Source organism: Sphingopyxis sp. LK2115 (genome assembly GCF_014595975.1).
GTDB lineage: Bacteria > Pseudomonadota > Alphaproteobacteria > Sphingomonadales > Sphingomonadaceae > Sphingopyxis.
On the sequence record NZ_JABWGQ010000060.1, the window covers coordinates 227,509 to 284,771 of the forward strand.

Annotated in this window: 53 protein-coding genes (2 of these 53 only partly in view); 24 read left to right on the forward strand and 29 right to left on the reverse strand. The window is 66.6% G+C overall.

All coding sequences use genetic code 11. The annotated features are described in order from the left end of the window. The 7 genes from HUW43_RS15225 to HUW43_RS15255 all read right to left on the reverse strand — a co-directional run. Positions 1–109 carry the 5' portion of a hypothetical protein gene (locus tag HUW43_RS15225; RefSeq protein ID WP_223181573.1) on the reverse strand. It extends 206 nt beyond the left edge of the window, so the window shows 109 of its 315 coding nt (coding positions 1–109); its start codon is at positions 107–109; its stop codon lies beyond the left edge, outside the window. Next, positions 106–705: a Holliday junction branch migration protein RuvA gene (gene ruvA, locus HUW43_RS15230; RefSeq protein ID WP_188238190.1), complete on the reverse strand. Its 600-nt coding sequence runs from the start codon at positions 703–705 to the stop codon at positions 106–108. The genes HUW43_RS15225 and ruvA overlap by 4 nt, the downstream gene beginning before the upstream one ends. Positions 706–810: 105 nt before the next feature. Then, on the reverse strand, positions 811–1,305 hold the full coding sequence (gene ruvC / locus HUW43_RS15235) for a crossover junction endodeoxyribonuclease RuvC (protein ID WP_188238191.1): 495 nt from the start codon (positions 1,303–1,305) through the stop codon (positions 811–813). Between the two features lie 144 nt (positions 1,306–1,449). Next, a complete protein-coding gene (locus tag HUW43_RS15240) occupies positions 1,450–2,196 on the reverse strand; it encodes a YebC/PmpR family DNA-binding transcriptional regulator (protein ID WP_188238192.1) in 747 nt (248 codons plus the stop codon). A gap of 69 nt (positions 2,197–2,265) precedes the next feature. Further along, on the reverse strand, positions 2,266–2,583 hold the full coding sequence (locus tag HUW43_RS15245) for a YbjQ family protein (protein ID WP_188238193.1): 318 nt from the start codon (positions 2,581–2,583) through the stop codon (positions 2,266–2,268). A 33-nt stretch (positions 2,584–2,616) separates the two neighbouring features. Beyond that, on the reverse strand, positions 2,617–2,859 hold the full coding sequence (locus HUW43_RS15250; protein WP_120218681.1) for a DUF2312 domain-containing protein: 243 nt from the start codon (positions 2,857–2,859) through the stop codon (positions 2,617–2,619). Between the two features lie 55 nt (positions 2,860–2,914). Further along, positions 2,915–3,244, reverse strand: a complete 330-nt coding sequence (locus HUW43_RS15255) for a DUF1244 domain-containing protein (protein ID WP_188238194.1) — start codon at positions 3,242–3,244, stop codon at positions 2,915–2,917. Between the two features lie 99 nt (positions 3,245–3,343). Between HUW43_RS15255 and pyk the strand changes: the two genes are divergently transcribed. From pyk to HUW43_RS15290, 7 genes are all read left to right on the forward strand, one after another. Next, a complete protein-coding gene (pyk, locus tag HUW43_RS15260) occupies positions 3,344–4,798 on the forward strand; it encodes a pyruvate kinase (protein WP_188238195.1) in 1,455 nt (484 codons plus the stop codon). Further along, on the forward strand, positions 4,795–5,013 hold the full coding sequence (locus HUW43_RS15265) for a hypothetical protein (RefSeq protein ID WP_188238196.1): 219 nt from the start codon (positions 4,795–4,797) through the stop codon (positions 5,011–5,013). Before pyk ends, HUW43_RS15265 begins: the two co-directional genes overlap by 4 nt. An 83-nt stretch (positions 5,014–5,096) precedes the next feature. Continuing rightward, positions 5,097–5,870 (forward strand): arginyltransferase, encoded by a 774-nt coding sequence (locus HUW43_RS15270; protein ID WP_188238197.1) that lies wholly within the window; start codon positions 5,097–5,099, stop codon positions 5,868–5,870. Between the two features lie 432 nt (positions 5,871–6,302). Then, a complete protein-coding gene (locus tag HUW43_RS15275; RefSeq protein WP_188238198.1) occupies positions 6,303–8,753 on the forward strand; it encodes a cyclic nucleotide-binding domain-containing protein in 2,451 nt (816 codons plus the stop codon). Continuing rightward, on the forward strand, positions 8,753–9,634 hold the full coding sequence (locus HUW43_RS15280) for a hypothetical protein (RefSeq protein ID WP_223181574.1): 882 nt from the start codon (positions 8,753–8,755) through the stop codon (positions 9,632–9,634). The genes HUW43_RS15275 and HUW43_RS15280 overlap by 1 nt, the downstream gene beginning before the upstream one ends. 10 nt (positions 9,635–9,644) lie before the next feature. Continuing rightward, positions 9,645–11,579 carry a cytochrome c3 family protein gene (locus tag HUW43_RS15285; protein WP_188238199.1) on the forward strand — a complete coding sequence of 645 codons (1,935 nt, stop codon included), beginning with the start codon at positions 9,645–9,647 and terminating at the stop codon, positions 11,577–11,579. A 41-nt stretch (positions 11,580–11,620) separates the two neighbouring features. Beyond that, positions 11,621–12,469, forward strand: a complete 849-nt coding sequence (locus tag HUW43_RS15290) for a metallophosphoesterase (RefSeq protein ID WP_188238200.1) — start codon at positions 11,621–11,623, stop codon at positions 12,467–12,469. 58 nt (positions 12,470–12,527) lie between these two features. Here HUW43_RS15290 and HUW43_RS15295 read toward each other — a convergent pair whose 3' ends face one another. From HUW43_RS15295 to HUW43_RS15325, 7 genes are all read right to left on the reverse strand, one after another. Continuing rightward, positions 12,528–13,472: a D-2-hydroxyacid dehydrogenase gene (locus tag HUW43_RS15295; RefSeq protein ID WP_188238201.1), complete on the reverse strand. Its 945-nt coding sequence runs from the start codon at positions 13,470–13,472 to the stop codon at positions 12,528–12,530. Between the two features lie 48 nt (positions 13,473–13,520). Beyond that, on the reverse strand, positions 13,521–15,008 hold the full coding sequence (cysS, locus tag HUW43_RS15300) for a cysteine--tRNA ligase (protein WP_188238202.1): 1,488 nt from the start codon (positions 15,006–15,008) through the stop codon (positions 13,521–13,523). A gap of 50 nt (positions 15,009–15,058) precedes the next feature. Beyond that, on the reverse strand, positions 15,059–21,304 hold the full coding sequence (locus HUW43_RS15900) for a beta strand repeat-containing protein (protein WP_188238203.1): 6,246 nt from the start codon (positions 21,302–21,304) through the stop codon (positions 15,059–15,061). 30 nt (positions 21,305–21,334) lie between these two features. Further along, positions 21,335–23,158 (reverse strand): ShlB/FhaC/HecB family hemolysin secretion/activation protein, encoded by a 1,824-nt coding sequence (locus HUW43_RS15310; protein WP_188238204.1) that lies wholly within the window; start codon positions 23,156–23,158, stop codon positions 21,335–21,337. Between the two features lie 184 nt (positions 23,159–23,342). Further along, complete coding sequence (locus tag HUW43_RS15315; protein ID WP_223181575.1) at positions 23,343–24,083, reverse strand: hypothetical protein; 741 nt, start codon at positions 24,081–24,083, stop codon at positions 23,343–23,345. 7 nt (positions 24,084–24,090) lie between these two features. Further along, positions 24,091–26,193, reverse strand: a complete 2,103-nt coding sequence (locus HUW43_RS15320) for an adenylate/guanylate cyclase domain-containing protein (RefSeq protein WP_188238206.1) — start codon at positions 26,191–26,193, stop codon at positions 24,091–24,093. 4 nt (positions 26,194–26,197) lie between these two features. Beyond that, a complete protein-coding gene (locus tag HUW43_RS15325; protein WP_223181576.1) occupies positions 26,198–29,254 on the reverse strand; it encodes a CHAT domain-containing protein in 3,057 nt (1,018 codons plus the stop codon). 246 nt (positions 29,255–29,500) lie between these two features. Here HUW43_RS15325 and HUW43_RS15330 point away from each other — a divergent pair, with 246 nt between their 5' ends. From HUW43_RS15330 to grxD, 3 genes are read left to right on the forward strand one after another with little or no spacing between them, the layout of a single operon-like run. Beyond that, entirely contained in the window at positions 29,501–29,827 is a 327-nt protein-coding gene (locus HUW43_RS15330) for a DUF1476 domain-containing protein (RefSeq protein ID WP_188238208.1), read from the forward strand. 10 nt (positions 29,828–29,837) lie between these two features. Then, positions 29,838–30,071, forward strand: coding sequence for a BolA/IbaG family iron-sulfur metabolism protein (locus HUW43_RS15335; protein ID WP_188238209.1), 234 nt, complete (start codon positions 29,838–29,840; stop codon positions 30,069–30,071). Between the two features lie 49 nt (positions 30,072–30,120). Further along, the gene (gene grxD, locus HUW43_RS15340) at positions 30,121–30,453 is read left to right on the forward strand and encodes a Grx4 family monothiol glutaredoxin (protein ID WP_188238210.1); all 333 of its coding nucleotides are present in this window, start codon (positions 30,121–30,123) and stop codon (positions 30,451–30,453) included. A 31-nt stretch (positions 30,454–30,484) separates the two neighbouring features. Here grxD and HUW43_RS15345 read toward each other — a convergent pair whose 3' ends face one another. After that, on the reverse strand, positions 30,485–31,084 hold the full coding sequence (locus HUW43_RS15345; protein WP_188238211.1) for a TetR/AcrR family transcriptional regulator: 600 nt from the start codon (positions 31,082–31,084) through the stop codon (positions 30,485–30,487). 84 nt (positions 31,085–31,168) lie between these two features. On the opposite strand from HUW43_RS15345, the gene HUW43_RS15350 reads away from it, so the two are divergent. After that, positions 31,169–32,170, forward strand: coding sequence for a saccharopine dehydrogenase NADP-binding domain-containing protein (locus tag HUW43_RS15350; RefSeq protein ID WP_188238212.1), 1,002 nt, complete (start codon positions 31,169–31,171; stop codon positions 32,168–32,170). 21 nt (positions 32,171–32,191) lie between these two features. Here HUW43_RS15350 and HUW43_RS15355 read toward each other — a convergent pair whose 3' ends face one another. Next, the gene (locus tag HUW43_RS15355) at positions 32,192–32,566 is read right to left on the reverse strand and encodes a glycine zipper 2TM domain-containing protein (protein ID WP_120218694.1); all 375 of its coding nucleotides are present in this window, start codon (positions 32,564–32,566) and stop codon (positions 32,192–32,194) included. Between the two features lie 456 nt (positions 32,567–33,022). Between HUW43_RS15355 and HUW43_RS15360 the strand changes: the two genes are divergently transcribed. The 4 genes from HUW43_RS15360 (at position 33,023) to HUW43_RS15375 (ending at position 36,861) form a co-directional block, all read left to right on the forward strand. Next, a complete protein-coding gene (locus HUW43_RS15360; protein WP_188238213.1) occupies positions 33,023–33,391 on the forward strand; it encodes a BlaI/MecI/CopY family transcriptional regulator in 369 nt (122 codons plus the stop codon). After that, complete coding sequence (locus HUW43_RS15365) at positions 33,388–35,070, forward strand: M56 family metallopeptidase (protein ID WP_188238214.1); 1,683 nt, start codon at positions 33,388–33,390, stop codon at positions 35,068–35,070. Before HUW43_RS15360 ends, HUW43_RS15365 begins: the two co-directional genes overlap by 4 nt. A gap of 274 nt (positions 35,071–35,344) precedes the next feature. Continuing rightward, the gene (locus HUW43_RS15370; RefSeq protein ID WP_188238215.1) at positions 35,345–36,265 is read left to right on the forward strand and encodes an MBL fold metallo-hydrolase; all 921 of its coding nucleotides are present in this window, start codon (positions 35,345–35,347) and stop codon (positions 36,263–36,265) included. Continuing rightward, positions 36,262–36,861, forward strand: coding sequence for a DUF4230 domain-containing protein (locus HUW43_RS15375; RefSeq protein WP_188238216.1), 600 nt, complete (start codon positions 36,262–36,264; stop codon positions 36,859–36,861). The genes HUW43_RS15370 and HUW43_RS15375 overlap by 4 nt, the downstream gene beginning before the upstream one ends. Before the next feature lie 19 nt (positions 36,862–36,880). On the opposite strand, the gene HUW43_RS15380 is transcribed toward HUW43_RS15375, so the two are convergent. Further along, on the reverse strand, positions 36,881–37,078 hold the full coding sequence (locus HUW43_RS15380; protein WP_188238217.1) for a DUF1192 domain-containing protein: 198 nt from the start codon (positions 37,076–37,078) through the stop codon (positions 36,881–36,883). A 101-nt stretch (positions 37,079–37,179) separates the two neighbouring features. Between HUW43_RS15380 and HUW43_RS15385 the strand changes: the two genes are divergently transcribed. The 3 genes from HUW43_RS15385 to HUW43_RS15395 all read left to right on the forward strand — a co-directional run bounded on the left by HUW43_RS15385 (position 37,180) and on the right by HUW43_RS15395 (position 40,186). Further along, positions 37,180–38,178, forward strand: a complete 999-nt coding sequence (locus tag HUW43_RS15385) for an NAD(P)H-quinone oxidoreductase (protein ID WP_317450879.1) — start codon at positions 37,180–37,182, stop codon at positions 38,176–38,178. 211 nt (positions 38,179–38,389) lie between these two features. Beyond that, positions 38,390–39,058, forward strand: a complete 669-nt coding sequence (locus HUW43_RS15390) for a DUF1013 domain-containing protein (protein ID WP_223181577.1) — start codon at positions 38,390–38,392, stop codon at positions 39,056–39,058. A 3-nt stretch (positions 39,059–39,061) separates the two neighbouring features. Further along, complete coding sequence (locus HUW43_RS15395) at positions 39,062–40,186, forward strand: MBL fold metallo-hydrolase (RefSeq protein WP_188238219.1); 1,125 nt, start codon at positions 39,062–39,064, stop codon at positions 40,184–40,186. 6 nt (positions 40,187–40,192) lie between these two features. On the opposite strand, the gene HUW43_RS15400 is transcribed toward HUW43_RS15395, so the two are convergent. Next, positions 40,193–40,918: a 2OG-Fe(II) oxygenase gene (locus HUW43_RS15400; protein WP_188238220.1), complete on the reverse strand. Its 726-nt coding sequence runs from the start codon at positions 40,916–40,918 to the stop codon at positions 40,193–40,195. Positions 40,919–40,984: 66 nt separating this feature from the next. Next, positions 40,985–41,260: a hypothetical protein gene (locus HUW43_RS15405; protein WP_188238221.1), complete on the reverse strand. Its 276-nt coding sequence runs from the start codon at positions 41,258–41,260 to the stop codon at positions 40,985–40,987. A 128-nt stretch (positions 41,261–41,388) separates the two neighbouring features. Here HUW43_RS15405 and HUW43_RS15410 point away from each other — a divergent pair, with 128 nt between their 5' ends. After that, positions 41,389–42,558, forward strand: a complete 1,170-nt coding sequence (locus tag HUW43_RS15410; protein WP_223181578.1) for a DUF481 domain-containing protein — start codon at positions 41,389–41,391, stop codon at positions 42,556–42,558. Positions 42,559–42,708: 150 nt separating this feature from the next. Here the strand turns inward: HUW43_RS15410 and HUW43_RS15415 are convergent, their stop codons facing one another. The 3 genes from HUW43_RS15415 to HUW43_RS15425 all read right to left on the reverse strand — a co-directional run bounded on the left by HUW43_RS15415 (position 42,709) and on the right by HUW43_RS15425 (position 46,482). Then, entirely contained in the window at positions 42,709–43,164 is a 456-nt protein-coding gene (locus tag HUW43_RS15415; protein WP_188238222.1) for a VOC family protein, read from the reverse strand. Next, entirely contained in the window at positions 43,161–44,699 is a 1,539-nt protein-coding gene (locus HUW43_RS15420; protein WP_411157952.1) for a M20/M25/M40 family metallo-hydrolase, read from the reverse strand. Before HUW43_RS15420 ends, HUW43_RS15415 begins: the two co-directional genes overlap by 4 nt. Positions 44,700–44,958: 259 nt before the next feature. Beyond that, positions 44,959–46,482, reverse strand: a complete 1,524-nt coding sequence (locus HUW43_RS15425) for a fumarate hydratase (protein ID WP_188238223.1) — start codon at positions 46,480–46,482, stop codon at positions 44,959–44,961. Between the two features lie 171 nt (positions 46,483–46,653). Between HUW43_RS15425 and HUW43_RS15430 the strand changes: the two genes are divergently transcribed. The 5 genes from HUW43_RS15430 (at position 46,654) to HUW43_RS15450 (ending at position 51,813) form a co-directional block, all read left to right on the forward strand. Further along, positions 46,654–47,088: a MerC domain-containing protein gene (locus HUW43_RS15430; protein WP_188238224.1), complete on the forward strand. Its 435-nt coding sequence runs from the start codon at positions 46,654–46,656 to the stop codon at positions 47,086–47,088. A gap of 99 nt (positions 47,089–47,187) precedes the next feature. Then, positions 47,188–47,652, forward strand: coding sequence for a Fur family transcriptional regulator (locus HUW43_RS15435; RefSeq protein WP_188238225.1), 465 nt, complete (start codon positions 47,188–47,190; stop codon positions 47,650–47,652). 31 nt (positions 47,653–47,683) lie between these two features. Continuing rightward, the gene (locus HUW43_RS15440; protein ID WP_188238226.1) at positions 47,684–48,445 is read left to right on the forward strand and encodes a hypothetical protein; all 762 of its coding nucleotides are present in this window, start codon (positions 47,684–47,686) and stop codon (positions 48,443–48,445) included. A gap of 59 nt (positions 48,446–48,504) precedes the next feature. Then, positions 48,505–49,344: a type I methionyl aminopeptidase gene (map, locus tag HUW43_RS15445; RefSeq protein ID WP_188238227.1), complete on the forward strand. Its 840-nt coding sequence runs from the start codon at positions 48,505–48,507 to the stop codon at positions 49,342–49,344. A 285-nt stretch (positions 49,345–49,629) separates the two neighbouring features. After that, positions 49,630–51,813 carry a PQQ-dependent dehydrogenase, methanol/ethanol family gene (locus tag HUW43_RS15450; protein ID WP_188238228.1) on the forward strand — a complete coding sequence of 728 codons (2,184 nt, stop codon included), beginning with the start codon at positions 49,630–49,632 and terminating at the stop codon, positions 51,811–51,813. Positions 51,814–52,088: 275 nt separating this feature from the next. Here HUW43_RS15450 and HUW43_RS15455 read toward each other — a convergent pair whose 3' ends face one another. The 7 genes from HUW43_RS15455 to trbJ all read right to left on the reverse strand — a co-directional run. After that, on the reverse strand, positions 52,089–52,322 hold the full coding sequence (locus tag HUW43_RS15455) for a helix-turn-helix domain-containing protein (protein ID WP_051035681.1): 234 nt from the start codon (positions 52,320–52,322) through the stop codon (positions 52,089–52,091). A gap of 4 nt (positions 52,323–52,326) precedes the next feature. Beyond that, on the reverse strand, positions 52,327–52,539 hold the full coding sequence (locus HUW43_RS15460) for a DUF2274 domain-containing protein (RefSeq protein WP_017499928.1): 213 nt from the start codon (positions 52,537–52,539) through the stop codon (positions 52,327–52,329). Further along, the gene (locus HUW43_RS15465; RefSeq protein ID WP_017499929.1) at positions 52,532–53,770 is read right to left on the reverse strand and encodes a TrbI/VirB10 family protein; all 1,239 of its coding nucleotides are present in this window, start codon (positions 53,768–53,770) and stop codon (positions 52,532–52,534) included. The genes HUW43_RS15460 and HUW43_RS15465 overlap by 8 nt, the downstream gene beginning before the upstream one ends. After that, positions 53,767–54,573, reverse strand: coding sequence for a P-type conjugative transfer protein TrbG (gene trbG, locus HUW43_RS15470; protein ID WP_411157953.1), 807 nt, complete (start codon positions 54,571–54,573; stop codon positions 53,767–53,769). The genes HUW43_RS15465 and trbG overlap by 4 nt, the downstream gene beginning before the upstream one ends. Positions 54,574–54,614: 41 nt before the next feature. Beyond that, positions 54,615–55,457: a conjugal transfer protein TrbF gene (trbF, locus tag HUW43_RS15475; protein WP_188238229.1), complete on the reverse strand. Its 843-nt coding sequence runs from the start codon at positions 55,455–55,457 to the stop codon at positions 54,615–54,617. A gap of 3 nt (positions 55,458–55,460) precedes the next feature. Further along, complete coding sequence (trbL, locus tag HUW43_RS15480; RefSeq protein WP_188238230.1) at positions 55,461–56,768, reverse strand: P-type conjugative transfer protein TrbL; 1,308 nt, start codon at positions 56,766–56,768, stop codon at positions 55,461–55,463. A 136-nt stretch (positions 56,769–56,904) separates the two neighbouring features. After that, positions 56,905–57,263 carry the 3' portion of a P-type conjugative transfer protein TrbJ gene (trbJ, locus tag HUW43_RS15485; protein WP_017499932.1) on the reverse strand. It continues 394 nt past the right edge of the window, so the window shows 359 of its 753 coding nt (coding positions 395–753); its start codon lies off the right edge, out of view — the gene reads right to left on this strand; it ends in the stop codon at positions 56,905–56,907.

The window sequence follows — 57,263 nt, forward strand, 5'->3', positions numbered from 1 at the left end:
GCGCCGTCCATTCGCGGCAGTGGCACACCGACACGCGGATGGGCTCGCCAATGCAGGCGATGCGGATCGGGCCGCAGCGGCGGGAGGCGTGGCGGGTGCGGTCGATCACTTTGCCGCTTTCTTGAGCGCCGCGCGCACCAGCGTATCCAAGCTCGCCCCGGCGCCCAGTTCCTCGCTTGCCGCCGCGACCGCGGCGCTCGCTTCGCCGGGCTTGAAGCCGAGGCCGGTGAGCGCGGCCACGGCGTCGCCGAGCGGACCGGGGGCGGCGGACAGGGCGGGGCCGCTGCCCGCGACGCCGCCGAGCGCGCCCGCCTTGTCCTTCAGTTCATGCGCGATCCGCTGCGCCAGTTTCGGGCCGACTCCATTGGCGCGCGCGATCATCGCGCTGTCGCCGCTGGCCAGCGCGCGTTGCAAGTCGCCGACTTCCAGCGCCGACAGGATGGCGAGCGCCACCTTCGCGCCGACGCCCTGCACGCTGGTAAGCTGACGGAACCAGTCGCGTTCCTCGGCCCTGGCAAAGCCCAGGAGGCGCAGGAAATCCTCGCCGACGAGCATTTCGGTGTGGATGGTGACGTCGCCGCCGACCGGACCCAGGGCGTCGAGCGTGCGCGCCGACGCCTCGACCAGATAACCGACGCCGCCGACGTCGATCACCGCATGGCCTGCGCCGCTGCTGTCGAGCCGTCCGGTGAGTTTCGCGATCATCCTGCCTGCCTAGCGTGGGGGGAATGAAAAGGGAACAGTTTCCCTGCTTCGTCACGTCGGACGTGATCCGCGGCCCACCGGATCGGCACGCGAATGGATTCCGGGTCAAGTCCGGAATGACGATGGTGAGAGGCGTGGGCGATGGTTTGCGTGGCAGATCGCCACCGCCAGCGCGTCCGCGGCATCCGGCCCGGCGATCTTCGCCCCCGGCAACAGCACGCGCAGCATCGCCTGCACCTGTTCCTTCGCGGCGCCGCCGGTGCCGACGATCGCTTTCTTGACGAGGCGCGGGGCATATTCGGTGACGGGCAGTCCGCCACGCGCGCAGGCGAGCAGCGCGACGCCGCGCGCGTGCGCCAGCTTCAAGGTCGACTGCGGATTGTCGTTGACGAACACGTCCTCGACCGCGGCGCAGCTGGGCGCATGATCGGCGATCACCGCCGCGAGCATCGTGTCGAGGTGCGCGAGCCGGTCGGGAAGGGGCGCTTTGGCGTCGGTCTTGAGCTGGCCGTTGGCGATATGGCCGATCCGGCTGCCCTCGACGCGGATGACGCCCCAGCCGGTGCAGCTCAAAGAGGGGTCAAGGCCGAGGATGATCATGCTGGTCCGTTCGTGCCGAGCGAGGTCGAGCCACCCCGAAGGCGTGCACGACCGATGGGCATCGCGACGTTCGCCTCAGGTGGACGTTCATACCGAGCGCCTGCCAGGACGGTCGGGGGGCTCGATGCGAACGGATTTTGCTGTTTAGCCAAGCTTTTCCATCACCGCGTCGGGGATTTCGTAATTGCCCCAGACGGTCTGGACGTCGTCGTCGTCGTCGAGCGTGTCGATCAGCTTGAACAGCGTCTGGGCGACGGCTTCGTCGGTAATTTCGCTCTTCAGCGTCGGACGCCAGGCGAGCTTGACGCCTTCGGCCTCGCCCAGCTTGGCTTCAAGCGCCTTCGCGACTTCGTGCAGGCTGTCGACGCTGGTCCAGATGTCGTGGCCGTCGTCGGATGATTCGACATCGTCGGCGCCGGCGTCGAGCGCCGCCTCGAACACCGTGTCGGCGTCGCCCGCGCCCGGCGGATAGCTGATGAGGCCAAGCCGGTCGAAGCCGTGGCTGACGCTGCCCGAAGTGCCGAGGTTGCCGCCATTTTTGCTGAACGCGGTGCGCACGTTGGTCGCGGTGCGGTTGCGATTGTCGGTCAGCGCCTCGACGATCAGCGAGACGCCGCCGGGGCCATAGCCTTCGTAACGGATTTCCTCGTAATTTTCGCCTTCGCCGCCACTCGCCTTGTCGATAGCGCGCTGGATATTATCCTTGGGCATCGACTGCGCCTTCGCCGCGTTGACCGCCGCCCGCAGGCGGGCATTGGCGTCGGGGTCGGGCAGGCCCATCTTGGCCGCGACGGTGATTTCGCGGCTGAGCTTGGAAAACAGGGCGCTGCGCTTTTTGTCCTGCGCGCCCTTGCGGTGCATGATGTTCTTGAACTTGCTATGGCCGGCCACGGCCTACCTCCATTGGAACGCGAAAATCTGGCGCCGCCCTAGCGCGGGCGGCCGCGCGACACAACGGCGTCAGATGACGACCGCGGTTCCCGACGCGCTGACCATCAGCATCGAGCCGTTCTGGCCGAGCACTTCATAGTCGATGTCCACGCCGACGACGGCATTGCCGCCGAGTTTCGCCGCCTCGGCCTCCATCTCGCCCAGCGCTTCCTTGCGCGCGCGGGCGAGCACATCTTCATATTTGCCCGATCGGCCGCCGACGATGTCGGTGATCGACGCGAAGAGGTCGCGGAACAGATTGGCGCCGACGATCACCTCGCCGGTGACGATGCCCAGATATTCGCGGACCGGATGGCCTTCGATCATATTGGTCGTGGTGCTGAACATCGTCGCTCTCCTGATTGTGGTCGGGTGGAAACGTCAGTCGATGCCGAGCGCCGATTTATAGACGTCGAGGATCGCTTCCATTTCCTTGCGGTCGTGAACCGGCATTTTGCGCAGGCGCACGATCTGGCGCATGATCTTGGGATCGTAGCCCTGCGATTTGGCTTCGTTATAGGTGTCGCGGATGTCGTCGGCGATGCCCTTTTTTTCTTCTTCCAGACGTTCGACGCGCTCGATGAAAAGACGCAGCTGTTCGTCGGACACGGTGGCTTCGCTCATTTTATACTCCGCTGGAATGAAAGATGACGGGGCAAGAATCGCCCTCGGCGCGTCCCTAGCGGGCCTGCGGATTCTTCGCCATGCTTTCTTCCATCCGGGCGAGCTGTTCAGGGGTGGCGGGGGTGTGGAAGCGGGCTTTCCACTCTGCCGTCGGCATGCCGTGAACGATTGTGCGGCCTGCCTCCCGGTCCATATCGCCTGCCTCGGCGATCCAGTCGCCAAGGCAGTTGCGGCAGAAGCCCGCGAGCCCCATCAGGTCGATGTTCGCCGCGTCGCTTCGATGCTGGAGCAGGCGGACGAGGCGGCGGAAGGCGACTGCCGCGACGGCATCATCGAGCGAGTCGAGAGCGTCGCCGGGGGCGGATGTTTCGTCGCTGCAGGACATGGTTCGGGCCTTCTTGAATAGCTATACGGTGGTTGCGCTGGCGCGCGCGACGCGCCATGCCCTGCACACCGTAACGGCAAACAGGCAAGCGGAGCAATCGTGGTCCAGAGTTTTACCCCCCGCCAGCGCAAGGTGCGTATCCTGGCGACGCTTGGTCCCGCGAGCGCCAATGCCGAGATGATCGCCGCGCTGCACCGCGCGGGCGCCGATGCCTTTCGCGTCAATATGAGCCACGGCGACCATGCCGGCCATGCGCAGGTGATCGCCGCGATCCGCTCGCTCGAAAAAGAAACCGGGCGGCCGACGACGATCCTCGTCGACCTGCAGGGACCAAAGCTGCGCGTCGGGACGTTCAGAGACGGCCCGGCCGAGCTGGTGAAGGGCGCGGCGTTCGTGCTCGACACTGACAAGGCGCCCGGTGATGCCAGTCGCGTTCATCTGCCGCACCCCGAACTGTTCGCGGCGCTCGAACCCGATACGCGGCTGCTCATCGACGACGGCAAGCTGGTGCTCCGCGTGAAGAGCGTATCGGCCGAGCGGATCGAAACGCTGGTCGAAGTCGGCGGCAAGATTTCGGATCGCAAGGGCGTCAACGTCCCCGACGTCGTGGTGCCGCTTGCTGCGCTTACCGAAAAGGACCGCAAGGACCTGGCCTTCGCACTGGAACAGCATGTCGACTGGATCGCGCTGTCGTTCGTCCAGCGGCCCGAGGACGTTGCCGAAGCGCGGCGGCTGATCGGCGGCAAGGCGGCGCTGCTCGTCAAGTTCGAAAAGCCGTCGGCGGTGCAGCGGATCGAGGAGATATTGGAGCTTGCCGACGCGGCAATGGTCGCGCGCGGCGATCTGGGGGTTGAACTGCCGCCCGAAGCCGTGCCGCCGCTCCAGAAGCGCATCGTCGCGACCGCGCGGCGGATGGGCAAGCCGGTGGTTGTCGCGACGCAGATGCTCGAATCGATGATCGTCTCGCCCTCGCCGACGCGCGCGGAAGTCAGCGACGTCGCCACGGCGGTGTACGATGGCGCGGACGCGATCATGCTGTCGGCGGAGACCGCGGCGGGTGCGTGGCCGGTGGAAGCGGTCGCGATGATGGATATGATCGCGCGCTCGGTCGAAAGCGACCCCGATTATTTCCGCCGCCTCCATTTCACGGAAACTCAGCCCGATGCGACGACCGCCGACGCGCTGGCCGAGGCGGCGGGCAGCATCATCACGACGATCGCCGCCGACGCGATCATCTGTTTCACCGCATCGGGTTCGACCGCGCGCCGCGTCGCGCGCGAGCGTCCGGGCGCGCCCTTGCTTGTGCTGACACCCAGGAAAGAGGCGGCGCGGCGCATGGGGTTGCTGTGGGGCGCCCACGCGGTGCCGACCAAGGATATCGGCAGCTTCGAGGAGATGATCGCCAAGGGCAAGCGCATGGCGCTGCGCCACGGGATCGGCAAGGCGGGATCAAAGCTGGTGATGATGGCGGGCGTGCCGTTCGGCACGCCAGGGTCGACCAATGTGCTGCACGTCGCGACGCTGACCGGCGACGAATTGCGCGGATATAGTTGAATCGTCGCTCGCACCTTATCCGTCATCCCGGCGAATGCCGGAATCTTCGCCTGTCGGTTTCCCGCACGGGCGAGATCGCTGCCTTCGCCGGGATGCAGAAACCCATCGGCATTTCTGATTCACTCCGGCACAATCCTTACCGCGCGATTCACAAAAAAATGGAGCTGATTCAGATCGGCACGACTAAAAATGGTAAATGGTCTTTGCACCATTGACGCCGCGCGGCATAGTTGGTGCAAACAGCGCGCCGGGCCCGCGTCGGGGGGCGCCGCATCGCCATTTCGGAGGTCTAGTCCGCGTGTCCGCACCGTTCCGTTTTCCGCGCTTTTTCGTCACCAGCCCGGCGCCCTGCCCCTATCTGGCGGGCAAGACCGAGCGCAAGGTGTTCACCGAGCTTAGCGGAAACAATGCGGCGGAACTCAACGACGCGCTGGGCCGTATCGGGTTCCGGCGCAGCCAGTCGGTCGCCTATCGCCCGAGCTGCGCCGATTGTTCGGCGTGCGTGTCGGTGCGCGTGTGCGCCCGCGAATTTACTCCCAGCAATTCGCAAAAACGCAATCTGCGCCGCAACGGCGATCTGGTCGTCACGGCGTGCAAGCCATGGGCGACCGAGGAGCAATATGCCTTGCTGCGCGCCTATCTCGCGTCGCGCCATCCCGATGGCGGCATGGCCGACATGGATGAGCAGGATTTCGCCGACATGGTCGAGCAGACCCCGGTCGACAGCTATATGGTCGAATATCGCGAACCCGTCGCGGGCGGCGGCAAGGGACGCCTTGTCGGCTGCTGCCTGACCGACCGGCAGAGCGACGGCCTGTCGATGATCTACAGCTTCTTCGACGCGCATCATCCGCTGCGCGAGGGGCTGGGCACCTATATCATCGCCGACCATGTGCAGCGCGCGGCGAAGGCGGGGCTGCCCTACGTCTACCTTGGTTACTGGATCGAGGGGTCGGCGCGCATGGCCTATAAGGCGCGCTTCCGCCCGCTCGAGAAGCTCGGCCCCGATGGCTGGTCGCGCTTTGAACCGACGCCGTCGGAACGGATCGCGGCGATGTTCGAATTGGCTTGATCGGCGGCGGCCTTGGAGCGGGAAGCGGCCGTCAAGCGCTCTCGCCTTCAGGGGAGCGGGTTGGGCGCGCAACCTTGCCCCCGCTCAACGGCGGCTAGCAGGACAAGCCGGCAAGCCCCCGCATCTCTCCCCTGATGGGAGAGAGCGATTCTTCCAACCACCGCATCCCGTCATCAGCGGCCTTCAGATGGCCGATCCGCCTCCTCTGACCGCAAAACGGTTGCCAAGGGTTCGCAGCACGGTTTCTCGCCGCTTGCGGTTGACCTTTTCCCGCTTTCAAGGGCATAGCTTGCCGTCAGGACATAAGTCCGGGTCGCATCCAGTGTTGGTGATCGCTCAGGGGTGGGCGATTGGGGGAAATGGGATGCCCGAACATGCGTTCGCCGATGGCTTGTTCGCGGATGCTCGCTCCGCCCGCGAAGGCGCGCGCGCATGAGCGAGGCGGCCCCTCTTGAACGCGTAAAGGTCGCGATCATCGGGTCGGGGCCGGCGGGTCTGAGCGCCGCGGCACGCGCAGCGCAGCTGGGGATGAGCCACATTCTGCTGGAAAAGACCGACCATCTTTCCGACACGATCTTCAAATATCAAAAGGGCAAGCGCGTGCTCGCAACGCCCGAACGCCTTGATCTCCGCTCCGACTGCCGCTTTGCGGAAGGCGCGCGCGAACATATCCTCGCCAATTGGGACGAGGATGCAGCGAACAACGGGGTCAATGTGGTCTATCGCGCCGACGTCGCCGAGGTAACGGGCGAGAAGGGCGCGTTCGCAATCAAGACCGCGCAGGGGGATGTCTTTCACGCGGAAAACATCGTGCTGGCGATCGGCACACAGGGCAATCCGAACCGCCTGCGCTGCGAAGGCTACGACCTGCCGCACATCATCTATCAGGTCGACGATCCCGAGGATTTCAAGGACAAGCATATCACCGTCGTCGGATCGGGTGACGCGGGGATCGAAAATGCACTGGGGGTGGCCGAGGAAGCGCTGGAAAACACGGTCACCATCCTCAACCGATCCAGGGATTTTGCGCGCGCCAAGGCCAAGAATGTCTCCGACCTGATGGAAGCGGGCGAAAACGGACTGATCGCGATCCGCACCGAGACGCAGCCGAAGAAAGTCGAACCCGGCTGGCTGACGCTCGACACCCCCGATGGCGAGGAACGCATCCCGTGCGACGTCATCGTCGCGCGGCTGGGTTCGGTTGCGCCGCGCGCCTTCGTCGAATCGATGGGGATCGAGTTCACCGGACCCGACCGCGAGGCCTTTCCCAAGCTGTCGCCGACCTTTGAATCGACGGTGCCCGGCATTTTCGTGATCGGCGCGCTCGCGGGCTATCCGCTGATCAAGCATTGCATGAACCAGGGTTATGACGTCGTCGAGTTCATCAATGGCAACACGGCGCTGACCCCCGCTGACGAAAAGGATCTGGCGGCGATCTTTGCGGGGTTGCCGCAGCAGAAATCGGTGAGCCAATGGCTCGACTATCTGCGCGAACGGGTGAGCATTTTTGCCGATGTCTCGCCGCTCCAGATGCGCGAGTTCATGCTCGATTCGAAGGTCGCTTTCTATCGCAAGGGCGAGGTGGTGTTCGAGAAGGGCGAACCGGGGTCGTCACTGTTCGCGATCGCCGATGGTTTTGCCGCGGTCGAGGTCGGTTCCGGCGTTACCGTGCCGATCGAACAGGGGTCGATTTTCGGCGAAGTCGGGCTGATTTCGGGGCGCAAGCGCGGCGCGACGATCCGCGCGGGTGCCGACAGCATTTTCGTCGAAGTGTCGCGCACCGCGGCGCTCAAGCTGATGGCGGCGGTGCCGGGCGCGAAGCGCGCGATCAACCGCATTTCGCTCGAACGCCAGTTGCTGCAAATCTTCAAGGGCGGGCTGACCGCCGAGGATCTGGCCCCGGTCGTCGAGGCGGCCGAGGTCGAGCGCGTCCCCGCGGGCAAGGCCGTGCTGACCGAGGGCGAACAGGGTGACGATGTCTATGTGATCCGGTCGGGTTCGATGGTGGTCGAAAAGGACATCGGCGGCAAACCGATCTTCCTGCGCTATCTGCCCGCGGGCAGCTTCTTCGGCGAAATGGGGGTGCTGAGCGGCCAGCCGCGCAACGCCACGGTCAAGGCGGCGGTCGGCAGCGAGGTCATCAAGCTGACCGGTGACAGTTTCCGCAAGATGCTCGCGGCGCGGCCGCAGGTGCGCGAAGCAACCGAGGCCGCGGTGGCCGAACGTGCGGCGATGAACAGCTTTATCGAGTCGCGCAAGGCGAGCTATTCGAGCGCGGTCGACCTCTATTCGGACACCGCCAGCTTTATCATGAAAGAGGGGTTGGGCGAGGCGACCGACGCGCTGCTCATCGACGAGAATCTGTGCGTCGGCTGCGACAATTGCGAAAAAGCGTGCGCCGACAGCCACGAAGGGCTGTCGCGGCTCGACCGCGAGGCGGGCAAGACCTTTGCGCATCTGCACGTCCCCACCAGCTGCCGCCACTGCGAGCATCCGCATTGCATGGCCGACTGCCCGCCGAACGTCATCCACCGCGGCCCCGACGGCGAAGTGTTCATGGAACCGGGCTGCATCGGTTGCGGCAACTGCATGCGCAACTGCCCCTATGGCGTGATCCGCATGGAGGCGGCGCCGCCGCCCAAGCCGGGGCTGCTGAGCTGGTTGCTGCTCGGGCGCGGGCCGGGGCCGGGCGAACCTTCGCCCAAATGGACAAGGAAGCAATTGGGCGACGAGAAGCCCAAGAAGATCGCGGTCAAATGCGACATGTGCAAGGGCATCGCCGGCGGCCCAGCGTGCGTGCGCGCCTGCCCGACGGGCGCCGCGATCCGCGTGTCGCCCGAAGAGTTTCTGTCGATCGCGCGGCTCGACGAGGCGACCGACTGATGGCGAGCCTGTTTCAGCGACGCCGCAACCGCGCGACCCAGACCGAGCGGGTGCGCGAGCGCCGGCACGAAGGCTTCCTGCGCTATGCGGGGTTCCGCTGGGCAAAGATTTCGGGCGGGCTGTGCCTGCTCATCATCCTTTCCTATGCTCTGGTCGATGTGACGCCGCGGCACAATGGCGGCAGCTGGTATGGCTATACGCTGGGGACGATCGGCGCGCTGCTGATCCTGTGGCTGACCGCGCTCGGTTATCGCAAGCGCCGGATGACGAGCGATTACTGGTCGCTGAAAGCCTGGACGTCGGCGCATGTCTATCTGGGTCTGAGCCTGATCGTCATCGGCACCTGGCACACGGGGTTCCAGCTCGGCTGGAATGTCCACACGCTGGCCTGGGCGTTGATGATGCTTGTCATCCTGTCGGGGCTTTATGGCGTCATCGTCTATGCGACCTTGCCCGCCGCGCTGTCGAACAATCGCGAGCAGATGACGCAGATGCAGATGCTGGAGGCGATCCGCGCCTTCGACCGCCAATTGCACAGCGCCGCGCAGCCGCTGACCCCGGCGGACAGCGCCGCGGTGCTCGCCTCGCTCGACCAGGATCCCTTTGCGGGCGGCGCGTGGGCGCGTCTGCGCGGCCGCTATCCGGACTGCGCCACCGCTGCGGCGCGCCGCGCGCTGGCGACATCGCAGGGCGGCGACGCCGACGCGCGGGTGAAGGTTGTGCAGCTGTTGTCGCAAAAGGAGGCGGCGCTGGCGCGGCTGCGCGAACATCTGCGGCTGCGCGCGCTGCTCGAAATCTGGCTTTATGTGCATGTGCCGCTGACCTTTGCGCTGATCGCGGCGCTGTCGGCGCATATCGTCAGCGTCTTTTTCTATTGGTGAGGCGCAGGCGATGAGCTTCATTCTCCGCCGCATCGCGACGACCAAGACGGGCAAGCAGATCGTCCGTGACCAGGCGCTGCCCGGCGACACGATCACGTTGGGGCGCGACAGCGCAAACACGATCCATGTCGCCGATCTGGCGGTGAACCCGAACCATGCGACGATCAGCAGCGGCGACGGTCGCATGGTGCGGGTGACGGCGCGGGAAGGGCTGGGGTTCGACCTTAACGGCCGCACCGAAACCGTCGCCGATATCGACAGCGGCGCGGGCGCCGAGCTGCGTTTCGGCGGGCACCGGCTGACGATCGCGCGCGAGGATGACAAGATCATCCTGCTCGTCGAGCGGATCGACGAACTGTCGCAATCGTCGAAGGACGTCGACGAGGTAAGGGCCTTTTCGCTCGCGGGCGTGATGCCGGGCAAGCGCGTCAGCGCGTGGACCTTTGGCTTGCTCATGCTGCTTGCGTTTCTGGTCGGCCCGATCTGGGCGTGGCACAGCTATCGCGAGGTCGCCGAGCGGCCGGGCACGTTCCACGCCGACCGCACATGGATTTCGGGTCCGCTGTCAAGCGCGCACGCCAATCTGACCAGGGATTGCCAGTCGTGCCATGTCGAGCCCTTCGTCGCGGTGACCGACACGGCCTGCGTCAATTGCCACACCGGCGAGCACAAGGCGATGAGCATGGCGCACGCGGGTGCGCCGACCGCGATGCTGCTTGCGGCGCGCGCGCCGACGGGCGGATTCGACAGATTCCTCGCCAACGTCGGCGAGGCGTTCAACCGGCCGCAGGGGCGCTGCGTCGATTGCCACACCGAACATGAAGGGGCAGGGCCGATGGCGGCGACGCCGCAAAGCTTCTGCGCCGATTGCCATGACGGAATGCAGGGACGGCTCAAAAGCGCGGGGTTTCCGACGATGCTGGCCGATGCGAGCGATTTCGGCACCGGCCACCCAGAGTTTCGCCCGCTCGTTCGCGCGGCGCCGGGGGCGACGCTGGCGCGCGCTGCACCGGGCAAGGCGACGGTCGATTACAACGGGCTGAAGTTTCCGCACGACCTGCATCTTCAGGCGACCGGCGGCGTGGCGCGCATGGCGGCAAGCTTCCGCGGGCGGCATGATTTCGGGCAAAAGCTCGAATGCGAAAATTGCCATCGCGTCGAGGCCGACGGCGTGCGCATCAAGCCGGTCGAGATGGAACGCGACTGCGCCATGTGCCATAGCCTGGCGTTCGAGACGGTCGGCGGGGTGACGCGAACCTTGCGCCACGGCGAACCGGCCCAGGTCGTCGCCGACCTCACCGCCTATTATCGCTCGACCCCGCCGTCGCGGCCGCTCCAGCTCGGCGGGATGCAGCGGCGGCGGCCGGGCGCCTATGCCGAGGGGCAGGTCTATAACATCTATTTCAACGAGGTGGCGGTGCGGCCGAGCCGGGCAGAGGACGCGGTGCGCGCGGTCTTTTCAAAAGGCGGCGCGTGCTACGACTGCCACACCATCTTTGCGCCCGCAGCCGGGAACAGCTGGCGCGTCGCGGCGGTCAACCAGACGCCGCGCTTTCTGCAAAAGGGCTGGTTCGACCATGACGCGCACCAGGAAACCGCCTGTGCCGATTGCCATATCGCGGCGTCCGCGTCGAAAACGTCGACCGACCTGCTCGTTCCCGGCCTGCGCCAATGCCGCGATTGCCATGTCGGCGAGGGCGGGGCGCGGCTGGTGAAGGTCGAAACCGCGACCGAATCGCCGTGCGCGATGTGCCACGAATATCATTCGGACGGCGGCAAGCCGTGGGTGCCCAACCGTCAGCGGAGGGTTAACAGCGCGGCAATTACAAATAAACGCGCGGATGCTAGTGCGGGTGTGAGCGCGATCACAGGAACCGCGGCGCGCGGTCTTTATCGTGTGACTTGGCGCACACCCGCCTTGCACGCGGCAAGACGGGGCGGGTGAACTATCGGGCCGGGACCAGCCGGTGACAGCAGGGGACGGATATGCTGATCGCCCAGATCACCGATATCCATATCGGGTTCGATCCGGACAATCCGGCCGAATATAATCGCAAGCGCCTCGACGAGGTGCTCGACGTGCTGATCGAGGGGCCGAACCGCCCCGACCTGTTGCTCGCCACCGGCGACATCACCGACCGCGGCGACGCCGACAGCTATCGCCGTCTTGCGACCGCTTTTTCGCGCTGTCCCTTTCCGGTGTGGCCGAGCGTCGGCAACCATGATCTGCGTGACAATTTCCATGCGCGCTTTCCGGGGTTCGACGACGGCAACGGCTTTGTCCAATATACGATCGAGCTGCCCGAACTCAGGCTGGTGACGATCGACACGCTGGAAGAGGGACGCCACGGCGGCGCCTTTTGCGCGCGCCGCGCGGCGTGGCTCGACACCGAACTGGCAAGGGAGCCGGTCAAGCCGACCTATATCGTCATGCACCACCCGCCGGTCGAAAGCGGGATCGAATGGATGAACACGCACCCCGACGAACCGTGGGTCGCGACCTTTACCGATGTCGTGCGGCGTCATCCGCAGGTGCGCGGCCTTATCTGCGGGCATCTCCACCGCAGCGTGACGGTGGCGTGGGAGGGGCGGACGATCGCGATCTGCTCATCGACCGCGCCGCAGGTGTCGCTCGACCTTCGCCCCATCGACGAAAACCATCCCGACGACCGGCCCATGATCGTCGCCGAAGACCCCGCCTATGCGCTCCATCGCTGGAACGGGCGCGAACTGGTAAGCTTTTACGACCATGCGGGGGCGCACACCATGCTGGCCAAATATGACGAACGGTTGCAGCCGCTGGTGCGCGAGCTGAAGGCAGAGCGACCGGGCTGAACGCCGGGACCGGCATTATCCGTCATCCCGGCCTTTGCCGGGATGACGAACCGGGATGTCAGTAGCCTAAAGTGAGGTCCACCCGCGGTTCCACCGCCTCGCCCTTGTGCCAACGGTCCAGATTATCCAGAAACCGCTCTGCCGACCGCACGAACATCCTGTCCTGCGCGCGGCCCGACAGATGCATGGTGATGTGCGCGTTGTCGAGGCTCCACAGCGGGTCGTCGACGGGGAGTGGTTCGGGGGTGGTGACGTCGAGGAAGGCGGAGGCAATCTGCCGCGCGTCGAGCGCGGCGACGAGCGCGTCCTGATCGACGACGCTGCCGCGCGCGATGTTGATGAGCGTCGCCGTCGGCTTCATCGCCGCCAGTTCCGCCGCGCCGATCATGCCATCGGTTTCGGGGGTGGCGGGAACCGCCAGGATCACCCAGTCGAAATCGCCCAGTCGCGCGCGCCACTGGTCGGGGCTCAGAATATGTTCGCCCGGCGTGCGGCGCACCACGGTGACCTCGACCGCAAAGCCCTTCAGCCGTTCCTCGACCAGCTTGCCGATCGCGCCATAGCCGAGGAGCAGCGCCTTCGATCCGAACAGCTCGACCTTGCCCGGCGAGTCCGTCAGCCATTCGCGGCGTTCCTGCGCGCGCACGACTTCGCGATATCCCTTGGCGACGGTCAGCATCCCCATCACGACATATTCGGCGATGGTGATCGCGTTGATCCCCGCGCCATTGGTGACGACCGTGCCGCGCTTTTTGAGCAGATCGAGCGGCATCCCGTCGACCCCCGCGTAGATCGAGTTCAGCCATTTCAGGTTGGTCGCCGCGGTGATGACCGCGGCCATGTCCTTTTTGTCATACATGTCGAACCAGCCGATTTCGGCGTGCGGCGCCAGCGCCATCGCCTCCTCCTTCGACTGGAAAAAGCGCGGTTCGACCCAGTCGGGAAGGCGGCTTTCGACTAGGGGACGGATCAGGCCCGACAGGACGGTGACGGTTTTGGTCATATTCGATCCTTCTTGTCCGCCCCATCGCAAGTCGATGGGGAGGATATTCTATGGCTCCAGCCGCCAGTCCCAGCCGAGCGGGTCGCCGTCCATCACCTCGACCCCCGCGGCGATGAGTTCGTCGCGCAGCGCGTCGGAGGCGGGGAAGTCCTTTGCGGCACGAGCTTCCTTGCGGCGGGCAAGGATGGCTTCGATTTCGGCTTCGGTGATGGTAGCGGTTTTGGGGCGGATACGGAGGTCAGTGCGCTTTAAGCTAAGCAACTCAAGGCCGAGCACCTTGTCCATTTCGTCCACCAGATGAAGCCGGAGAGACGCAGGCAGGCGCTTTGCTTCGATGACTTGTTCCATCAACGGCAACGCTTTCGGGATGCTCAGGTCATCGCTGACAGCCTCGTCAAAAGAGCCCTGTATTACCTTGGCTTGCGTCAGCGTCGTCGGAGAAACCTCTCCGCCGGTTGCCGAACGAAGCTTTTCTATGCCCATCACCATCCGCTTGAGCCGCGTCAGCGCGGCGCCCAGCCCCTCCCACGAAAACTCCAGCTCGCTGCGATAATGCGCCTGAAGGCACATCAGGCGATAGGCGAGGGGGTGGTAGCCCTTGTCGATCAGCAATTGCAGGCGCAGGAACTCGCCCGCGCTCTTGCTCATCTTGCCGCTGCGTTCGACGAGGAAATTATTATGCATCCAGATGCGCGCGCCGCTGTCGGCCGAGCAGCTGTGCGCCTGGTTCTGCGCGATTTCGTTCGGGTGGTGGATTTCGCGATGGTCGATGCCGCCGGTGTGGATGTCGAACGGAAAGCCAAGCAGCGCTTCGGACATCACCGAGCATTCGAGGTGCCAGCCGGGCGCGCCGCGGCCCCATGGGCTGTCCCATTCCATCTGGCGCGTTTCGCCCGGCGGGGTCTTGCGCCAGATCGCGAAGTCGGCGGGGTGGCGCTTGCCCTCGACGGGGTCGATGCGGCTTTCGCCTTCATCGGTCGCATGACGCGCGAGGCGGCCATAGTCGGCGACGGTCGAGGTGTCGAAATAGAGGCCACTATCCAGTTCATAGCAATGTTTGTCGGCGATCGCTTTCGCAAACTCGATCATCTGGGGGACATAATCGGTGGCGATCGACCAGTGCGCGGCCTCGGGTTTCCCCGCCTTCATCGGGCCTCGGATGTTCAGCGCCTTCACATCGGCCCAATATGCCTCGGTATAATGGCGCGCGATGTCCCAGATCGATTGCGCTTTCTCGGCGGCAGCCTTTTCCAGCTTGTCCTCGCCCGCATCGGCGTCGTCGGTCAGATGACCGACGTCGGTGATGTTGATAACGTGGGTGAGCCTGTAGCCCTTGAACGACAGGGTGCGCCCCAGCGTGTCGGCAAAGACATAGGCGCGCATATTGCCGATATGCGGATAGTTATAGACCGTCGGGCCGCAGCTGTAGACGCGCGCCTCTTGCGCGTGGACGGGCCGGAACTCTTCAAGCGTGCGCGTCAGGCTGTTGAACAGCCGCAGCGGCGCGCCGGAGGCAGGGGATGGGGCGTCGGTCATACCCCGCGCCCATGCCCCGCGCCGGGGCGATCCGTCAACCGAAAGGCGGATCAATCGGCGGGCGGGGTCCACAGATCATCGTTGCCTGCGCCGGTCACCGGATCGTCGACGAGCGGCTCGCCGCGCAGCGGATCGACGTCGCGCATCGTGATGAGCGCCTGTCGCAGGTTAAAGCCGTCGGTCCGTGCATCGTCGCCGTCGCCGTCGATCTCTTCCTCGATCACGTCCTGCACCGGAAAGCCGCCGTCGCCGTCGCGGTCAAAGGGGATGCAAGCGGCAGGGCTGGAGATCAGGCAGCCATTGACCGTCGACCGCGGATCATAGCTGCCGACAATGGGGGCGATGCCGTTGACCGTCACACGCTGAAGCGCCTGGAGCCCCGTGACCGGTCCGCCAGGCCCCAGATGCACCCCGTTGATGACAATCCGCGACGCACCCTCGGTCACAACGTCCATCCCGCCTGCTCCGAAGGTCAGACCGCGGCGTTCCCCGATCGTGGTTCCGGCGCCGCTGTTCTGGACATAGAAGCCGCCGACGACCTCGGCGCGGATGCCGCGCGCGAAGAGCGCGCCTTCGTCAAGGAGGATGCCGTCATTCCGGGTGAGCCGCCCGTTGATCGCGTCGGTCGTCGTCGCCGCGCCGACGTCGGCGATCGCCGCCGCAGTTGCGACGATGATGTCGTCGGACACCATGTTGAGCTGGCCCGCCGGCGCCGCGCCGTTGACGAGGCGAATGCTGCCCTGGCCCAGTATGACTTCCAGCGCGTCGTTCGCGATCAGGTTCAGCGCGTTGGTATCGGACAGCCCGGTGAGTTGGACACCGCCGATGACGCGCATCTTGCCCGGCGTGCGGATCGTCAGCGCGCCACTGGCGCCGAGGTTCGAGCCGGGCGCGCCGCCCGCGAGCGTGAAACCGTCGACGATCACATCGGGCGGCGCGGCCGATCCGACCGATCCGCCGCCCGCAGATGCCACTTCGGGGGCGAAAATCTCGATCTGGGTAGCGAACAGGCGGGTGAGTTCGCCGGCATCGATATAATAGCCCGCGACGCTGCCGCCCGGCGCGCCGCCCACGAAGGTCTGGTTGTCATTATTGTTGTTTGCGATCGACAGGGTCGTGGTGACGCCTGCCGTTCCGACCCGCCCGCCCGGATCAATCGCAATGTCCGCCGATGCGAGTGAAATGGCCTGTCCCGTGACGATTCCGGTGATGCCAAGCGACGATAGCGCCGTGGCGCCGAGGTCGCCTGCCACCGTCACTGTGTCGAGGTTCAGGACGCCGCCGTTGCTCGCAAGGATCGCGTCGTCGGCGGTCAGCGCAGTGATCGTCATCACGGCGCCTTGCGTGGAAAGATCGGCGGTGCCTGCAACGCTGCCGCTGCCGAGCGACAGATCGCCGTTCGCGCGGACGAAGGCGTCGCCGACATCGGTGGCGAGCGTCTGAAAGGCCATGTCGCCACCGCTCTCGATACGGATTGCATTGGCGCTGGCGTCGATCGGACCCGAAGCGAAAAGCGTTCCTATCCGGATATTGCCGCCGCTGCTGTCGAGGCTGGTCGCGCCGAGTGCATAGACTTGATCGACATCGACGCCCGCGGTGCCCGCCAGGGCGACGTCCTGACCCTCGACTGACGTCAGGTCGATCGCGGTGGCAGCGGTCAGCGTGCTGTTGCCGAGCGCACGGACGCCGCCGCCGGTAATCCCCGCTGCCGAATCGATCACGATATTGCCGTCGGCGGCGAGCGTCGGAACCGCATTGCCGCCGGGATCGGTCAGCGCGGCGATTGTAACGCCGGTCGCCGTGATCGCGACGTCGCGCCCGGCGTTCACCGGGCCGGTCAGGGCGGTGGCGGCCGTCGAATCGACGATGATGTCGCTGAACGAAGCAACATCGGCGAGCGTCGTTACGCCCCCCTGGGTGCGCAGGCTGCTGTCGCCGCCGGTCGCGCCGAGACCCAGTGTCGATGCGCCGCCGACCGCGATGCTGTTGGCGGCGGTGAGCAGAATATCGTCGCCCGCCGACAGCCCCGCGGCGTCGATCGCCCCCGCGGTCGATTGCAGGGCGATGTCGGCGCCGTCGGCCGTCTGTGCGGTGATGGTAAAGGTCGGCCTGCCCGAAGCGGCGGTGAAGCCAAGGACATGCGTGTCGGCGCCGGCGCCGGTGGCGGCAACACCATCGGCCGCGATGTTGCCGGACGCCTGGACCGTCACATCGTCGCCCGAGGTGACATTGGCGAGGCTGGCGGTCGTGCCTGCGAGCACGAGCATGTCCTCGCCGGCGGTGCCGCCGTCGATCGTCGCCGCGCCGCCGGCGCTGACGCCGAACATGCGCGCGGCGGCGCTCGTCACCAGATTGGCGTCGGCGGCGGCGATGACGAACAGATTACCCTCTGCGAGCAGGCCGTTGCCATCGACATAACCGCCGTTGGCGATCGCCGACGCGGTGATATTGGCATCGGAATTGAGGAAGATGTCGCCGCCCGCGACGAAATTGCCTGTCAGATCGTCGGCGGCAAAGATCGAAATCGTGCCCGCGACATCGGCGGCATCCACCGACACCGCGCCACCAATGCCAAAGGCGACGAAGGATGCATCTCCGGTGACGGGGCCGGTCAGCGCGACGCTGTTGGCGAACAGGCTGATGTCGCCGGCCGCGGCGATCGCGCCGCCGTCGATGCCGTCCACGGCCGACAGGCTGACCGTCAGCCCCGCGTCGATGCTGTTAAAGGCGATCGACTGGCCCGACACCTGGACGAAACCGCCCGCGCTCGAATTGCCCAGATCGACCGCGCCCGGCGAGACGATGCTGATGTTGCCGCCGGTGATGATCGAGTTGAGACCGGTGGCGAAGCTGCCCGCATTGGCCGAGAAATTGCCCACGGCCTCGGCATGTTCGACCCTCGTGGCGCCGGGGCTGGACATCAGAATATTGCCGCCCGCTAGTCGGTCGACGGCGATCGTGCCCGCCGGTCCCGCGATTGCCAGCGACAACGTGCCGTCGGCGGCGACAAGGCTGCCGGTTGCGCCGGTGATGGCGGTCCCCGCCGTCAGCGTCACATCGCCGCTCGCGTTCAGCGTTGGTGCGGTGCCTTCGCGACTGTCATGGCGCAGGTCGATCTGGTCGCCCGCGTCGATCGTCAGCGATCCGGCGACGTCAAAGCTGCCGTTCGACTGGCCATAGACGCCGATCGACCCGTCGGTGGCAAGCGTGACATCGCCCTGGCTTGTGATTGTGCCGCCCGCAGGGGCGACGAAGATGCCGGTCGCCGCGATGTTGGTATTGTTGTTTGTCGGCGCGGCAAGGCCGAAAGCCTGTGCGGTGAGGCCCGCAAAATTGATGGCTCCGCCGGTGCTGCGCAACTCGACGCGGCCCGCGGCATCGCCGCTGGCGTCGATGCTCGTCGCTCCCAGGTCGATCTGTCCGGTTCCCGCAGGACGATCGCTCGCTTCGATCTCGACGCGGCCGCCGGCGGTCAGGCCGATGGCGCCCGCGCCGCCACCGCTGCCGCCGCCCTGGCCAAGCCCGCCGATGCCGCCTTCGCCCGCAACGCCATTGGCGGCAAGGCCGACGGCCTCGCCGCCCGAATCGATCGTGCCGCCCGCCGCGACCAGGCGAAGGGTGCCGCCGCTGCCGTTACCCCCGTCGCCGCCATTGCCGGCCTGGTTCCCGGCGCCGAAAACGCTGTTCGCCCCTGCGCCGCCGACGCCGCCTGTGCCGCTGCTGGCGAGTGCGACGCCGCCGCCGGTGCCAAGGCCGAGCGTGACCAGCGCCCCGTCCGTCGCGGCGATTTCGATCGTGCCGCCGCGACCGTCGCCGCCATTGCCGCCGTCCGGGGCGACAGCGGGGAAGGCGCCAAAGCCAAGCCCCCCCGATCCGCCGTTGCCGCCGACCCCGCCGGTGACGAAATTGGTTTCGACGATGGTAAGCCCCGCGCCGGCGCCGTCGGCCTGCATGCGTGAGGTTCCGCCGCTGCCGCTCCCCCCGTCGCCGCCATTGCCGTCGCGGCCGTCGCCGCCGTCGCCGCCCGTGCCGGTCGACGCGATGGTGACGACCAGCGCGCCCGCGTCGAAACCAGTAACGATCGCCTGCGCCACGCCACCGACGCCATCGCCGCCCGTCCCCCCGACGTTGTGGATGCCACCGGCGCCGCCCGTTCCTGTCGCGACGCTGCTGGCCGAAGCGACGGCGGGGATCGCGGTTTCGAGCGCGAGTGTCGCCGTGCCGCCGCGGCCGGTCCCGCCTGTCCCGCCGACGCCGATGCCCGTCGCAGCCCCGCTGCTGCTCGAAAAGAAGCTGTCGCCGCCATCGCCGCCGATTCCCGAAGCGTCGGCGATCATGCTGCTTGCGCTCGTGGCGCCGCCGGTGACGTTGATCGCGGCCGTGCCGCCGATCCCTTCGCCGCCGTTGCCGGGGGTGCCGGGCACGCCGCTGAAACTTGATGCGTTAAAGAAGTTCCCGCCGCGCCCGCCGACGCCAAGCGCGCTTGCCTGCACGACGCTCGCATCGACGACAGCGGTTCCCGAAATATTGATGATGGCAGAGCCGCCGCGCCCCTGGTTGCCTTCGCCGCCGGGGACGATGTTCAGCGGGTCGTCGTCATTGCCCGACAAACCGTTGCCGCCAAAGCCGTTGGCGCTCGCCACGATGTCGGCGACGGTGATCGACCCGCCGCTGACGTCGATCGTCGCGCTTCCTCCCTCGCCACGCCCCGATTGCCCCTCGATGGCGCCACCATCGGCGGCGACCCGCATGTCCCCGATCGCAGCGGTGCCGCCGGTCTGCGAAAAGACGGCGATGCCCCCGCGTCCTGCCCCGGCCGTGCCTGCGTCGCCGAACTGGCCGACGGCGCTGGCGTCTATCGTCAGGAGCGATGCGGTGAGGCTGCCGCCCGTAAGGGTGAGGCTGGCAGTGCCGCCCTGTGCGTCGCCCGTCACGGCGTCGGGCACCCCGGACGCCACAATGGCAAGATCGCCCGCGGCGAATATCCCGCCCGTAACGGTCAGCGCTGCGTTGCCGACGGCGCCCGCCGTGCCGCCGGACTGGAGCGTGAAGTTGCCGGTCGCGCCGCCCTGTTGGCCCATACCGATGGTCAGCGATGCGCCGGCGTCGCCAGTGAAGCTGCCATCGCCTTCGACGAAGAACAGGCCGTCCGCCGAAAGCGGCGGCGGCGACGCAGGCAAGGTCTGTGTTGGTCCCGCGGCAAAGGTGCCGCTGGCGCGCGCAATCGTGTTGCTGCGCAGCAGCGTGTCGGTGGCGACGATGTTCGCGGTTACGGCGCTGACCGGCGCAGCGTCCAGCTCGCCCCCGACGATATTATAGCCCGCCGACAGCCGCACGGCGCCATCGGGGTCGACCTGCGCCGATACGGCATCGTCATAGCCGATCGCGCCGCCGACGAGCAGCGTCACCGCGTCATTCTTTGGAATGGCGACCATATAGATGCGGTTCTGGTCGGTATCGCCCTGTTCGTGCGCGGGGCCGGTGGTCGTGCCGGAATGGTCGATCACCGTGCCGCCCTCCGCTCCGACCGTCACGTCGATGTCGAAGAGGCCGCCATTGATTCGGATATTCGCCGCCTCGGCGGCGACATAGGCCGCCGATCCGTCGACACGCACATTGCCCGCCTGGACGATGCGCGGGGCGACGAGCGCGACATAGGAACTGCCCGGATCGCCGACATTGTTGGCGTTGATCGCTCCGTTGACGGTGATCGCGGCGGTGCTCCCCGATGCGCCGGCCAGGCGGATCGTGCCGCCGGGGCCGAACAGCCCGCCGTTCGTGTCGATGTCGTTCGTGGTCAGCAACAGGCTGCCGACATTGATGACCCCGCTGGCGCCGATCAACAGGCCGCCGGCGTTATAGAACCAGATATTGCCGCCGCGCGGGCCGGTTGTCGAACCGATATAGGAATTGACCGTGCCGTTGAGCGCGATCTGGCGGCTGAGTGCGCCGCCCGATGCGTCGACGAAGCGGTTGAGCACCGTATAGTTACCCGTGCCGACGAAGTTCCAGATTTCGCCCGCCGGAAGAATGTCGATCGCGCCGCCGGTCGGCGCATTGTCGGTCGGCACCCAGTTGATGACGCTTTCGCTGGTCGTAACCGTCACGGTTGTCGTGTTGGTGGCTCCATTGTTGCCGATTGTGCCCGCGCCCGAAACAAAGCTGCCGTTGCCCGCAACCTGCGCAGCGACAGGGCCGCCATGTGCCAGTGCGGCCAGTCCTGCGGCGATTGCGCAACTGGCCAGCAGCCGCTGTTTGCCGTTGCGGCGGGGCGATAGGGTGGCGATGGAACGCATGGCGGTCGTCCTCGATGCACGATTCATGGGTCAGCGCGCCCTGACGCCGAATTGGGTGGTGAGCGACACGAGCAGGCGCGGGTCGGGCCGCCCGGTCAGGAAGCCACCCCGATTGAGCGGGACTGCGAGCGTCACGTCGAGCCGCGCGACATCGCCATAGGCGACGCGCACGCCGCCGCCCGCCGAAAAGAGTTTCTGCGGATCCAGCCCGTCGAAAGCCGCGTCCTCGTTCCACACCCAGGCGGCGTCGAAAAAGGCGAAGGGCTGGATCGCAAACGCCTTGGTATTGGCGGGGACGAACGAACCGTAGCGCGCCTCCAGCGCCACCGCGACGCCGCTGTCGCCGATCACCGTGCCGGGATCGAAACCGCGTCCGACGGTGAAATTGCCGCCCGAAAACTCCTCATAGGCAAGCAAGGGATCGGCGGCCCATTGCGCGCGCGGCGCCGCCGACAGGGTGAACAGCTTGGCCGGGCGCCACTCGGCGAGCGCCTGTGCGCGGACGAGAAAGGCACCGGGCTGTCCCTCGATGCGGGTCAGGGGCACCGCGCCGGGCAGGAAACAGGCCGCGCCGCCGGGGCCGCAATCGTCGCTTGCGCCCAGCACATCCACGCCTTGCCTCGCTTCGAGCGAAGCGGCCAGCGACCAGCGCGGTTCACCGGCGCTATAGCCGCCGCGTCCGGCAATCGATCCGGGATCGACCCAGTTCGCATCAGCGCGCAGATTGAAGACGCGCAGCCGGTCCCTGTTGAGCGGAATGCCCGACAGGCTGATGTCCTGGTCGATGAAATCGAGCCCGCCGCCGACGGCCACCCGCCGCGCCTGCGTCAGCACGAGCGGGTAGGACGCAAAGAGGCTGACGATCTGCGTGTCCGACTTGATCGGCAGTCCGACGAGGTCCGGACGTGTCCAGGCATAGGTATAGCTGGCGCCGATCCGCAACCCTTCGCCGCCGACGCGCATTTCGTGTCCGACCTGCACGACCTTCTGTTCGTCGAAATCGGGGGTTGCATAGAAGCTCAGCGTCGTAAGGTCGCCCATGCCGGTCAACCCCGCGAAGCGCGCACGCGCATTGGCGCCCCAGCGGCCGACATCGCGCGATCCGAGATTCTGGGCGTTGAAGTCAAATATGACGGGCGTGCGCACCACCGTCACTTCGCCGACGACCTCGCCCGATGTGGCGCCGGGGCGCAGCGTCAGCCGTGCGTCCATCCCCGGAATGTCGTGCGCGAGCAGCAGATAGCGTTCGGCATCGGCGATGTTGAACACCGGCGCATCGTCGAGCCGCGACAGATAGCGTTGGAGCAGCCGTTCGTTGGCACCGGCATCGCCGCGCACCTCGACGCGCGTCATCCGCGCGGCGAGAATGTCGAGCCGCACGACGCCGTCGTCGATCGTCTGCGCGGGGACGCGCACCGCCGCCAGATAGCCTTTGGCGCGCAGCATCGTCGCCGCGCGGTCGCGGATGTCGCAGACCGCGGCGATCGGCAGTTCCTGTCCGGCGCGATCGGCCCAGCTGGGCCGCAGCATCGCGGGGTCGATGCCTTCTACGGGCGAAAAGTCGACGGCGCGAAGGGTGAAGCGGATGTGGGAAAATTGCGGGTCGGCAAGCGGGCATGGCGCGCGCTCGATCGCGTCGTCGACCGCCAGTATCCGTTCGCCGGACTGCGCCGCGGGCGCGAGCGGCGGGCGCTGGATTTCCTCGCGCGTGGGAATCTGCGGCGTTGCTTGCGCAAGCGCGCCGACGGGAAGCGCGACCGCGATCAGCCCCGCCGAAACGGCCAGCATGTTGCGGATCGCCGCCCCCCGCAGCCCGAAAATCCGATAAGCTTCCTCACCCCCCGACACGGCCATCACCACCCCTTGCGCTCGGACGCGGCGCGACGATCGCGCGGCGCCATTTCGATCGGAACTGCCGCTGTCCGGGCAGCACGATATTCGACCCAGGGATATGGTCCGCACGCAACCGGCGGCCTTTTCCTGGCTGATTATCAGATGGACGGCGCGGCGACAATGGCCGCCCCGTCCATCGGCGCCGTCATCCCTGGCCGCCTTCGGCTTCTGCCATGGTATCGACGAGGCGGTCGAGCTGCCGCGCGCAGCCCTTCGCCATCAACATCTCGACCGAGGTTTCGGCGGTATCGGGCACCGTCTCCATCGCGGCGAAGCGCACCGTTACCGGCTTCGGCAAGCCCGCGCCCGACAGGCGATAATCGACGCCATATTGCACCGGCAGCACGTCGGTCGGCCATTTGCGGAAATTGGCGCCGTCGACGATCGCGACAGTCGCCTTCTTGCCGCCGCTTTCGATTTCGAGCGCAGTATCGCCTTCCATGTTGGGACGCCAGAGCAGCAGCGTGGCAGGATCGGCGACGCAGAAGGTGCCGCCCTGACGATAATCGAGCAGCCACAGGTTCGGCGCGCGCGTTTCGGCGGGAATCGGGTCGCCCGGACCGCGCGAAAATCCGCCGCGCGAGCGGACCGTCGGCCCCTTGGCAAGCATCCGCGCGACATTGCTGCCGAGCGACTGGCTGGCCTGCACATTGCCCGTCGCGCTGAAGGTGCCGGGCCCCGACAGGGTGCGCGTCCTGCCCGATTGCATCAGCACGACGCGATCGCCGGCAACGAGCGTCACGCGGTCCGACGCCTTGAGCTTGGCGCCGGTCGGATATTTGCTCGCCGATGGGCCGGTCGAACGGACGACCATCGATTGCGCGGCGGCGGCGCCGGTGACGGCCAGCGCGAGCGCGGCAGCGGCCGCGAGTCCGATACGGCGCATCCGTAAGTCAGGAAAGGACATAGCTTTCTCCTCTTTTCGTCTGGTTCAGGCGTTCGATCAGGAACTGGATGGCGGCATCCTGACCGAATTCGTGCCGCAATTCTGTGGCCAGCGTCACAAAGGCCTGTTTGTCGCCCGCACCGTGCGCGGCGACAAGCGCCGCGACGCGCGCGCGCTGGTCGGCCGCAAGGTCGGGACGCGGGGTGAAGACGTCGACGGGCTGCGCGCGGCCGCGCAGCGTCACGCGGCCCATCGGCACCAGATCGTCGCGGCCCGACCGCGCCGCCGCCTCGGCCGATACGAGCACGCCGGTCTTCAGGCTCTTGTTCGCGGCCTCCAGGCGTGACGCGGTGTTCATGCTGTCGCCGAGCGCGGTATATTGAATGCGTCCCTCGCCGCCGAAATTGCCGACGATCGCGTCGCCGACGTGCAGACCCACGCGCGTCATCCCGATCGGCGGAATATCCTCGGCGGCAAGGTCGACGCGGAATGCCTCGCCCGCCTGATACATGGCGAGCGCCGCCGCCGCCGCCCTTTCGCCATCGTCGGGGCGGCTGATCGGCGCCCCCCAGAAAGCGACCACCGCATCGCCGACGAACTTGTCGATCGTTCCGCCATGATCCAGCACGATGTCCGACAGGCGATCGAGATATTCGTTGAGCAGCCGCGCGACGGTTTCCGGCGTCACCGCATGGCTCAATTTGGTGAAGCCTTCGAGGTCGGTAAAGACGCAGAAGATGTTGCGCCGTTCGCCATGGAGCGAAAGCTGATCGGGGTCGCGCATGATCTGCGCCGCAACGTCGGCGGGCAGATATTTGCCGAGCGCCGATTGCGCAAAGGCGCGCTGGCGCGACCCGATCGTGCGCGCGGCGGTGCCGACCGCCGCATAGCCGAAGAGCCAGCCGACGGCCCAGCCGAAGGTCGGCAGCGTCGTTGTGTCCACGCCGCGTCCTTGCAACCAGAAAGGAAAGGCGATGAAAAAGGCCATCTGGCCAAGGAAGGCGAGCGCCACCCAGCGCGCCCGCAGGTCGATCAGGCTGGTGAGCCCGCCGGCGAGCACGATGAGCAGCGCGAGCACCCATAATGTCGGCCCGGCGAGCGGCCGCGCCCATGCCTTGTCGAGCTGTTGCGCGAGCATATGCGCGTGGACTTCCAGGCCGATCATCGTTTCATGCTGGCCGGTGATCGCGTCGGGAAAGCGGCTGAGCGGCGTGTTGAACTGGTCATTGTCGATGATGTCGCCGCCGATCAGCACATAGCGATCCTTCACCAGATCGGAAAAGCCCGCGCGCATGTCGGCGTCCATCGGCAGCGCGAAGCTGTCGATCGGGATGTTCGCGAACACCGGTTCGACCTGGCCGTCGCCGGCACGCGCCGGGACGAGGAAACGGATCGCGCCCCTGTAATCGGCGTGCGCCGGATCGACCGGGGCCAGCGCATTGGCCATCAGCGGCGGCAGTCCCGGCGGCCGGTCGGGCCAGCGGCGGATCACGCTGTCGTCGTCGGTGTGGAACAATACGCTGGTCGGCCGGGTCTTTGCGGTCGCGACGTCGGCGATGAAGGCTTCGAGAAACTTCTGCTGTTCGTAAAAGATGGTGTTCGGGTTGCTCGCCTGTTCGGCATAGGCAAGCCAGGTCGGCGTCTGCATCGCGCGCAATTGCGCTTTCAGCGCGTCGTCGTCGGGGCGCGGCGAATCAAAGGCGATATCGATGCCGATCGCCCTCGCCCCCATCTGGTCGATATTGGCCAGCGCGGCGGTGAGCAGCGAGCGGTCGAGCGGCGAGCGGATGCCGGTGTTGAACAGCGTTTCGTCATTATAGGTGACGAGCACAATGCGCGGATCCTGCCGGACCTTGGGCGCCATCAAGGTCGCGCGTGCGTCGTAAAGGGCGCGTTCGGCGGCGTCGATCAGCGGCAGCTGCCAGCTGAAACGCGCGATCAGGACGGCGACGAACAGGAAGAGGATCGTCGCCGCCATGCGCGACGGGCCAAGCTGCATGACGAGGCGGCGGATGCGCTTGCCGAGCGGCACCACGGGCGGCCGCCCGGTCGCTTCGTCGGACGGCGCGACCGTTGCTGCCGCACGGGCGGGGGGTTCGGGCGCGTTCATCGGATCAGCGCGCGGCGCGGCCGACCGCCTGTCCCTGCTGCGCTGTTTGCGCGCCGCGCAGCAGTGGCTGCGCGCCGTCGCCGATGATCGCAAAGCCCGCCCAATAATAGGGATGCGACGTTCGTTGGTCATCCATCAGCCGAAGCTGCGTGTTCCACAGCGCGTCGGCAATGCTGGCGCCTTCGCCGCCGCCGAACAATCCGCCGATGAGGCGCGTCGTCGCGTCGAAATCGTCGGGGGCCGGCCAGTGGCTCGCGATCACCGAACGGCCGCCCGCGCCGATGAAGCTGCGCACCAACCCGTCGAGGGCGTTGCCGCCGCCCGAAAGCCCTGCTTCGCGCGTCGCGGCCACGCTCGCCGCGCCCGCCGTATCGCACGCCGAAAGGATGACGAGGTCGGCGTCGATCTTGAGGTCGAAGATTTCCTGAAAGGTCAGCAGACCGTCCGAATCCTGCCCGCCGAACGAGGTCACGAGGGCGGGGCGCGCGGGGCAGGCGGGGCGCGGCGCGTTGACCAGCCCGTGCGTCGCGAAATGGATGATGCGATAGTCCGCAAGGTCGGCGCGCGTCTTGACCGCCGTATCGGTAAAGGCGCCGCCGGTGAGCAACGCGCCCGCCGCGGCGCCCATGGCGTTGCGCGCGGTGACCAGCTCGTCGGCGGAAATCGGCCGCGCCCATTGCGCGGCGTCCCACAGGCAATCGCTGTCCATGCCGCCCGCCGCGCCGCGCGTGCCGAGCGAGGGCAGCCGGTCGCCCAGTGGCAGATTTTCGCCAAGTCCGAAATATGGCTTGGCCGCTCGCGACGGCGGCGCCTGCCGCGTGTTGCGGAACGCGAGCGCGGACACGGCGGTGCTGGGGCGGCTGGTGCGACCGAGCCAGGCGATCTGGCGCATGTCGAACGGATCGGCATCGGGGTCGAGCACGCGCTGTTCATAGGCGGCCAGCCCCGTATCGGCGGTGATGAGCAGGTTGATCGGCAGGCGCAGCATCGCGCCGTCGGGCTCGAAGATCAGGTGCGGCACCGCGGGCAGTCGTGCGGCGACCGGTCCGAACAGCTGGCCATAGAGGCGATGGGCGGTTGCGGCGTCGAAGGGATAGGTGACGCGGCGACCATTTTCGACGATCGAAATCGTCGCGCGGATCGCGTCGACCGCGCGTTCGAGCTCGGCGGCGCCGATGTCCGATTTCCAGAGCTTTGCCCCGCCCGGCTCGATGAGCATCGCATAAACGCTGTCGCCGACGACGAGCATCTTCAGATAGGCTTCGTCGCCGCGCAGCACCGCCTGCAATTCGGCGAGGTCAAGCTTCCCCGGCGCGACGACGCGATATTGCGGAAATGTCGACAGGCGGGTGATCGTTTCGGCCTGCTGGAACGCCAGATTGTCGAGCTGGGTGCGGATGTCGGCGCGCAGCGCGGCGATGTCGGCCGATTGCGGGAGCTGCGCGAGCCGCGCATCCTCGATCCGCGCGCGTTCGATGTCGCGGTTCAGCGTCGTTGCCTGACGAAACAGGCGCGCGCCCTCGTCGCTGCCGCTCGACAATTCACGCGCGAGCACCGCCTGTGTGTCGGCGACGCCGGGACGAATCTGGAGCTGGCTGGCGACGAAGAAATCCTGCGCCGCGGTGGGGTCGCTCGCGGCGCGCGCGGCGAGCAGCCGGTAATAGGGCGCCATCATATTCGCCATGCCCGTGGTCGAGCGTTGCGATTGGGCCAGCGCGGTCACGATCTCGCGATAAATGCCCATCGCTTTGTCGTCCTGCCCATGTCGGGTAAGGAAGGCGGCATAGCGCGCGCGCGCCGAGGCAAGGGCGGTGGTTTCGGGATATTCCACGGCGAGCAGCGTGATCGCCTCGCCAAAGCGCGCGTCGGCGCCGTCGATGTTGCCCAGCGCTTCTTCTGCAAGGGCGAGTTCGCCAAGCATCTGCGAACGCAGCCGGATGATCGAGGTGACGCGGCCTTCGCGCACCGCCAGAGCGTCCGCCAGTCCCCGGATCTGCGCGGACCTGGCCGCGTCGGGGTTGCCGCGCAGCCGCTCGACGGTGCCGAGCAGGTGGACCGCCTGTGCGTCGATGATCTGCGCGCGTTCGATCGGCGACAGCCGTTCGCGTTCGCCCGCCTGCACCAGCCTGGCGTCACCGCCGCTGTTGACGCCGGCAACGATCGCAGGCGCCAGCGTCACCGCTCCGTCGGCGACCGTCACGCCCGTGGCGAGCGGCGGGATCGGCATTTGCAGCCGGGCCGCCGCGCCATCGAAATCGCGCTGGTTGAGCGCGTGGATCGCCCGGAAATTGCGGCGGAGGCGCAACTGGACGAGGTCGCTCGTCGGGATCGCCTCGACCTCGGCAAACAGGCGCTCGGCCTCGGCAAACTCGCCAAGGTTCGAGCGTTGCAGCGCGCGGTTGAGCGTGAATTCGGTCGGGTCGACGCCAACCGTCGCGCGGTCTTCGAGCGCGCGCCGCGACAGCGCTTCGAAAAACTCGGCCGCCTCGGCATAATCGCCGCTATGGTTGCGGCGGTATCCTTCGGCGAGCGCCTTGTCGATGTCGATGGCGCCCGCAAGCGTGCGGGCAAAGCCGTCGTTGCCACCGACCGAGGTGGTGGCGACGCGAATCACGCCGGGGACGACACGGCGCTGTCGCACCGATTCAAGCGCGATCGCGAGTGCGTCGGCATAGGCTTCGAACCCTTCGGCGGTGTAGGCATTTGCACCGTCGGTCGCGATCCGCGTCGTCCACGTCGCATCACTGTCGCGCAGCGTGCAGCGTGCGCCGGTGGTGCAGGTCACGCGACCCGCGCGTGCGCGCTCGATGCGGGCGCGGGCGTCGTCGGCCCCCGTGCGCAGAACCCGGATCGTGCCGACAGGCTGGCTTGCGTCGCGGCAGACGACCGTCCACGCACGGTCGAACATGCCTGCGATGACCGGGTCGCGCACCGTCGCCTGCACCTCGCAAAGCGCACCACCCTCGGACCCGATCGAAAAACTGTCGCGCAGCGTCGGGTCGCCGCCCTGCGCCAGCGCGCCGGTCGGCACCGTCAGGGCAACCGCTGCCAGGGCGGCCATCCAATGCGGAACTCGAACGGTCATCACAATCCCCCAAACACAGGCCTTCCGGCGCGCTGGCCCCGGGGCGCCGTTCCGGTGCCATTCCGGCGCGGCGCAGGCATCATTGCTGTGGTGCGACCCATTCCCTGCCGAAAACCCTAAACCCTTCGCATCGGAAAGGGAAGTGATCTGCCGCACAGCTCGCTTGCGCCGGGAAGGCGAGCCACCTATCTGCAAGGTCAAGGCTCAACCGGCGAGGACAAGATGACCACATTCGACGATCGTGAACGGGCATTCGAAACGCAATTTGCACGCGACCAGGAGGTGCAGTTCCGCATCATCGCGCGCCGCAACCGGCTGCTCGGCGAATGGGCCGCCGAACGCATGGGACTGACCCCCGAAGAGACCGACGCCTATGCCAAGGCCGTGGTGCAGGCCGATTTCGAGGAAGCGGGCGACGAGGATGTCATCCGCAAGCTCGTGGGCGACCTGACCGCCGCGGGCGTCGAGATCAGCGATGCGGAGATCCGCGCGATGTTGAACGACAAGACCGCCGAGGCGCGCCGCCAGTTCATCGACAGCGAGAATTGAGGCTTTTGCGATGGGTATGCGCGAGGACGAATTGAAGGCGATGATCGAGGCGGCGTTTCCGGGCGCTGCCGTCACGATCACCGACCTTGCGGGCGACAACGACCATTATGCCGCCCATGTCGTCAGCGAATCCTTTCGCGGGATGAGTCGCATCGCGCAGCACAAGGCGGTCTACGCCGCGCTCGGCGGACGCATGGGCGGGGAACTTCATGCCTTGCAATTGACCACTGCCGTCCCTTCATAGGGGCAAACCGCGAAACCCAATCGGCGCCCGTGCGCCCCGGAGACTGACCATGAGCGATCCCGCCGTCCACGACCGCATTGCCAAGCTGGTTGCCCAGCATCCCGTGCTGCTTTTCATGAAGGGCACGCCGCTGTTTCCGCAGTGCGGCTTTTCGTCGCGTGCGATCGCGATGCTTGATCGGCTGGGTATCGAATATGAAACGGTCGATGTGCTGCAGGACATGGAAATCCGGCAGGGGATCAAGGAGTTTTCGGACTGGCCGACGATCCCCCAGCTGTATGTGAAGGGCGAGTTTGTCGGCGGCAGCGACATCATGATGGAAATGTGGGAAGCGGGCGAGCTTCACGCGCTGATGGACGGCATTCCGACCCGCGCCGAATGATCGGGGCGGACGGGTCAACCGCTCCGCGCGTCTATAACCGGTCCGGTGAGGTGAGGCGTCGGAACGCGGCTTTCAGCGTGGCCGCGGCATCGCCCATGCTCAACCGCCCGTCGCTCATAAAGGCTCCGTCAATCAGCAGTGCAAGCTGCATTGCCACCTGCGCCGTCGGTTTGGCGCCCACGCTCTGACAGATCGCCTCCAGCCGACGGAGCATTTCGGCCTTGTGCCGACGCGCGACGATGCGGGCGGGATGGCCGGGATCGGCAAATTCGGCAGCGACGTTGATCTGCGGACAGCCGCGATAGCCCGGCCGCTCGACGCGCGCGCCGATCCAGTCGCCCAGCGCATCGAGCACCGCATCGGCCGACGAGGCCGATGCCACCGCCGCATCCCATTGCTGCCAGAATTCGGCGTCTTCCTGTTTCAGAAACGCCTCGACCAGCGCGTCCTTGGTCGGAAAATGGCGGTAAATCGTGGTTTTTGCGATCCCCGACGTCTCGACAATCTCTTCCATTCCGACCGCACGCACGCCTTTTGCATAAAAGAGCGCCGCGGCGGTGCGGAGCGCCTGCATTCGCGCGCGCCGCGAGTGGCGCGACGGTTTTTCCAAGACGGGCTGGGTGTCGGGCATCGATACATCTTGACAGCGATACCGCGCGGTGTCATTGGAAAAAACGATACCGATCGGTAGCGTGTTTGGAGGACGGGAATGAATATGCGGCGGAAACCGAACATCGCCGTGCTGGGGGCGAGCGGCCATACGGGCCGGTTCGTCGTCGATACGCTGCGGCGCGAAGGCGCAGTCGCGATCGCCGCCACCCGTTCGGGGCGGTTCGCACCAATAGCGGGCGAAGAGGAGCCGTGTCATATCCTCGATTTTACCTTGCCGGAGACGCTCGACGAGGTGCTGCGAGGCGCCGACGCGGTCATCAATTGCGCCGGTCCTTTCTTCGACACTGCGATGCCGGCGGCCGAAGCTGCGCTGCGCGCCGCCATTCCCTATCTGGATGTTTCGGCCGAACAGGCGACGACGCGCCGCCTGTTCGATATGCTTGATGAGCCGGGCCGCGCTGCCGGGGTGACGATGCTGCCCGCGATGGCATTTTTCGGTGCTCTCGCAGATCTGCTCGCCTCGACGCTTGTTGATGAGGGCGAGCATGCCGAAACGATCGACATCGCGGTCGGGCTCGACAGCTGGCATCCGACCGCGGGCACCCGATTGACGGGGGACAAAAACATCTATCCGCGGATGATCGTCCGCGACGGCGCGCTGGTGCCGGTTCCCGATCCCGCACCGGGCGGCGAATGGGACTTTCCCCCGCCGCTCGGCGTTCAGCCGGTGACGTGCGTTGCGTTGAGCGAAATCATCCTGATTTCACGTCACATCAGCGCTGGATCGGTGACCAGTTTCATGAATCTGAAGCCGCTGGATGATCTGCACGAAGTGACGACGCCGCCGCCCCGTCCGGTCGATGCGCGCGGCCGTTCGGCGCAGCATTTCATCATGGATGTGCGCGCGACGATTGCCGGGCAGGTGCGGCGCGCGCGCGCCAGCGGCACGGACGTCTATGCCGCGTCGGCGCCGCTGATCGTCAGGGCGTGCCTTGACCTGCTGATGCGCGAGGCGCCGCCATCCGGCGTGCGGGCACCGGGCGAAGTGTTCGATGCGCAAAGCTTCCTGTCCCGGCTGACGCCCGACATCGTGCTTGGCGGCTGATTTGCGTCGACCGCAAACGGCTCAGCGGCAGCGCAGTTCGCCACGATCGATGGCGCGGCCGAGCAGCGCGCCGCCGGCGGCGCCGATGATCGTGCCCACGGTGCGGTCGCGGCCACCGTCGAGTTCGCGCCCGACGAGCGCGCCCACCGCGCCGCCGATGATCAGGCCGGTGGTGCCATTGTCGCGGCGACAATAATAGCGGCCGTCGCGGCCGCGCCAGATGCGGTCGCTGTGCGACAGGCGGCGCGGCTCGTAATAACGGCCATAGCTGTCGTAGATGGCGCGATCCTTTGCCCGCTTGCCATGCGCGGGCGCCCAGGGCGGCGGATCGGCATAGGCGGTGCCGGTCGGCAACGCCAAGGCGGCGAGAAGTGCTGCGGCAAAAATGCGTTTCACGTCGTTGCTCCCTTTATTTGTCGGCGACCGACATCCTAATCCGCCAGCCGGAACGCGCGATGAACGGACTATGTTCCGCCGATGTGATGCAAGGGGCGGGCAAAAGCGTCCGGGGGGCGGGGCCGTTCGGCCGCTCCGCCCCCCGTTTGCATGGGGGTAAGTGGGGATTTCCGGAGTGGGGGCAGGGGGCATCAGGGACCAGACCGATGCCCCCCACCGCTCCATTTGAGCGGAACACTCGGGAACAACCCAAACCATACAATTGCCGTGCCAGATCGACGCGAACGCGGATTCGGGCGGGCATTGCTGGTTAGCGATTCCTTACCGCGGCCCGCCGGTGTCAAAAATCCCGACAGACAGGCGGCAAGCGCGGTTCGTCTTGTTCAGCCAGCGTTCAGCCCATTGACTACATTTGTAGTCGTGTCACGGTCGACGAAGCCAATGGGAGGGGTCCGCATGGCAGAACGAGCAAGCGAGTCAGAGATGCAGGTGCTGTCGGCGCTGTGGGACGAAGCCCCGCAGACCGCGGCCGATCTTGCGGCACGCGTCGGGGCCGCAAATGGCTGGACGCAGGCGACGGTCAAGACGCTGCTCGCGCGGCTGGTCCACAAGGGCGCGGTGACCGCCGAGGCCGATGGCCGTCGCTATCGCTATCGCCCCGCGATCGGGCGCGCCGAGGCGGTCGGCGAGGAATCGCAGCGCTTCGTCGACCGGCTGTTCGGCGGCCGCGTCAGCCCGCTGATCGCGCATCTTGCCGCCCGCGAGGCGTTGAGTGATGCCGACATCGCCGAGATCGAGGCGCTTTTGAAAAGGCTCAAGTCGTGAGCGGCGCGCTGCTGATCGAAGCGTGGAGCGACACGCTGCTCGCCACCGCGCTGCTCGTCGTCGCGGTGCTGCTGGTCCGCAAGCCCTTCGCCCGCCATTTCGGCGCGCGGTTGACCTATGGCCTGTGGGCGATTCCCGCGCTGCGGCTCGTGCTGCCGCCGCTCCCCTTTGCCGACCCGGTGGCCGCGCCCGTCGCGGTGCCGGTCGAGGCGGGGACGACGCTGGCGCTGCCCCTCGATGTCGCCGCGACGACCGACGCTGTGGCGCCTGTCTGGACATTGGCCGATGTCCTGCCGTGGCTTGTCGTGCCGTGGGCAGCGGGCATGATCGCGGTGATTGGCGCGGCAGTGCTGGCGCATCTGCGCTTTCGCGCCGCGGTGCTGAAGGATGCGGTCGAGCTCGAACCCGTCGGGTCGATCCGGCTGGTGATGACCGATGCGGTCGATGGGCCGGTGGCGTTCGGGCTGTTGCAGCGCGTCGTCGCGGTGCCGCAGGATTTCTTTGCCCGCTATGCCGCCGAAGAGCGGGCGCTCGCGGTCGATCACGAGCTGTCGCATCACCGCCATGGCGATCTGTGGGCCAATGCCGCCGCGCTGGTGCTGCTTGCGTCGCAATGGTTCAATCCTTTTGCCTGGCGTGCGATCCGCGCCTTTCAGTTCGACCAGGAGGCGGCGTGCGATGCGCGCGTGCTGACGATGACGGACGATGCGGGGCGGCACGACCGCGCGGCCAATTATGCGACCGCGATCGTCAAGGCCGCGGTCGGCCCGCGGCTGGCGCTGGCGGCGCCCATGGCGGTTCACGACAATTTGCAGGAGAGGCTGACGATGTTGACGAAGCGGGATATTTCAAAGCGGCGCGGCGTCGCCGGCCGGTTGCTGATCGGCGGCGCGGCGCTGGCGGTGCTTGGCGCGACGGCGACGCTGGTTCCGTCAGGCATCGCCGCGGCGACGACACCGCCAGGCGATATTCCGGCGCCGCCCGCTCCCCCGGCTGCGTCCGATGCGCCGTCGGCGCCCGAAGCGCCGGCCGTGCCTGACGTGATGGTCTTTACCGGTATCGATGAGGATGTGCACGAAACGGTGTCGACATCCGACGACGGCAAGCGACGCGAGGTGCGCCGCATCGTGATCCGCCATGACGATGACCGGGACGGCAAGGCGGCCGATGCGCCCGCCGATCGCAAGACCAGGGCGCAGCGGTTCGAGATCCGCATGCCGGGCAGCCTGTCGCGCGAAGATGTTCTGGCGACGCTGAAGGAGCAGGGCATCACCGGTGCGCGCGCCGAAGCGATCGCCGACAAGCTGGAAGCGAAGCGCAAGGAACGGCTCCACGCCGCGCTGGCGCCGATGCCTCCGATGCCTCCGATGCCTCCGGTCCCGCCGATTTCCTGGTCGGGTGACGGCAAGGCGATGATGCTTGGCAGGTGCCGTGATGGCAGCAAGGCCGCGCCGGTCGTCGACCGCAAGAGCAGCGAGGGCGGCACGCGCAACCATGTCGTCGTGCTGGGATGCGGCGAATCTGCCGAAGTCCGGGCGTTGCGCGTGTCGGCGCTGAAAAAGGCTCGCGAGGCGTTCGCCCAGGGCGAGCAGGCGCGCGGACTGTCGGACGAGCTGCGCGCCAAGGTGGCCGCCGACATCGACAAGGCGATCGCCGAAATCGAGAAATCCGGCGAATAGCGCCGGACCTGCTTCGACGCCGATCCTTGCTCCCCGGTGGGGTCGGCGACGGGGGCGGGGAAAGGGGGCGGCCGGTGCCGCTCCCTTTTTCATGCCGACAGCACGGGCGGGACGGCGGTTTCGGGGCGGGGAGCAGTCGTGGCGGCCGTTCCAGTCCCCCTGAAGGGCAGGGGCTTTCATTTGGTCATGGCCGCTTTGGGTCGAATGCTGCCATGATGTGAAATCATCGCCGCTGCCCCTTTCGTTCCTTCCGCTGCGATGCCACATTGAAGGCATGAGCCGAGAGAAACCCTGGCCCGACAGCATCCGCGCCGGCGAGTGCGAGCAGCACGAGCCGCTGGTGCGCCGCGTGCTCGCGCCCAACCCGTCGCCCTATACCTTCACCGGAACGCAGACGTGGATCGTCGGGGCGGGGCGCGACGTCGCCGTGATCGACCCCGGCCCGACGGGCAGCGGGATGAGCGTCGGCGATCCGCCCGACGCCAATGGCCAGGGGCATGTCGATGCGATCCTGCGTGCCGTCGAGGGCCAGCGCGTCGTGGCGATCCTGTGCACCCACACCCACCGCGATCATTCGCCCGCCGCGGCGCCGCTGAAGGCCGCGACCGGCGCGCCGATCGTCGGCTGCGCGCCGCTCGCGCTGACCGACGACGGGCCGCGCGCCGATTCGGCGTTCGACCCCGATTATGCGCCCGATCGCGTGCTGATGGACGGCGAACGGATCGCGGGCGACGGCTGGACTATCGAGGCGGTCGCGACGCCGGGGCACACGTCGAATCATCTCTGTTTCGCGCTGGTCGAAACCGGCGCGCTGTTCACCGGCGATCATGTCATGGCCTGGTCGACCAGCGTGGTGAGCCCGCCCGACGGCGACATGGCGGCCTATATGGCGAGCCTGTCAAAGCTTTATGAGCGAGACGACCGCGTCTATTATCCCGCGCACGGCCCCGCGGTGACCAAACCCAAACAGCTTGTCCGCGGGATGCTTGGCCACCGCAAGCAGCGCGAACGGCAGATATTGCGGGAACTCGAAAGGGGCACGCGCGTGATCCCCGACATGGTGAAACATATGTACAAGGGGCTGGACCCGCGGCTGACCGGCGCCGCCGGCCGTTCGGTGCTCGCGCACCTCATCGACCTCGAGGCACGCGGCCGCGTCGTGCGCGAGGACGAGTGCTGGAGGCTGGTCGCATGAGCCGGGGATTGTTCCGCGCCGCGATCGTCGTGGTGCTGGCGCTCGCGCTCTTCTTCGGCTGGCGCGCGTGGACCGAGTGGCGGCGCGGTTACGATCCGCAGACGGTCGTTGCCGCCAGCCTGGAGGGGCTGAAGGAGCAGAATGTCCTTGTTCCCTTTACCGCGCGCTATGTCGCGGTGGTGACGTCGACGCAGAGCCGGCTGGGGCTGAGCGCGAAAAAGACGCTCATCATGCCGGGGACGGTGCGCTACGAACTCGATCTCGGCCGCCTGGAACAGTCCGACCTTGAATGGGACGGTGCGACCAATGCGCTGACCGTGACGCTGCCGGCGCTGCGGCTTGCCGGGCCTGAAATCGACATCGACGCGATCAGCGAATATCGCGACGGCGAAATCCTGCTGACCCTGACCGATGCCGAGGCCTCGCTCGACGCCGCGAATCGCAAGGCGGCGCAGGAGGAACTGATCCGGCAGGCACGCGGCGCAACGCCGATGCGCCTTGCCGAAGGCGCGGCGCGCGCCGCGATCGAGCAAAGCTTTGCCATGCCATTGAAGGCCGCGGGTATCGACGCCACGGTGACGGCGCGTTTCGAGTAGGAACTAACGGGTCCTGACCCTAGCTTTTGCGGAACAACGCCTCGGCCGCAGCTTTCTGGCTCGTCGCGGCGCGACGGTGAGCGCGGACGCGTTCGATTTCGGTTTCCAGCGTAGCGATGCGCGCGTCCAGCTCGTCCAGCGACAGCGGATCGAGCGGCTGGCGAATGAGCGCGGCCAATATATCGTCGCGGCGGCGCGGAAGCTCGTCGTCGTCCATGGCCATCCTCCTGAAATGATGCGCGACTGTTGACCCGTGTCGCCGCACTGTCAATAAGGCGCGTCAGGGGGTAGGGAACCGGGCCAGTGGGGGAATAAAGCGTGACCATCCTGCCAGCAGAAATGACCGCCGTTGCCATCAGTGCGCCGGGGGGGCCGGAAATGTTGCAGCCCGCGACGCGGCCGGTGCCGCAGCCCGGCGCGGGAGAGGTGCTGATCCGCGTCGCCGCTGCGGGGGTCAACCGCCCCGATGTGCTGCAGCGCATGGGCTTTTACCCGCCGCCGCCGGGCGCGTCGGACCTGCCGGGGCTGGAGGTTGCGGGCACGGTGGTTGCCGTCGGACCGGGGAGCGATCCCGAAATGCTGGGTCAGGCGGTGTGCGCGCTCGTGGCGGGCGGGGGCTATGCCGAGTTCTGCGTCGCGCCGACCGGAAGCTGTCTGCCGGTGCCACGGGGCTTTTCGATGGCCGAGGCCGCGGCGCTGCCCGAAACCGTCTTTACGGTGTGGCACAATCTGTTCGAGCGCGGCTATGTGCGGGAGGGTGAAACGGTACTGGTCCATGGCGGCACCAGCGGTATCGGCACGACCGCTATCGGCCTTTGCAACCTGTTCGGCGTCGAGGTGATCGTCACCTGCGGCAGCGCGGAAAAATGTGCGGCGGCGCGGGCCCTGGGCGCAACCCATGCGGTCGATTATTCCAGCGAGGATTATGTCGAGGCCGTCAAGACCGTTACCGGCGGGGCGGGGGTTCACGCCGTGCTCGACATGGTCGGCGGCGATTATGTGCCGCGCAACCTCGACTGCCTTGCCGACGACGGGCGCCATATATCCATCGCCTTTCAGCGCGGCGCCAGGGTCGAGATCGACATTTCGCAGGTGATGCGCCGCCGCCTGACGCTGACCGGATCGACGCTGCGCGCGCGCAGCGCGGAGTTCAAGGCGCTGCTCGCCGACGAGATCGGCCGCACACTGTGGCCGCGCCTTGCCGAAGGCGCGTGGAAGCCGGCAATGGACCAGAGCTTCCCGCTGACCGACGCAGCCGCCGCGCACGCGCGGATGCAGGCGGGCGCGCATGTCGGCAAGATCGTGCTTACGGTTTAGGATCAGGGGCCCAATCGGGCACGCCCGCCTGTGCAAGCGCAGGGCAGCCCCTGCCGCCCGCGGCGGGCCGTTTGCGACTGGCTGCGCGAGGACGTCGTTTGGCGCGCCATCGGCCTGAGCTTGCGCGCAACGCGAATAAGGTCTAAACCTCCGCCCGACGGCCGCCCCGCGAGGGGCGGCCCTTATTATTTCCGCTTGGAGAGTTTCCGTCATGGCCAATGCCAATCCGACCCCGCTGATGCCGCATGCGACCGCCGCCTGGCTGGTCGACAACACCGGGCTGACTTTCGGCCAGATTGCCGAATTTTGCGGCATTCACATCCTGGAAGTGCAGGCGATCGCCGACGAGACCGCGGCGACCAAATATACCGGCCGCGATCCCGTGCGCGCGCACGAGCTGTCGATGGAAGAAATCGAAAAAGGGCAGAAAGACCCCAGTTACAAGCTCAAGATGAGCGCGCAGGCGCAGGACGTGATTCGCCGCACGCGCGGGCCGCGCTACACGCCGGTCAGCAAGCGGCAGGACAAGCCCGACGGCATCGCCTGGATCCTGAAGAACCATCCCGAAGTGTCCGACGGCGCGATCAGCAAGCTCATTGGCACGACGCGCAACACGATCGGCGCGATCCGCGACCGCAGCCACTGGAACAGCGCGAACATCGTGCCGAAAGATCCGGTGACGCTGGGCCTTTGCTCGCAGCGCGAACTCGACGCCGTCGTCGCCAAGGCCGCGAAGAAGGCGGGTATCAAGGCGCCCGAGGACAGCCGCCTCGAAGGTGACCGCGAAGCGCTGCTAGAAGAATTGCGCGCCGAACGCACCGCGGCGAATGAAGCGCGCGCTGCCGAAGTGGCGCAAACCGACGCCGACGACGAAGGCTGAGGCATGGCGGGGGCGGACGAGGACAATATCCCGGCGGCCACCGGCTCGCCGGACGCCTCGCTGACCCAGGACGACAGCTTTACCGCAACGAGCCATGCGGGCCTGACCTATCCGTGGGGCAAGGCCGCGCCGGGCACGGGCGAGACGATCCGCATCGCCAACGGGATCAGCTGGGCGCGCATCCCGATGCCGGGATCGCTCGGCCATATCAACAGCTGGCTGCTCGACGACCATGACGGCGTGGCGGTGGTCGATACCGGCATCTGCCTGACTATGTGCTCGGACGCGTGGAAGGCGCTCTATGCGGGCGCGCTCAAGGATCGGCGCATCACGCGCGTCATCGGCACGCATCTGCACCCCGACCATATCGGCCTGGCCGGCTGGATCGCCAAGAAGCAGGGCGTGAAGCTGTGGATGACGCGTGGCGAAATGCTCACCGCGCGGGCGATCGTTGCCGATTCGGCCGACAGTGCGCCCGAAGAGGCGCTGGCACAGTCGCGCGCCGCGGGCTGGGACGCAGCGGCGATCGAGGCGCAGCGCGGGCGCGGCTGGAACATGTTCCAGCGGATGATCTTCACCCTGCCGCGATCCTATGTGCGGATCGCGGACGGCGACCTTCTGGACATGGGGGCGCATCGCTGGCGGGTCGTCACGGGGTCGGGGCACAGCCCCGAACATGCGTGCCTGTGGAACGAGACCGAAGGCGTGCTGATCTCGGGCGACCAGGTGTTGCCGCGGATCAGTTCGAACGTGTCGGTCAATATCACCGAACCCGACGCCGATCCCTTGGGCGAATGGCTGGCGTCGATCGACAAGCTGCTGCGCATCATTCCCGCCGACGTCACTGTCTGTCCCGCGCATGGCGAGCCTTTCAAGGGGTTGCACGTCCGGCTGATGGCGCTGCGCGACGAACATCGGATGCGGCTCTATAATCTAGCCGAAGCGGCGGCGAAGGCGCCGATGCGCGCGGTCGACACCTTTCCGCTGCTATTCAATCGCCCGATCGGCGAGCATAATCGCGGCCTGGCGACCGGCGAGGCGCTCGCGCATCTCAAGCGGCTCGAGGTCGAGGGGCGGGTGAAGCGCGAGGATCGCGGCGGCGTGTGGTGGTATCACGGCGTGGCGTGAAACCGCTCAGGCGGCGTCGTGGAAAATCACGCCCAGCGCGTGCCGCCGTCCGGAACGGATTTCGCTGACCCCGTGGCGCATCGCGACGCGGTAATCGCCGCGCGACCCGCGCACCGGACGGACATGGACCGCAAAGATCACGGCGTCGCCCTTCGCCAGCGGGACGACGACGGCGCGCGACTGCATCCGCGGCCGCGTTTCGGCGAGAATGAACTCGCCGCCGGTGAACTCCCCGCCCGGAGCCGACAGCAGCACCGCCACCTGCACGGGAAACACATGCTCGCCATATAAATCCTGGTGCAGGCAATTATAGTCGCCGGCGCCATAGCGCAGCAGCAGCGGCGTCGGCCGTCGCTGCCCCGCCGCGTGGCAGCGCGCGCGGAAATCGGCGTGGTCGGCGGGAAAGCGCGCGGGCAGCCCCATCCGTTCGTGCCAGCGGTTCGCGAGCGGCGCGAGCTGTGCATAGAGGCGGCGGCGCAGCGCGGCGACGAGCGGTGGCAGCGGATAGGCGAAATAACGATATTCGCCGCGGCCAAACCCGTGGCGCACCATCTGGATGTGGCTGCGGAAGAGGGGCGGCGTGTCATAGCTGGCGGCGAGTGCGTCGCACTCGGCGTCGCCGAGCAGTCCCGGCAGCATCGCCCATCCGGCGCCGTCGAGCGCGGTTGCCGCGGCGTCCCAGTCGATCGCCGCGACGCGGGCGGCGATGTCGGTTTCGATTGCACTCGTCATTCGCGTGCCGTGGCTTGTGCGCGGCGACGATGCGCCCCGTTTCTTGCGGTCAAAACCGCCGCCGGATCAATCGCCGCGCCGCATGATCCAGCTGAACGCCATGGCGTTGAACAGCGTGTATAGGCCATAGAGGATCGCGGCGGTGACGGCGCTGCGCGTCGCGATCGCCAGCGCACCGACGAGCAGCAGAAACTCAAACACATAGGTTGCGTGCGGTCCGACCTTGTCGGCGAGCGGACGGACCATCTGCTGCACCAGCGGATCGTCGCATTCCATGAAGGCGCGGTGCATAGCGAAATTGCCGACCCCGGCGCAGAAAATGGCGATGATGGCAATCAGCATAGGATTGCAGATGGGGTGTCGGGGGTGGAAATGCCAGCGGATTTCGGCCTATGAACGGCGTGGTGCAGGCGTGCCGATCCGCCTGTCGCTCGAAACGCCACCTCTCTCCCCGGCGAAGGGCCTGTTGGATGACCTTATTTTCGCGCCACGCCGCCATCGTCCTGCTCGTCGCGGGCGCTGCCACGCCAGCCCTTGCCGCCCCCGCCGCGCCGACTGTCTCGCCGCTGATCGTTCCGGCGATGGTTCCTTCGTTGCTGTCCGAAACCACCCCGCTGCCGCTGCCCGACCCGGTGCGCGCGATGATCGCGGCCGCGATCGACAGCGGGCAAAAACGCGACATCGACACCGTCGTGTCGCTGGCGAAGGCAACCAATCCGCGCTCGATCGGCGACATCGACGCGATGATCGCGGCGGCGAAGGCCGTGCGCGAGGGCGGCGAACAAGCCGACCCGGTCGGCCAGATGCTCGCCGCGGCGATGGCGAGCAAGAAGGATGCCGATGTCGAGGCGGTGGGCAAGCTCGCCAGGACGACGCTGCCCGATCAGGCCGCGGCGATTGACGCGCTGCTTGCCCAATATCGCGCCGATCGCGCGGCGGAGAAGGCAGCCGAAGCCGCGGCGGCGCGGGCGAAGCTCGCGCAGGCGAAATTCTGGCAGAACTGGAAGGGCGAGGGGCAAATCGGCGCCTCCTACAGCACGGGCAACACCAAATCATCGGGGCTCAGCCTGGGCATTGCCCTGACGCGCAAGGGGCTGCACTGGGACCAGCGGTTTCGCGCGCAGGCCGATTATCAGCGGACGAACGGTCGCACGTCGGTCGAACGCTATCTGGTCGAATATGAACCGCAGATCGAGGTCAGCGAGAGCGCCTTCGCTTATGGCCTCGGCCGCTGGGAACGCGACCGCATCCTGGGGTTCGGCGCGCGCTGGAACGCCTCGGCCGGGCTGGGCTACAAATTGATCGCCGACAAGAAAATGGCGCTGAGCGTCAAGGCGGGGCCGGCGTGGCGCGACACTGATTATATTCCCGGCCGCGGTATCGACGACAGCGAACTCACCGGGCTTGCGGGGCTCGATTTCGGCTGGCAAGTGTCGCCGACCTTGCGCCTGACGCAGCTTGCCTCGACGATCGTCGGAGGGCGCAATACCTCGACGAGCGCGCTGACCGCGCTCAACGCCAAGCTGACCGGCGCCTTGTCGGCACGCTTTTCCTATTCGGCCGAAATCGACAGCGACCCGCCGCCGGGGGTCGAAACGGTCGACACGATGACGCGCTTCACCCTGGTTTACGGGTTTTAGCGCGGCGCGCGTTTGATCAGAGCCATTTGCCCGTTCGTTTCCCGACTTCGCCCGACACGAATGGAATTGAAGCGTTGCCGATCTGGCGCACGGCGAGAAACCGGCGTTCGCCGGAACAAGGTTTTGGCGGGGGCTGTTATCGCATCCTGCTCAATCGAAGACCTCGGCGCCGCCGATCGTTTCGCCCTCGGCCAGCAGCCCGGCGCCGGGAACGTGGTTGAACTCGATACGGATGCCGTCGGGATCCTCGAAGAGGATCGAATAATAGCCGGGCGCCCATGGTTCCTCCTGCGGGCCGTGGACGATCCCGATGTCGGTCCGATCCTTCAAAAAGCTGTAGAGGCGGTCGACCGCATCGCGATCGCGCATACGGAAGCAGGCGTGGTGCAGCCCCGGCGCACCCTGGTCGAAGCGTTTGCCGACATTCTCCGCGCTGGGCGTGCGGATGCCGATCGCGGTGCGCCCGCCGACGCCGTAAAGCATCGCGTCGCTGTCGAGCACGATCTTGAGGTCGAGATAACGAATGAGGTCGCGCCAGAAGGCGGTCGAGCGCGCAAAGTCGCCTGCGGTCAGGATGACATGCGCGACGCCGTTGAGATCGTTCATTTTATCGCGGCCAGCACATAGAGGAATTCGGCGAAACCCATCGTCGCATCGACCAGCCCGGCGACCTTGGGATTGGTCGAATCGATCAGGAAATATTCGTCGGGGGCGTGCGCGCCCGACCCGTGTCCGATGCCGAAATGGGCGGCGGCGATCGACACCGGCGGCGCGGTAAAGGTCACGCCCGGCCAGCTGCCCGCCATGCGCGGGTTGAGGCTCGTCGCAACGCCGAGTCGCTTGTAGGTTGCGAGTTCAGAGCGGACGAGGCGGCTGTCCTCGGCGACTTCGGTGGGGTCATAGCCGCCCGAAACATTCATCTCGACATCGGTGAAGCCATGTTTGTCGAGATGCGCTCGCAGCTTCTGTTCGGCCTCCGCACGCGTCTGGTTGGGGACGAGGCGGAGGTCGAGCTTGGCGACGGCGCGGCCGGGCAGGATCGTCTTGCCGCCGGGGCCGGTATAGCCCGCGACCAGCCCCTCGATATTGACCGTCGGTTGCTGCGCCAGCCGGATCAGCGCGTCGTCATAGGTGAGGTTGTCGATCCAGTGGGTGACGCCGAGCGCCTGTTTCTGCGCGGCTTCGTCGCCGGCTTTGGCGGCCTCGCGGATCAGCGTTTTTTCGCGTGTCGTGAGCGGGCGGACATTTTCGAACCAGCCATCGATCGCGGGCGTATTGCCGTCCCTGGTCACCAGCGTTTGCAGCGCCTGCACCAGCCGCCATGCGGGGGAATCGACCATCGCCTTCAGGCTCGAATGCACATCCTTTTTCGGTCCACGGCCCCATTTTTCGCCGCTCGCGACCAGTTCGAGTTCGATGATGCCTTTGGAACCAAGATTGACCGTGACATGGCCGTTCTGACCCTGCGAGGCGAAGGGGATGAAGATGCCCTCGCATTTCCGGAGCGCGGCCAGAACATTGGGCTTGGTCGCGATCTGGCGAAAGTGCGGCGACCCGATCTCCTCCTCGCCTTCGCAGACGAGCACGATATTGACCGGCAGCTTGGCCTTTGCAGCGCGGATGGCGTGGAGCGCGGCGAGGAAGGCGGCCTCCGGTCCCTTCTGGTTCACCGCGCCGCGGCCCATGATCGCCCGGCCGAAACCGGGGCGGTCGACCATCTTGCCTTCGAGCGGCGGCGACGACCATTCGGACGCATCGAACTGCTTCACGTCATACATGAAATAAATGCCGAGCGTGCGCGGGGCGCCGACGTCGATCGTGCCGAACACGCCGGGATGGCCGTCGGTGGGGACGATCTCGACATTGGTGAAGCCCGCGTCGCGCGCGAGCTCCGCCATGAAAGCCGCACCTTCGGCCATGTTCAGATTTTCGGCGGCAATCGACGGCAGCGCGATCCAGTCGCGGATGCGCTGGATCGAGGCGGCCTTGCCCGCTTCAGCGGCCTTGCGGATCGCGGCCATGGGCCCATCGGCAGCGATTGTGGGTAAGGGCCGCATCAACGCGGCGCCGGCGCTGAGCATGGCGGCGCCGCGGATCAGCTCGCGGCGGTTCAGTCGGTCCAGCTCACGAATATCCATCATGCGTCCCCTGCTATGGCTGCGTTGCGGGGAGTGTTCTTTATATCGAACGACTTGGCAAGGCGGCACCGGCAATATCCCGGCCTTCGCCGGGGCGATGGGGAAGGGAATGTCAGGCCGCGTCGTTGAACGCGGAAATGCGGGCGGGACAGGCGATCGTCGTGAGGCATTGGTGTTCTCCCGAATCAAAGAGAACACCCCTTTAGTCAGATAACCGGACCCTGCTCCAAATAGTCAGATTAAGTCGCAGAGCGACTTCTCATCACACCCCCGCCAGCAATCCTTCGTCCCTGATCCGCTGTTGCCACAGCTTCGGCGCGTTGACGTGGACATTCTGGCCTTCGCTGTCGACCGCGACCGTCACCGGGAAATCGCGGACCTCGAACTCGTAGATCGCTTCCATGCCGAGGTCGGCGAAGCCGACGACCTTGCTGCCCTTGATCGCGCGCGCCACCAGATAGGCGGCGCCGCCGACCGCCATCAGATAGGCGCTTTTGTGCTTCGCGATCGATTGCGTCGCGGCGGGGCCGCGTTCGGCCTTGCCGACGCAGGCGAGCAGGCCTTGCCCCAGCATCATGTCCATGAACTTGTCCATGCGCGTCGCGGTCGTGGGACCCGCGGGGCCGACGATTTCTTCGCCCACCGGATCGACCGGGCCGACGTAATATATGACGCGGCCCTTGAACTCGACGGGCAGTTCCTCGCCCTTCGCCAGCATGTCGGCGATGCGCTTGTGCGCGGCGTCGCGGCCGGTGAGCATCTTGCCGTTGAGGAGCAAACGGTCGCCCTGTTTCCAGCTCGCAACAACTTCGGGGGTGAGATTGTCGAGGTCGACCCGGATCGCCGCCGTGTCGGGTTTCCAGTCGATTTGGGGATAGTCGGCGAGCACCGGGGGTTCGAGATAGGCGGGGCCGCTGCCGTCGAGCGTCACATGCGCATGTCTTGTTGCGGCGCAATTGGGGATCATCGCGACGGGTTTCGACGCGGCGTGCGTCGGCCAGTCGGCGATCTTGACGTCGAGCACGGTGGAAAGACCGCCCAGCCCCTGCGCGCCGATGCCAAGTGCATTGACCTTTTCATAAAGCTCGATGCGCAGTTCCTCGGTCGGATTGCTCGGCCCGCGCGCGAGCAGCTCGGTCATGTCGATCGGGTCCATCAGCGACTGTTTGGCAAGCAGCATCGCCTTTTCCGCCGTGCCGCCGATGCCGATGCCGAGCATCCCCGGCGGGCACCAGCCGGCGCCCATTTGCGGCACCATTTCGAGCACCCAGTCGACGATGCTGTCGCTGGGGTTCATCATCTTGAACTTCGACTTATTCTCGCTGCCGCCGCCTTTCGCCGCGACGTCGATCACGACCTTGGCGCCGGGGACCATTTCGACGTTGAGCACCGAGGGCGTGTTATCCCTGGTGTTGACGCGGCTGAACGCGGGGTCGGCCAGGATCGAGGCACGCAGTTTGTTGTCAGGGTGAAGATAGGCGCGGCGCACGCCTTCATCGACAACTTGCTGAAGGCTGCGCTGGCTGTCGAGGCGGCAGTCCATGCCCCATTTGATGAAGACGGTGACGATGCCGGTATCCTGGCAGATCGGGCGATGCCCTTCGGCGCACATGCGGCTGTTCGACAATATCTGTGCCATCGCGTCCTTCGCGGCGGGCGACACTTCGCGTTCATAGGCAGCGGCGAGCGCGCGAATATAGTCCATCGGATGAAAATAGCTGATGTACTGGAGCGCGTCGGCGATCGTTTCGATCAGATCGTCTTCGCGGATGATGACGGTGTTCATGTGCAGCCTTTCGCCCTTTTGACGGGATTCGGCGTCTCCCTAGACCCGGCGGGCCGCGACGCAAAGGGGTTTGGCGTGTGCGCAAAAGGCGAAATCCGGCGTAATGTGATGTTGTAACCTTGGTCATGTTATGCCATATCCCCTTCGATCATTGCCGTAACGGAGAATCGGGTGACCCAAGTCGCCAGCCCAGCCCCTGTCCTGACGCGCGTCGGCGCGCTGGTTCGGGCTGCGCGCGGGTCGCGGCCGTTGACGTCGCTGTCGGGCGATCAGCTGGCGATCGGATTGTCGGGGCTGTGCCTGGTCCACTGCCTTGCGACGACGATCTTCTTCGCGTCGATCGCATCGGTCGGCGGCGTGTTCCTCGACAATCATCTGTTCCACGAAATCGGGCTGATCGTCGCGATCGGCTTTGCGCTCATCACGCTCGTCGCGGGGGTGCTCAGCCACGGTTATATGATGCCCTTCGCGGTCGGCAGCTTCGGGCTGGGCATGATGGCGGGCGCGCTGGCGCGGCCGCACGACGGCAGCGAAGTGATCGCGACGATGATCGGCGTCGCGGTGGTCGCGCTCGGCCACGACCTCAACCGCCGCGCGCGGGGCTGACCCGGCGCCAAAGCGGAGCGGTCCGACGCTTGCGGGCACCCCTTAAAGAGCATAGATTGTCCTGGTCGGCGCGGGATTTGCCGCGCGAGAGGAGCCGCCATGGGCCAGCATGACCATCCGCACGTCGAAGCCAGCGGCGCCTCGCTCGCCAAGGCGGCGCGGGCCGCGCTCGAAGGTGCGGGCGAGGCGTGGACCGATATGCGCGCCGAGATTTTCGGCGCGGTCGCGGCCATCGGCAAGCCCGCGAGCGCCTATGAGATCGCCGACATCGTTTCGCAGAAACGCGGAAAGCGCGTCGCGCCGAACAGCGTCTATCGCATTCTCGACCTGTTCGTGGCGAACAACCTCGTTCGCCGGGTCGAAAGCGCCAACGCCTTTGTCGCGAACAGCCACCCTGGATGCCTGCACGACTGCATCTTCCTGATCTGTGATTCGTGCGGGACGGCGGTGCATGTCGACGACGACAAGCTTTCCACCGGGGTGCGCGCCGCGGCCGAAAAAACCGGCTTTGCCGCCGAGCGTCCGGTGATCGAGGTGCGTGGCAAATGCGCCGAGTGCCAATAGGGTGAACCGCGCTGCATCAGCGGACGGTTGAATGCCGTTCGGGGGGCTTCAGCAATGGATCGAGGCCGAACGGGCGCGGCCGCCCGCGCCGACGCGCGCCTGGCACTGGACGCTGGGGTTCGGCCTTGCGGTGCTGGCGTTCGGGGCATGGCTGACGCAGATTTTTCCGCAGACCGGGCACGACATCGCGCCGGGCTATGGCGCGCCGGTGCTCGCCTTTGAATTTGCGGCGGGGCAGGCCGACCTCGAGGCGATTTTCGGCACCGAGACCGATCCGCAGCAGGTCGCGCGGCTCGCCGCGATGCGGACGGGCAATGAACGCGACTATCTTTACATGCTGCTGTATGCGGCTTTCCTCGGCAGCGGCTGCTTTGCCCTGTGGCGCGAGCTTCGGTTGCGCGCATTGCTCGCCGCGACCTTGCTCCCGCTCGCCGCGGCGCTGTGCGACGCCTATGAAAACTGGTTGCTTTTCGACATTCAGGCGGCCTTTACCGCGGGCGATTATTCGCCCGCGATGGCGACCCTGCCCTATCCGGTCGCGGCGAAGTTCGGCCTGCTCGCGCTCACCAATGTCGTGATCGGCGTCGCGGCGACGCAGTTCGGGCGCTGGTGGGCGCTGTTCGGGACGCTCGCGATCCTTGCCGCGATCCCGACCGCGATGGCGATCATCACCCCGGCGGCTTTTGCGTGGATGCTGATCCCCTCGGCGGCGGGGGGCTGGCTGTTGCTGCTTGCGCTCGCCCTGGCGGGAAGCTGGCGGGCGGTTGCACGCGGGCAGCCGCTGACCGGATGACGCTTGCCGGATGATTGGGGCGCTCGCAATTCGGCGCGACATCGCCTATATCGGCGGTCATGTATGACTATGTCTCGATAACCGCGGACGACGCGGCCGCCCCGGCGCGTGTGCGCGACGGCACGATCAAGCTCCACGATGAAGCGGGCTTTGCGGGGATGCGCAAGGCGGGGCGCTTGTCGGCTGAAATCCTCGACGCGCTCGTCCCCTTCGTCCAGCCGGGCGTGACCACCGCGGCGATCGACGACCTTGTCCGCACGATGATGATCGAGGGCGGGGGCATCCCCGCGACATTGGGCTATCGCGGCTTTACGCACAGCTGCTGCACCAGCATCAATCATGTCGTGTGCCACGGCATCCCCGACGACAAGCCGCTGCGCGAGGGCGACATCGTCAACATCGACGTCACCAGCATCGTCGACGGCTGGCACGGCGACACCAGCCGCATGTATCTGGTCGGCGAGGTGCCGATCAAGGCGCGGCGACTGGTCGAAGTCACCTATGAATGTCTGATGCTCGGCATCGAGCAGGCGAAGCCCGGCAACCGCATGGGCGACGTCGCGCACGCGATCCAGACGCATGCCGAGCGCCACCGCTATTCGGTGGTGCGCGACTTTTGCGGGCATGGGCTGGGCCAGATGTTCCACGATGCGCCCGAAGTCGTCCACGCCGGGCGTCCCGGCACCGGGCCGGAGCTTCGTCCCGGCATGTTCTTCACGATCGAACCGATGATCAACACCGGCAAATATGCGGTGAAGATGCTCAATGACGGCTGGACCGCGGTAACGCGCGACCGTTCGCTCTCGGCGCAGTTCGAACACAGCATCGGGATCACCGAAACGGGGTGCGAGATTTTTACCGCGAGCCCCAAGGGGCTGAACGCGCCCCCCTGGGGCTAAGCGAAGGCGGTTTCGCGCAGCGATCGCAGATCAGGCAGCGCTTTGTTCGCGCGGAAACGCGCAGGAACAGCGTCGGACGCGACGCGGCCTTATGGCCCCTTTGATTGCATCATTCAGAAGGCGGCGGGAAAATGGGGCCTTCCGGCCTGGAAAAACATCCTCGGCGCCTCAGCGTGAATCGCTTTTTTCCTCTGCGGTCTCTGCGCGAAATCTTCTTGCACCCGCGCCGCATCGCGCGCAGTCTTGACGTTAACGTCAAGCATAGGCGTCGAACGGGAGAGCGATATGGCGAAACGGGTCTTTTCGGCCGCGCTGCTGGGCTGTGCGGTTCTGGCACTGGCGGCATGCAACGCATCGAAGGATGAAGCCGTCGCGGCCGGATCGCTCGACGATGCCGAGAAGGCGAGCGAGACCTTGCTCAAGACCGGCGGCAATGGCGACGATTGGGGCGCGATCGGCTACAGTTACGACGAGCAGCGCTTCAGCCCGCTTACCGATATCAACGACCGGAATGTCGGCGAGCTCGGCATCGCCTGGTTCGCCGACCTGGAGGATGCGCGCGGGCAGGAGGCGACGCCGGTGGTCGTCGACGGCGTGATGTATGTGACGCACGCCTGGTCGAAGGTCAGCGCGTGGGACGCCGCGACCGGCAGGCCCCTGTGGAAGTTCGATCCCCAGGTTCCGGGCGAGCGCGCCGTCCACGCCTGCTGCGATGTCGTCAACCGCGGCGTCGCCGTGTGGGGCGACAAGCTCTTTGTCGGCGCGCTCGACGGGCGGCTGATCGCGCTCGATAAAAAAACGGGCAAGGAGCTGTGGTCGACCCAGACCTTCGACGCGTCAAAGCCCTATACGATCACCGGCGCCCCGCGCGTCGTGAAGGACATGGTGCTGATCGGCAACGGCGGCGCCGAATTCGGGGTGCGCGGTTATGTCACCGCTTACGATGCCGACACGGGCAAGCTGCGCTGGCGCTTCTACACCGCGCCGAACCCGAACAAGGAAAGGGACGGCGCGGCGTCGGACGACATCTTCGCGTCGAAGGGCAACGCCACCTGGTCCGACACGGGCGAGTGGCAGACGTCGGGCGGCGGCGGCACCGTGTGGGACGCGATCGTCTATGACAAGGATCTCGACCAGATCTATCTCGGCGTCGGCAACGGCAATCCGTGGAATCATGGCACGCGCTCGAACGGCGTGGGCGATAACTGGTTCCTGTCGTCCATCGTCGCGCTCGATGCGACGACGGGCGCCTATAAATGGCATTATCAGGAAACCCCGGCGGAAACGTGGGACTATACCGCGACGCAGCCGATCATCCTCGCCGAGCAGGCGGTGGACGGCCGGCCGACCAAGGTGCTGTATCATGCGCCCAAGAACGGCTTTTTCTTCACGATCGATCGCGCGACCGGCAAGCTGATCGACGCCAAGCCCTTCGTCGACGGGATCAACTGGGCGAGCGGCTATGACCTGGCCACCGGGCGCCCGATCGAAAATCCCCAGGCGCGCTTCTACAAGACCGGCAAGCCCTTTATCGCGATCCCCGGCGCATTGGGCGCGCACAACTGGCACCCGATGAGCTATAATCCCGCGACGGGGCTCGTCTATATCCCGGCGCAGCAGATTCCGCAGGCCTATCTCGCCGACATGAACGCGCTCGACCGGCGCAAGCTGTTGGGGTTCAATGTCGGCACCTCGCTCACCGGCACCATGATGCCCGACGACAAGGCGGCGTATCGCGCCGCGGTGGCGGCGACCACGGGCCGCCTCGTCGCCTTCGATCCGCGCACCGGCAAGGTCGCGTGGGGGGTCGACCATCCCGCGGCGTGGAACGGCGGCACGATGACGACCGCAGGCAACCTCGTGTTCCAGGGCACGAGCACCGGCCGCTTCCGCGCCTATGCCGCCGATACGGGCAAGCAATTGCTCGACCTCGACATGCAGTCGGGGATCGTCAGCGCGCCCTCGACCTTCCGCGTCGGCGGCGTGCAATATGTCGCCTTCCAGACGAGCAAGGGCGGCGCCTTTCCGCTCGTCGCCGGGGTGGCGGGCGGCGTGACGCGCAAACTGCCCAACATCCCGCGCCTCGTCGTGCTGAAGCTTGGCGGCACGGCGCAGCTGCCCGCGCTGCCGAAAACGACGACGCTCGCGTGGAACCCGCCGCCGCCGTTCGGCACCGCGGCGCAGGTGGCCACGGGCAAGGCGCTGTTTGGGCGCTATTGCATCGTCTGCCACGGCGACAGCGCGATCGGCAACGGCTTCACCCCTGACCTGCGCATCTCGGGCACGCTGGCCAACGCCGACGCGTGGAAGGCCGTGATCATCGACGGCGCGCTCAAGGACCGCGGCATGGTCAGTTTCGCCAAGGTGCTCGCTCCCGCCGATGCCGAGTCGATCCGTGCCTATGTCATCGAACGGTCCAACTGGACCAAGGCCAATCTGCCCGATGCTTCCCAGCCGGTGGGACGATGAGCGCCAGCGCCTTGGCGCGGCGGAACACTGCCATGTCACGATGCCCTGACGGACGATGCCTGTGGCCGGACGTTCGGGGACAAGGTTCAACCGCAATTTGGGCAAAGGGTCCACGGTTGGTAGCGGAGGAGGGATTCACACGAAAAACATAAGATACTGATTTATAACAACGTTCTTGATCGTCGTGCCGATAATTCCGCTCAATCCACCCCCAATTTTACCCCTTCGCGACAGGCCGTGCCGAAATATCGACAGGCCGACATGCGCGATCCCTGCTACGCCCGAGAACGCGGCTGTTTACAGTGTGATCGCAGAAAGGACCGCAGACTATCGACAAACACCACGGTTGCACGGCCGACCTTGGCTGCCTCGATGTCGCCGGAAGCGATGAGCTGGTAGATCTTGGATTTGCTGAGCCCCGTCATCCGTACTGCGTCGGGAATGCGAACGCTTATCGGCCCAATCGGGGGCGCGTCGTCGCCATTCGTTGCAGGCTGCCGGGCCGACATCGGACTATTTCTTACGTGCCCGGCTGAACGAGCGGTCGCTCGCCAGGAAGCCGCTAAGCATGAATGGAATGAGGTCCGGTACGGACTCGCGTCGGCCGTAGGCCGCCTCATAGGCCTCGGCGTAGTCGTTCAGCGCTTCGATGAGATCCGGCATGACGTTGATCGTGATCTTAGCCGGCGTCCGATCGGGCAGCCTTGGCAGCTTCAAATCAGCCATGACGGCCTCCCCAGGGTCCGGGCAATATGATGTCTTTGTGCACGACCACCCGTAGCGGCCAGCCGGGACGCACGCGCAAGGTCGGCTGGATATTGAGATTGCGCGTGACGAGCTGATCGCCGGCGCGCGCGCCGCTCTGCTGCGCTGACTCGCGGATCGCCCGGACAAGGTCGCTTTCGGTGCTGCCAAAGCTCAATTCAGTGCCGACGCCCAGCAGTGTCGACAGGGCGACGCCCTTCAGAAGTTGCCAAGTATGCCGGTCGATCCGGTCGGACAGACCCGCATAGCCCTGCGTATCGGTCGCCGGCACATTGTCGATACGAATCGACGAGCCGTCGGGCAGGATAATCCGCTGCCAGACGACCAGCGCACGGCTCTGCCCAAACGCTACAACGCTGTCGTAGCTGCCGATCAGCCGCGATCCTTGCGGAATGAGCAGACCGCGCCCGGTCACACTGTCATAGACGTTCTCCGTGATCTGCGCGGTGACGAGCCCGGGAAGATCCGAGTTGAGCCCGGTTATGAGGCTCGCGGCAATGATGCTGCCGGCCTGCAAGGTCCAAGGCGATACGGACTGCGCCAGCGCGTGCGGATTGATGTCGTCGTCGCGATTGGCGTGGCCGACCAATTCGTTCTTGCGCCCCTGGGCGTTAGGATCTCGGTCAGGGTCGAGGAGCGGCTTGGCAGTCTCGGCCGATGCTGGCGGAACACTTGCATCGGTAGTCACCGGTGCAGGGGCGGCGGCGCGACCGCCGCCCGCCAATTGCAGCATGACGCCAGACTCGCGTGCGGCCTTCTGCTCAGCGGCGATGCGCTGGCGCTCGGCTTCGGCTTCCTGCGCGGCCCGGCTCACCGCATCGGCAGCGGGGTCAGGGGGAACCATCCCGCCAAGCTGCCGCTGGCGCTCGAGGATCGGCCGCCCGAGATCACCGGGAAGCGGTAGCCCGAGCTTCGGCACGTCGCCATAGCTCGTCGGCGCGCCCGCGAGCGCATCAGGCGGCGCCTTCGCGCCAACCAGCTTTTCATCGCTTCGTGCGATCAGGCTCAGGGTCGCGGGCTTGAGCGCCAGCCAGGCGACGCCGATGATCGCGGTCGAGCCGGCGGCAGCGATGGCGACGATCGCACCGCGGCGAAAACGGGTGACGCGGCCCGGCGCCGCGCGCAGAACGAGCGTTTCGGGGTCGGCTTTGGGCGCCGCGATCGGCGCGGAAGAAGCGGTTGGATCGGTCACGCGCCCCTCCCGGCCTTGCGCTGCCGGCTCTTCGGCTGGGCGGCGGTGATACGGACAATCTGCTGTTTCTTGCCGCCAAGGCGCAGCTCGGCGACACCGAACAGGCGGTCGACCACATAATAGCGGCCGGCGACGCGATAGTTGACGAGCTGGGCCTCGCCATCCTCGCCAATCACGAACAGCGGGGGCGCCTCACCCACGGCGATCGCAGGCGAGAACTCGATGTAGGTCTGCCGCCCATCGTCGAACGCGCGCAGCGGCCGCCAGGCCGGCTTGTCGCCCGAGATCGCATAGTTGAAGTTGAGGCTTTCGACCGAGAGGCCCGACGCGATCGGCGTCGCCGCCACGGCTGCATCGCGCTGACGCCGGAGCGCGATCAGCTCGTCATGTGGATAGGTCCAGGAGATCGCCGCCATCGCGGTCGCGGGCGTGCTTTCGAGCTGGAGATGGTAGGTCCGGCGATCGGTAGCAATGACAAGGTTTGTGCGTAGGCCCGCCGAAAACGGCTTGACGAGGATGTGCACGCGCTTGCTTTCGCCGATGCCGCTGGTGGTATCGCCGACAGTCCAGCGCACGGTGTCGCCGGCGGCGACGGACACAATCGTTTCGCCCGGCTGCAAGGCAATGTCGGTGATGCGCTCGGGCGCGGCATAGAGCCGGTAGAGCACGCCTTCCGCCCAGGGATAGACCTGGACGGCATATATATATCCCGCGCTCGACGGCTCGCGCAGTGCCGCCCGGTTGGCGGCAGTGACGCGCGCGGTGGGTGACGCGGGTTCGCGGCTCTGCGCAGCGACGCCCATGGCAAGCGCCATCGCGCTCGCCGCCAGGATGAGGGCACGGATCATTGGTCGGTCCTTTCGGGGGATGGTGCGGCTGCGGGTTGAGCAAGGGTCGGATCGAGCGGCGAGCCCAGCGGAATGTCGGCGGGCGGCGCGACCGGGAGTGATTGTGCGGGATCGGGCACGGCCGATGGTTGCGGCGAAGGCGGCCGGTCCTGGGGCGTTTCCAGTTCGCGGCTCCAGTCGATCGCGTCAACATAGAGACCGAGCGGGTTTTTTCGGAGCACATCGGCCAAGCGCGGCGGCTTGATCTTCACCGTGAGCATCGCCGTCCAGCGTGACGTGCTGGCGAGGCTTCCCCGCTCATATTGCTGCTCGGTCCATTTGACCTGGAAGCTCGTATCCGACGCGCGGACGACGCTCGTCACCTGCACCGAAACCGTCTTGCGCCCGACATCGGCGAACGGATTGGAGGTGCGGGCATATTCGCCGAGGAACAGTGACGCACGTTCGGTCGCGAAATCATAGGCTGATAGCCAGTTTTCACGCATCAATACCGGATCGAGCGAGCGCGCTCGAACGCCGGTGATGAACCGGCCGAGGAACCATGCGATCTGCGGATCGGTCGGCCGATAGTCCTTGGCGGCAGGCGCGACGGCCTGTGCTTGCCCGAGCGCATCGACCTCGACCACATAGGGCACGACGCGGCTTTGCATCGATTGCCAGACCAGCGCGCCCGACAGACCAGTGGTCAGGAACAGGCCGCCGAAGGCCATCAGCCGCCAGTTCTTCGCCTGTGCGCGAGCCGAGCCGATACGCTCATCCCAAAGCTGGCCCGCTCGTTGGTAGGGTGTCTCGGGTTCGGGCGTTCGCCCATAGCGCTGCAATGCGCGTCGAAATTTCATCGCTCAGTCCCTTTCCTTGATGTCTGGAGTGGCGCCAGCGCCGCCGCGGTCGCCGCCCTGGATTGCGTGGATCGCCATCTGGCGGCGGTGGCGAGCATTCTGGCTGGCATGAAGCTTCTGCGCCCAGGCGGGTGTTCCTTCAGCTGCGCCTGTCGGCGCGGCTGCGGGGGCGGCGCCGCCGGCACGGGTGCTTCCTGCTTCCCATGCGGCGCGCTGCCCACGATCGGCGGCAGCGCTAACGCCGAGACCGCCGCTCATCCGGTTGGCAGCCGCGCCGCGCATGGCGGTCGCAACGCCGCCGAGGCCCGCGCCGACGCTGGTCGAGCCCGAGGTTTCCTGCCCGAGCTTGTAGGCAGTGGATGCGGCAGACCCCATCGATGTACCGGCGCGGATCGCGCCGAGACCGGCCCCCGCGAGACCGCGTGCCGCGCCGACGGCGCCAGCGCCTGCCATCGCAAGACCTCCGCCGGCAAGCACGGTAGTGGCGATCACCGATCCGGCGCCGAGCTGCGGCGCGCCGGCGACGAGGCCGGATGCGATTCCCGGGCCGAAGATGGAGAGGCCAAAGATCGCGAGGCTCGCGAGCATCAGCGACACGGCCTGTTCGATCGACACCTCGTCGCCGGTGATCGCACTGGTGAAGTCGGCGAAATAGTTAGAGCCGATGCCGACGATGACCGCGAGCACCATGACCTTGATGCCCGAACTGACGACGTTCCCGAGCACCCGTTCGGCGAGGAACGACGTGCGGTTCCACAGCGCAAAGGGCACGAGCACGAAGCCGGCGAGCGAAGTAAGCTTGAATTCGAGGATTGTGATGAAAAGCTGGATCGCGAGGATGAAAAAGGCGGCGATGACGACGACCCAGGCGATCACCAGCACGGCGATCTCGATGAAATTGTCGAAGAAGGCGATCGGGCCAACCAACTCCTTCGCCTGCTCGAGGAGCGGCCATGCTGCCTCGAAGCCGGTCCCGGCCAGCTTGCCGGGTCGCAATAAATCGTCAGCCGTAATCGCGCTGCCCCCTGCGGTGAGGCCGAGGCCGGCGAAGCTGCGAAAGATGATATCGGACAGTGTCGAGAAGCTGTTGAGGATCAGGGCGAAGACGCCGACATAGAGGATCTTCTTGAGGAACTTGGCGATGACGTCGTCTTCGCCGCCGAGCGCCCAGAACAGCCCGGCGAGCGTGATGTCGATGCCGATCAGGATCGTGGTCAGGAAACCGACGTCACCGCCCAACAGGCCGAACCCGCTGTCGATGTAGGAGGCGAAGGCCTCCATGAACTGATCGATGACATTCAGGTCATCCATATGGGCGGGTTCCTGCTTGAAGTTGAAAGGTGTCGCGGGGACCGGCGGCCATGAGAGGGGCAAGCCCTACGGCCCCCGCGACGAGACAGGTTCGGACCCGGGGGGAGCTGGGGGCGCGGTCCTCGCCTGCCTCAGCTCATTGGCGTGGCGTGTAAGCCTTGCCGTCGCCGAGGAAGCGGCGCGTCGACTCGCGTGCCTCGCGCGCGATCTGGCCCCGCTGCGCCTGCTCGACCGATTCCGCCCGGAACTGCGCCGCCATCATTTGCTGAAGCTGGAGCTGCTGCTTGGCGGTGAGCGCGAGAAGCTGGTTCGTGGCCTGCTGCGCCTGAAGCGAGCCTTCCGCGCCCTGGCTGCGCGCGACGATGTCGGCGAGCGCCTGCGTGTCGCTCCGTACGTTGTCGACGATGCGGTTCTGGACCCCCATCGTCTGGCGAAACGCGGACATCGCGGTATCGAGTTGATCGCGTGCGCGAGCCACACGCTGATCGCGGCGGA

Bases quoted from the DNA above. Each gene is read 5' to 3' on its own strand.
- ruvA (WP_188238190.1), bottom strand. From the start codon at position 705: ATGATCGCGAAACTCACCGGACGGCTCGACAGCAGCGGCGCAGGCCAT.
- ruvC (WP_188238191.1), bottom strand. From the start codon at position 1,305: ATGATCATCCTCGGCCTTGACCCCTCTTTGAGCTGCACCGGCTGGGGC.
- HUW43_RS15245 (WP_188238193.1), bottom strand. From the start codon at position 2,583: ATGTTCAGCACCACGACCAATATGATCGAAGGCCATCCGGTCCGCGAA.
- HUW43_RS15250 (WP_120218681.1), bottom strand. From the start codon at position 2,859: ATGAGCGAAGCCACCGTGTCCGACGAACAGCTGCGTCTTTTCATCGAG.
- HUW43_RS15255 (WP_188238194.1), bottom strand. From the start codon at position 3,244: ATGTCCTGCAGCGACGAAACATCCGCCCCCGGCGACGCTCTCGACTCG.
- HUW43_RS15275 (WP_188238198.1), top strand. From the start codon at position 6,303: ATGAGCGAGGCGGCCCCTCTTGAACGCGTAAAGGTCGCGATCATCGGG.
- HUW43_RS15280 (WP_223181574.1), top strand. From the start codon at position 8,753: ATGGCGAGCCTGTTTCAGCGACGCCGCAACCGCGCGACCCAGACCGAG.
- HUW43_RS15285 (WP_188238199.1), top strand. From the start codon at position 9,645: ATGAGCTTCATTCTCCGCCGCATCGCGACGACCAAGACGGGCAAGCAG.
- HUW43_RS15290 (WP_188238200.1), top strand. From the start codon at position 11,621: ATGCTGATCGCCCAGATCACCGATATCCATATCGGGTTCGATCCGGAC.
- HUW43_RS15295 (WP_188238201.1), bottom strand. From the start codon at position 13,472: ATGACCAAAACCGTCACCGTCCTGTCGGGCCTGATCCGTCCCCTAGTC.
- cysS (WP_188238202.1), bottom strand. From the start codon at position 15,008: ATGACCGACGCCCCATCCCCTGCCTCCGGCGCGCCGCTGCGGCTGTTC.
- HUW43_RS15900 (WP_188238203.1), bottom strand. From the start codon at position 21,304: ATGCGTTCCATCGCCACCCTATCGCCCCGCCGCAACGGCAAACAGCGG.
- HUW43_RS15310 (WP_188238204.1), bottom strand. From the start codon at position 23,158: ATGGCCGTGTCGGGGGGTGAGGAAGCTTATCGGATTTTCGGGCTGCGG.
- HUW43_RS15315 (WP_223181575.1), bottom strand. From the start codon at position 24,083: ATGCGCCGTATCGGACTCGCGGCCGCTGCCGCGCTCGCGCTGGCCGTC.
- HUW43_RS15320 (WP_188238206.1), bottom strand. From the start codon at position 26,193: ATGAACGCGCCCGAACCCCCCGCCCGTGCGGCAGCAACGGTCGCGCCG.
- HUW43_RS15325 (WP_223181576.1), bottom strand. From the start codon at position 29,254: ATGGCCGCCCTGGCAGCGGTTGCCCTGACGGTGCCGACCGGCGCGCTG.
- HUW43_RS15330 (WP_188238208.1), top strand. From the start codon at position 29,501: ATGACCACATTCGACGATCGTGAACGGGCATTCGAAACGCAATTTGCA.
- HUW43_RS15335 (WP_188238209.1), top strand. From the start codon at position 29,838: ATGGGTATGCGCGAGGACGAATTGAAGGCGATGATCGAGGCGGCGTTT.
- grxD (WP_188238210.1), top strand. From the start codon at position 30,121: ATGAGCGATCCCGCCGTCCACGACCGCATTGCCAAGCTGGTTGCCCAG.
- HUW43_RS15345 (WP_188238211.1), bottom strand. From the start codon at position 31,084: ATGCCCGACACCCAGCCCGTCTTGGAAAAACCGTCGCGCCACTCGCGG.
- HUW43_RS15350 (WP_188238212.1), top strand. From the start codon at position 31,169: ATGCGGCGGAAACCGAACATCGCCGTGCTGGGGGCGAGCGGCCATACG.
- HUW43_RS15360 (WP_188238213.1), top strand. From the start codon at position 33,023: ATGGCAGAACGAGCAAGCGAGTCAGAGATGCAGGTGCTGTCGGCGCTG.
- HUW43_RS15370 (WP_188238215.1), top strand. From the start codon at position 35,345: ATGAGCCGAGAGAAACCCTGGCCCGACAGCATCCGCGCCGGCGAGTGC.
- HUW43_RS15375 (WP_188238216.1), top strand. From the start codon at position 36,262: ATGAGCCGGGGATTGTTCCGCGCCGCGATCGTCGTGGTGCTGGCGCTC.
- HUW43_RS15380 (WP_188238217.1), bottom strand. From the start codon at position 37,078: ATGGACGACGACGAGCTTCCGCGCCGCCGCGACGATATATTGGCCGCG.
- HUW43_RS15390 (WP_223181577.1), top strand. From the start codon at position 38,390: ATGGCCAATGCCAATCCGACCCCGCTGATGCCGCATGCGACCGCCGCC.
- HUW43_RS15395 (WP_188238219.1), top strand. From the start codon at position 39,062: ATGGCGGGGGCGGACGAGGACAATATCCCGGCGGCCACCGGCTCGCCG.
- HUW43_RS15400 (WP_188238220.1), bottom strand. From the start codon at position 40,918: ATGACGAGTGCAATCGAAACCGACATCGCCGCCCGCGTCGCGGCGATC.
- HUW43_RS15405 (WP_188238221.1), bottom strand. From the start codon at position 41,260: ATGCTGATTGCCATCATCGCCATTTTCTGCGCCGGGGTCGGCAATTTC.
- HUW43_RS15410 (WP_223181578.1), top strand. From the start codon at position 41,389: ATGACCTTATTTTCGCGCCACGCCGCCATCGTCCTGCTCGTCGCGGGC.
- HUW43_RS15415 (WP_188238222.1), bottom strand. From the start codon at position 43,164: ATGAACGATCTCAACGGCGTCGCGCATGTCATCCTGACCGCAGGCGAC.
- HUW43_RS15420 (WP_411157952.1), bottom strand. From the start codon at position 44,699: ATGATGGATATTCGTGAGCTGGACCGACTGAACCGCCGCGAGCTGATC.
- HUW43_RS15425 (WP_188238223.1), bottom strand. From the start codon at position 46,482: ATGAACACCGTCATCATCCGCGAAGACGATCTGATCGAAACGATCGCC.
- HUW43_RS15435 (WP_188238225.1), top strand. From the start codon at position 47,188: ATGGGCCAGCATGACCATCCGCACGTCGAAGCCAGCGGCGCCTCGCTC.
- HUW43_RS15440 (WP_188238226.1), top strand. From the start codon at position 47,684: ATGCCGTTCGGGGGGCTTCAGCAATGGATCGAGGCCGAACGGGCGCGG.
- map (WP_188238227.1), top strand. From the start codon at position 48,505: ATGTATGACTATGTCTCGATAACCGCGGACGACGCGGCCGCCCCGGCG.
- HUW43_RS15450 (WP_188238228.1), top strand. From the start codon at position 49,630: ATGGCGAAACGGGTCTTTTCGGCCGCGCTGCTGGGCTGTGCGGTTCTG.
- HUW43_RS15455 (WP_051035681.1), bottom strand. From the start codon at position 52,322: ATGTCGGCCCGGCAGCCTGCAACGAATGGCGACGACGCGCCCCCGATT.
- HUW43_RS15460 (WP_017499928.1), bottom strand. From the start codon at position 52,539: ATGGCTGATTTGAAGCTGCCAAGGCTGCCCGATCGGACGCCGGCTAAG.
- trbG (WP_411157953.1), bottom strand. From the start codon at position 54,573: ATGGGCGTCGCTGCGCAGAGCCGCGAACCCGCGTCACCCACCGCGCGC.
- trbF (WP_188238229.1), bottom strand. From the start codon at position 55,457: ATGAAATTTCGACGCGCATTGCAGCGCTATGGGCGAACGCCCGAACCC.
- trbL (WP_188238230.1), bottom strand. From the start codon at position 56,768: ATGGATGACCTGAATGTCATCGATCAGTTCATGGAGGCCTTCGCCTCC.